Source organism: Psychroserpens sp. AS72, from assembly GCF_038900375.1.
Lineage (GTDB): Bacteria > Bacteroidota > Bacteroidia > Flavobacteriales > Flavobacteriaceae > Psychroserpens.
Genome location: NZ_JBBMRC010000003.1, coordinates 173,015 through 230,685, shown reverse-complemented (window position 1 = coordinate 230,685; position 57,671 = coordinate 173,015). Strand labels below are relative to the sequence as shown.

Annotated in this window: 54 protein-coding genes (2 of these 54 running past the window's edge); 30 read left to right on the top strand and 24 right to left on the bottom strand. The window is 31.9% G+C overall.

Going from position 1 to position 57,671, the window contains the following annotated elements; all coding sequences use genetic code 11:
- From ychF to WNY78_RS07185, 10 genes are all read left to right on the top strand, one after another.
- Nucleotides 1-892 carry the 3' portion of a redox-regulated ATPase YchF gene (ychF, locus tag WNY78_RS07230; RefSeq protein WP_342872528.1) on the top strand. 203 nt of this gene lie to the left of the window's left edge, so the window shows 892 of its 1,095 coding nt (coding positions 204-1,095); the start codon falls outside the window, past its left edge; the stop codon is at nt 890-892.
- A 9-nt stretch (nt 893-901) separates the two neighbouring features.
- Nucleotides 902-1,234 carry a hypothetical protein gene (locus WNY78_RS07225; protein ID WP_342872527.1) on the top strand — a complete coding sequence of 111 codons (333 nt, stop codon included), beginning with the start codon at nt 902-904 and terminating at the stop codon, nt 1,232-1,234.
- On the top strand, nt 1,235-1,702 hold the full coding sequence (locus tag WNY78_RS07220; protein WP_342872526.1) for an SRPBCC family protein: 468 nt from the start codon (nt 1,235-1,237) through the stop codon (nt 1,700-1,702).
- Nucleotides 1,703-1,819: 117 nt separating this feature from the next.
- Nucleotides 1,820-3,673 carry a DNA topoisomerase IV subunit B gene (locus WNY78_RS07215; protein ID WP_342872525.1) on the top strand — a complete coding sequence of 618 codons (1,854 nt, stop codon included), beginning with the start codon at nt 1,820-1,822 and terminating at the stop codon, nt 3,671-3,673.
- The gene (locus WNY78_RS07210) at nt 3,673-4,152 is read left to right on the top strand and encodes a hypothetical protein (protein WP_342872524.1); all 480 of its coding nucleotides are present in this window, start codon (nt 3,673-3,675) and stop codon (nt 4,150-4,152) included. The genes WNY78_RS07215 and WNY78_RS07210 overlap by 1 nt, the downstream gene beginning before the upstream one ends.
- Before the next feature lie 4 nt (nt 4,153-4,156).
- A complete protein-coding gene (locus tag WNY78_RS07205) occupies nt 4,157-6,847 on the top strand; it encodes a DNA gyrase/topoisomerase IV subunit A (protein ID WP_342872523.1) in 2,691 nt (896 codons plus the stop codon).
- A 129-nt stretch (nt 6,848-6,976) separates the two neighbouring features.
- Nucleotides 6,977-7,414: a thioredoxin family protein gene (locus WNY78_RS07200; protein ID WP_342872522.1), complete on the top strand. Its 438-nt coding sequence runs from the start codon at nt 6,977-6,979 to the stop codon at nt 7,412-7,414.
- Between the two features lie 5 nt (nt 7,415-7,419).
- The gene (locus tag WNY78_RS07195) at nt 7,420-8,403 is read left to right on the top strand and encodes an FAD:protein FMN transferase (protein ID WP_342872521.1); all 984 of its coding nucleotides are present in this window, start codon (nt 7,420-7,422) and stop codon (nt 8,401-8,403) included.
- Nucleotides 8,400-8,612 carry a DUF4266 domain-containing protein gene (locus WNY78_RS07190; protein ID WP_342872520.1) on the top strand — a complete coding sequence of 71 codons (213 nt, stop codon included), beginning with the start codon at nt 8,400-8,402 and terminating at the stop codon, nt 8,610-8,612. Before WNY78_RS07195 ends, WNY78_RS07190 begins: the two co-directional genes overlap by 4 nt.
- A 52-nt stretch (nt 8,613-8,664) precedes the next feature.
- Nucleotides 8,665-9,948, top strand: coding sequence for a DUF3570 domain-containing protein (locus WNY78_RS07185; RefSeq protein ID WP_342872834.1), 1,284 nt, complete (start codon nt 8,665-8,667; stop codon nt 9,946-9,948).
- Here the strand turns inward: WNY78_RS07185 and WNY78_RS07180 are convergent.
- The 3 genes from WNY78_RS07180 to WNY78_RS07170 form a co-directional block, all read right to left on the bottom strand.
- Nucleotides 9,945-10,742 carry a TerC family protein gene (locus WNY78_RS07180; protein ID WP_342872519.1) on the bottom strand — a complete coding sequence of 266 codons (798 nt, stop codon included), beginning with the start codon at nt 10,740-10,742 and terminating at the stop codon, nt 9,945-9,947. The genes WNY78_RS07185 and WNY78_RS07180 overlap by 4 nt on opposite strands.
- An 11-nt stretch (nt 10,743-10,753) precedes the next feature.
- Nucleotides 10,754-11,140 carry a hypothetical protein gene (locus tag WNY78_RS07175; protein ID WP_342872518.1) on the bottom strand — a complete coding sequence of 129 codons (387 nt, stop codon included), beginning with the start codon at nt 11,138-11,140 and terminating at the stop codon, nt 10,754-10,756.
- Between the two features lie 74 nt (nt 11,141-11,214).
- Entirely contained in the window at nt 11,215-11,613 is a 399-nt protein-coding gene (locus WNY78_RS07170) for a helix-turn-helix transcriptional regulator (protein ID WP_342872517.1), read from the bottom strand.
- A 300-nt stretch (nt 11,614-11,913) separates the two neighbouring features.
- Here WNY78_RS07170 and WNY78_RS07165 point away from each other — a divergent pair, with 300 nt between their 5' ends.
- From WNY78_RS07165 to WNY78_RS07155, 3 genes are all read left to right on the top strand, one after another.
- Nucleotides 11,914-13,047: a M14 family zinc carboxypeptidase gene (locus WNY78_RS07165; protein WP_342872516.1), complete on the top strand. Its 1,134-nt coding sequence runs from the start codon at nt 11,914-11,916 to the stop codon at nt 13,045-13,047.
- A 74-nt stretch (nt 13,048-13,121) separates the two neighbouring features.
- Complete coding sequence (locus WNY78_RS07160) at nt 13,122-13,601, top strand: winged helix-turn-helix transcriptional regulator (protein WP_040281997.1); 480 nt, start codon at nt 13,122-13,124, stop codon at nt 13,599-13,601.
- A gap of 83 nt (nt 13,602-13,684) precedes the next feature.
- The gene (locus WNY78_RS07155; protein WP_342872515.1) at nt 13,685-14,200 is read left to right on the top strand and encodes a DinB family protein; all 516 of its coding nucleotides are present in this window, start codon (nt 13,685-13,687) and stop codon (nt 14,198-14,200) included.
- A gap of 55 nt (nt 14,201-14,255) precedes the next feature.
- Here WNY78_RS07155 and WNY78_RS07150 read toward each other — a convergent pair whose 3' ends face one another.
- Nucleotides 14,256-14,738, bottom strand: coding sequence for a hypothetical protein (locus tag WNY78_RS07150; protein WP_342872514.1), 483 nt, complete (start codon nt 14,736-14,738; stop codon nt 14,256-14,258).
- 147 nt (nt 14,739-14,885) lie between these two features.
- On the opposite strand from WNY78_RS07150, the gene WNY78_RS07145 reads away from it, so the two are divergent.
- On the top strand, nt 14,886-17,807 hold the full coding sequence (locus WNY78_RS07145; protein ID WP_342872513.1) for an FAD-linked oxidase C-terminal domain-containing protein: 2,922 nt from the start codon (nt 14,886-14,888) through the stop codon (nt 17,805-17,807).
- On the opposite strand, the gene WNY78_RS07140 is transcribed toward WNY78_RS07145, so the two are convergent.
- Nucleotides 17,769-18,656: a UDP-2,3-diacylglucosamine diphosphatase gene (locus WNY78_RS07140; RefSeq protein WP_342872512.1), complete on the bottom strand. Its 888-nt coding sequence runs from the start codon at nt 18,654-18,656 to the stop codon at nt 17,769-17,771. The genes WNY78_RS07145 and WNY78_RS07140 overlap by 39 nt on opposite strands.
- 189 nt (nt 18,657-18,845) lie before the next feature.
- Here WNY78_RS07140 and aroC point away from each other — a divergent pair, with 189 nt between their 5' ends.
- The 5 genes from aroC to WNY78_RS07115 all read left to right on the top strand — a co-directional run bounded on the left by aroC (nt 18,846) and on the right by WNY78_RS07115 (nt 24,451).
- Nucleotides 18,846-19,907, top strand: coding sequence for a chorismate synthase (gene aroC / locus WNY78_RS07135; protein WP_342872511.1), 1,062 nt, complete (start codon nt 18,846-18,848; stop codon nt 19,905-19,907).
- Between the two features lie 54 nt (nt 19,908-19,961).
- On the top strand, nt 19,962-21,287 hold the full coding sequence (locus WNY78_RS07130) for a dicarboxylate/amino acid:cation symporter (protein ID WP_342872510.1): 1,326 nt from the start codon (nt 19,962-19,964) through the stop codon (nt 21,285-21,287).
- A gap of 18 nt (nt 21,288-21,305) precedes the next feature.
- Entirely contained in the window at nt 21,306-22,130 is an 825-nt protein-coding gene (locus WNY78_RS07125; RefSeq protein ID WP_342872509.1) for a rhodanese-like domain-containing protein, read from the top strand.
- Nucleotides 22,131-22,132: 2 nt separating this feature from the next.
- The gene (locus tag WNY78_RS07120) at nt 22,133-22,462 is read left to right on the top strand and encodes a hypothetical protein (RefSeq protein ID WP_342872508.1); all 330 of its coding nucleotides are present in this window, start codon (nt 22,133-22,135) and stop codon (nt 22,460-22,462) included.
- A gap of 126 nt (nt 22,463-22,588) precedes the next feature.
- Entirely contained in the window at nt 22,589-24,451 is a 1,863-nt protein-coding gene (locus WNY78_RS07115) for a type II CAAX endopeptidase family protein (protein ID WP_342872507.1), read from the top strand.
- Nucleotides 24,452-25,048: 597 nt separating this feature from the next.
- Here the strand turns inward: WNY78_RS07115 and WNY78_RS07110 are convergent.
- Together WNY78_RS07110 and WNY78_RS07105 are read right to left on the bottom strand one after the other, a co-directional pair.
- The gene (locus tag WNY78_RS07110) at nt 25,049-25,465 is read right to left on the bottom strand and encodes a DCC1-like thiol-disulfide oxidoreductase family protein (protein WP_342872506.1); all 417 of its coding nucleotides are present in this window, start codon (nt 25,463-25,465) and stop codon (nt 25,049-25,051) included.
- A gap of 22 nt (nt 25,466-25,487) precedes the next feature.
- On the bottom strand, nt 25,488-27,257 hold the full coding sequence (locus WNY78_RS07105; protein ID WP_342872505.1) for a tetratricopeptide repeat protein: 1,770 nt from the start codon (nt 27,255-27,257) through the stop codon (nt 25,488-25,490).
- Between the two features lie 486 nt (nt 27,258-27,743).
- On the opposite strand from WNY78_RS07105, the gene WNY78_RS07100 reads away from it, so the two are divergent.
- The gene (locus WNY78_RS07100) at nt 27,744-29,288 is read left to right on the top strand and encodes a thiol-activated cytolysin family protein (RefSeq protein WP_342872504.1); all 1,545 of its coding nucleotides are present in this window, start codon (nt 27,744-27,746) and stop codon (nt 29,286-29,288) included.
- Between the two features lie 59 nt (nt 29,289-29,347).
- Here WNY78_RS07100 and WNY78_RS07095 read toward each other — a convergent pair whose 3' ends face one another.
- The 3 genes from WNY78_RS07095 to WNY78_RS07085 form a co-directional block, all read right to left on the bottom strand.
- Nucleotides 29,348-31,513, bottom strand: a complete 2,166-nt coding sequence (locus WNY78_RS07095) for a DNA mismatch repair protein MutS (protein ID WP_342872503.1) — start codon at nt 31,511-31,513, stop codon at nt 29,348-29,350.
- Nucleotides 31,514-31,592: 79 nt separating this feature from the next.
- The gene (locus tag WNY78_RS07090) at nt 31,593-32,468 is read right to left on the bottom strand and encodes a cupin-like domain-containing protein (RefSeq protein ID WP_342872502.1); all 876 of its coding nucleotides are present in this window, start codon (nt 32,466-32,468) and stop codon (nt 31,593-31,595) included.
- A 366-nt stretch (nt 32,469-32,834) separates the two neighbouring features.
- On the bottom strand, nt 32,835-33,713 hold the full coding sequence (locus WNY78_RS07085; RefSeq protein ID WP_342872501.1) for a cupin-like domain-containing protein: 879 nt from the start codon (nt 33,711-33,713) through the stop codon (nt 32,835-32,837).
- 137 nt (nt 33,714-33,850) lie between these two features.
- Here WNY78_RS07085 and ung point away from each other — a divergent pair, with 137 nt between their 5' ends.
- Nucleotides 33,851-34,516 (top strand): uracil-DNA glycosylase, encoded by a 666-nt coding sequence (gene ung, locus WNY78_RS07080; protein WP_342872500.1) that lies wholly within the window; start codon nt 33,851-33,853, stop codon nt 34,514-34,516.
- A 358-nt stretch (nt 34,517-34,874) separates the two neighbouring features.
- Here the strand turns inward: ung and WNY78_RS07075 are convergent, their stop codons facing one another.
- From WNY78_RS07075 to WNY78_RS07055, 5 genes are all read right to left on the bottom strand, one after another.
- Nucleotides 34,875-35,732 (bottom strand): substrate-binding domain-containing protein, encoded by an 858-nt coding sequence (locus WNY78_RS07075; protein ID WP_342872499.1) that lies wholly within the window; start codon nt 35,730-35,732, stop codon nt 34,875-34,877.
- Between the two features lie 21 nt (nt 35,733-35,753).
- Entirely contained in the window at nt 35,754-36,623 is an 870-nt protein-coding gene (locus tag WNY78_RS07070; protein WP_342872498.1) for a nucleoside phosphorylase, read from the bottom strand.
- The gene (locus WNY78_RS07065; RefSeq protein ID WP_342872497.1) at nt 36,613-37,560 is read right to left on the bottom strand and encodes a DUF1835 domain-containing protein; all 948 of its coding nucleotides are present in this window, start codon (nt 37,558-37,560) and stop codon (nt 36,613-36,615) included. The genes WNY78_RS07070 and WNY78_RS07065 overlap by 11 nt, the downstream gene beginning before the upstream one ends.
- A complete protein-coding gene (locus WNY78_RS07060) occupies nt 37,557-37,889 on the bottom strand; it encodes a translation initiation factor (protein WP_342872496.1) in 333 nt (110 codons plus the stop codon). The genes WNY78_RS07065 and WNY78_RS07060 overlap by 4 nt, the downstream gene beginning before the upstream one ends.
- A 64-nt stretch (nt 37,890-37,953) precedes the next feature.
- Nucleotides 37,954-38,901, bottom strand: a complete 948-nt coding sequence (locus WNY78_RS07055) for a 2-oxoglutarate and iron-dependent oxygenase domain-containing protein (RefSeq protein WP_342872495.1) — start codon at nt 38,899-38,901, stop codon at nt 37,954-37,956.
- A gap of 153 nt (nt 38,902-39,054) precedes the next feature.
- Here WNY78_RS07055 and WNY78_RS07050 point away from each other — a divergent pair, with 153 nt between their 5' ends.
- Nucleotides 39,055-41,055: a dehydrogenase E1 component subunit alpha/beta gene (locus tag WNY78_RS07050; RefSeq protein WP_342872494.1), complete on the top strand. Its 2,001-nt coding sequence runs from the start codon at nt 39,055-39,057 to the stop codon at nt 41,053-41,055.
- Between the two features lie 55 nt (nt 41,056-41,110).
- Here WNY78_RS07050 and WNY78_RS07045 read toward each other — a convergent pair whose 3' ends face one another.
- The gene (locus WNY78_RS07045) at nt 41,111-41,365 is read right to left on the bottom strand and encodes a hypothetical protein (RefSeq protein ID WP_342872493.1); all 255 of its coding nucleotides are present in this window, start codon (nt 41,363-41,365) and stop codon (nt 41,111-41,113) included.
- A 79-nt stretch (nt 41,366-41,444) separates the two neighbouring features.
- Between WNY78_RS07045 and WNY78_RS07040 the strand changes: the two genes are divergently transcribed.
- Entirely contained in the window at nt 41,445-41,762 is a 318-nt protein-coding gene (locus WNY78_RS07040; RefSeq protein WP_342872492.1) for a hypothetical protein, read from the top strand.
- Here WNY78_RS07040 and WNY78_RS07035 read toward each other — a convergent pair.
- Nucleotides 41,759-42,997: a dipeptidase gene (locus tag WNY78_RS07035; protein WP_342872491.1), complete on the bottom strand. Its 1,239-nt coding sequence runs from the start codon at nt 42,995-42,997 to the stop codon at nt 41,759-41,761. The two genes, WNY78_RS07040 and WNY78_RS07035, sit on opposite strands and share 4 nt — an antisense overlap.
- Nucleotides 42,998-43,129: 132 nt before the next feature.
- On the opposite strand from WNY78_RS07035, the gene WNY78_RS07030 reads away from it, so the two are divergent.
- A complete protein-coding gene (locus WNY78_RS07030; RefSeq protein WP_342872833.1) occupies nt 43,130-43,558 on the top strand; it encodes a hypothetical protein in 429 nt (142 codons plus the stop codon).
- 82 nt (nt 43,559-43,640) lie between these two features.
- On the opposite strand, the gene WNY78_RS07025 is transcribed toward WNY78_RS07030, so the two are convergent.
- A complete protein-coding gene (locus WNY78_RS07025) occupies nt 43,641-44,207 on the bottom strand; it encodes a biopolymer transporter ExbD (RefSeq protein ID WP_342872490.1) in 567 nt (188 codons plus the stop codon).
- A 759-nt stretch (nt 44,208-44,966) separates the two neighbouring features.
- On the opposite strand from WNY78_RS07025, the gene WNY78_RS07020 reads away from it, so the two are divergent.
- The 4 genes from WNY78_RS07020 (at nt 44,967) to WNY78_RS07005 (ending at nt 48,316) form a co-directional block, all read left to right on the top strand.
- Nucleotides 44,967-46,481, top strand: a complete 1,515-nt coding sequence (locus WNY78_RS07020; protein ID WP_342872489.1) for a DEAD/DEAH box helicase family protein — start codon at nt 44,967-44,969, stop codon at nt 46,479-46,481.
- A gap of 97 nt (nt 46,482-46,578) precedes the next feature.
- Nucleotides 46,579-47,301, top strand: a complete 723-nt coding sequence (locus tag WNY78_RS07015; protein ID WP_342872488.1) for a hypothetical protein — start codon at nt 46,579-46,581, stop codon at nt 47,299-47,301.
- Between the two features lie 160 nt (nt 47,302-47,461).
- Nucleotides 47,462-47,923 (top strand): cold shock domain-containing protein, encoded by a 462-nt coding sequence (locus WNY78_RS07010; protein WP_342872487.1) that lies wholly within the window; start codon nt 47,462-47,464, stop codon nt 47,921-47,923.
- A 9-nt stretch (nt 47,924-47,932) separates the two neighbouring features.
- Nucleotides 47,933-48,316 (top strand): hypothetical protein, encoded by a 384-nt coding sequence (locus tag WNY78_RS07005; RefSeq protein ID WP_342872486.1) that lies wholly within the window; start codon nt 47,933-47,935, stop codon nt 48,314-48,316.
- On the opposite strand, the gene WNY78_RS07000 is transcribed toward WNY78_RS07005, so the two are convergent.
- The 5 genes from WNY78_RS07000 to aroB all read right to left on the bottom strand — a co-directional run bounded on the left by WNY78_RS07000 (nt 48,300) and on the right by aroB (nt 54,027).
- Nucleotides 48,300-48,875: a pseudouridine synthase gene (locus tag WNY78_RS07000; protein WP_342872485.1), complete on the bottom strand. Its 576-nt coding sequence runs from the start codon at nt 48,873-48,875 to the stop codon at nt 48,300-48,302. The genes WNY78_RS07005 and WNY78_RS07000 overlap by 17 nt on opposite strands.
- A gap of 64 nt (nt 48,876-48,939) precedes the next feature.
- Nucleotides 48,940-51,264 (bottom strand): DNA topoisomerase 3, encoded by a 2,325-nt coding sequence (locus WNY78_RS06995; protein WP_342872484.1) that lies wholly within the window; start codon nt 51,262-51,264, stop codon nt 48,940-48,942.
- 147 nt (nt 51,265-51,411) lie between these two features.
- Nucleotides 51,412-52,176 carry an SOS response-associated peptidase gene (locus WNY78_RS06990; protein ID WP_342872483.1) on the bottom strand — a complete coding sequence of 255 codons (765 nt, stop codon included), beginning with the start codon at nt 52,174-52,176 and terminating at the stop codon, nt 51,412-51,414.
- Nucleotides 52,177-52,411: 235 nt separating this feature from the next.
- Nucleotides 52,412-52,798: a VOC family protein gene (locus WNY78_RS06985; protein ID WP_342872482.1), complete on the bottom strand. Its 387-nt coding sequence runs from the start codon at nt 52,796-52,798 to the stop codon at nt 52,412-52,414.
- A 152-nt stretch (nt 52,799-52,950) separates the two neighbouring features.
- Nucleotides 52,951-54,027 carry a 3-dehydroquinate synthase gene (gene aroB / locus WNY78_RS06980; protein WP_342872481.1) on the bottom strand — a complete coding sequence of 359 codons (1,077 nt, stop codon included), beginning with the start codon at nt 54,025-54,027 and terminating at the stop codon, nt 52,951-52,953.
- A gap of 70 nt (nt 54,028-54,097) precedes the next feature.
- Between aroB and WNY78_RS06975 the strand changes: the two genes are divergently transcribed.
- Both WNY78_RS06975 and WNY78_RS06970 read left to right on the top strand, forming a co-directional pair.
- Complete coding sequence (locus tag WNY78_RS06975; protein ID WP_342872480.1) at nt 54,098-55,270, top strand: proline dehydrogenase family protein; 1,173 nt, start codon at nt 54,098-54,100, stop codon at nt 55,268-55,270.
- Between the two features lie 107 nt (nt 55,271-55,377).
- Nucleotides 55,378-56,379, top strand: a complete 1,002-nt coding sequence (locus WNY78_RS06970; protein ID WP_342872479.1) for a GNAT family N-acetyltransferase — start codon at nt 55,378-55,380, stop codon at nt 56,377-56,379.
- Nucleotides 56,380-56,431: 52 nt separating this feature from the next.
- Here the strand turns inward: WNY78_RS06970 and WNY78_RS06965 are convergent, their stop codons facing one another.
- Nucleotides 56,432-57,671: the 3' portion of a polysaccharide biosynthesis tyrosine autokinase gene (locus WNY78_RS06965; RefSeq protein ID WP_342872478.1), read on the bottom strand. It continues 1,109 nt past the right edge of the window; 1,240 of the gene's 2,349 nt are visible here — the last part of the coding sequence; the start codon falls outside the window, past its right edge; the stop codon is at nt 56,432-56,434.

Genomic DNA, 57,671 nt, shown 5'->3' with positions numbered 1-57,671 from the left:
TGTAGATATCGCAGGATTGGTAAAAGGAGCTAGTAAAGGTGAAGGTTTAGGAAATCAGTTTTTAGGAAACATTCGTGAAACAGATGCGATTCTTCATGTATTGCGTTGTTTTGATAATGATAATATCGTTCATGTTGATGGTAATGTAGATCCTATTAGAGATAAGGAAACTATCGATATGGAATTACAGCTTAAAGATTTAGAGACTGTAGATAAAAAATTAGATAAAGTAAAGCGTGCTGCTAAAACAGGAAATAAAGAAGCTCAAAAAGAAGAAGCGGTTTTATTAAAACTCAAAGCAGGATTAGAGGCTGGAAAATCAGTAAGAGCATTAGAGTTTAGCGATGAAGATTTAGAAGAATTTGTAAAACCAGCTCAATTAATTACAGCAAAACCAGTAATGTACGTTTGTAACGTAGATGAAGGAAGTGCAGTAAACGGAAATGCATACGTTGATTTAGTTAGAGAAAACGTAAAAGACGAAAATGCTGAGGTTTTAGTTTTAGCAGTAGGTACAGAAGCAGATATTACAGAGTTAGACGATTTTGAAGAGCGTCAAATGTTTTTAGCAGATATAGGATTAGACGAAGCAGGATCTGCAAAGTTGATTCGTTCTGCATATAAGTTATTAAATCAGCAAACATATTTCACAGCAGGTGTTAAAGAAGTTCGTGCTTGGACAGTTAATGTTGGAGCAACAGGACCACAAGCTGCAGGAGTGATTCATACCGATTTTGAAAAAGGATTCATTAGAGCAGAAGTGATCGCTTATGATGATTACGTGCAGTATGGTAGCGAAGCTAAAGTTAAAGAAGCTGGTAAAATGCGAGTAGAAGGTAAGAACTACGTCGTTAAAGATGGTGATGTAATGCATTTCTTATTTAATGTGTAATCACTTATAATGCTAATTGCAACAATTAAATCTAATAGATTTCCTGAATTAAATAATCTAAATAATCTCCCAATTTTTGGAGGTACTTTAATTGCATGTGCAGCGATGTTGCCAATGTTTGCTATACAAGAATTAGCTCAAGTGATTTTAGGTAAAAGTCAAATATTTGATTTAAGTGTCACTTTTTTCTTGAATAATTTACTGTTTCATCTTTTTCTAATCATAGCTTTTGATATTCGAATAAGACTGTTTTTTATTCCGTCAACTATGTTTTGTCTCATTTGTATGATTTATAATTACTTCAGAGAATATGATTTGATAGTATCAATACTGAATTCATAGATGCCAACAATAGAAATCAAAACTCACATTTCCGCAGATATTCAAACCTGTTTTGATTTAGCGCGAAATATTGATTTCCACAAAGCATCGATGGAACAATCCAACGAGAAAACTGTTGCAGGTAAAACTTCTGGCTTAATTGGGTTAGGAGAATGGGTGACTTGGGAAGCCAAACACTTCGGTATTGAACAACAGCTGACATCAAAAATTACTGAGTTTGAAAGTCCGCATCGTTTTGTTGACGAACAGGTAAAAGGAGCCTTTAAAAGCTTTAAGCATGAGCATGTATTCATTTCCGAAGAAAAAGGAAAAACACTTATGATTGATGTTTTCGAATTTCAATCGCCTTATGGTGTCTTCGGAAAATTAGCCAACTTCATATTTTTGAAACGTTACATGACCAATTTGCTAACGACGAGAAATTCATTTATAAAGCAAAAAGCGGAAGAATTAGCTCAAATAAGCTAAAACCCTTGGGTTCTCAACAATATTAAAGTGGTATTGTTAATTACTTTGTGCCATCACTATTTCATTTTTTATAGCGTTACCTTATATTAGCTGTCTATCTAAATTTTTCAACCTTTTATGTCTCAAGAAACCAAATATACCGAAGATAATATACGCTCGCTCGATTGGAAAGAACACATCCGAATGCGACCAGGAATGTATATTGGTAAATTAGGTGATGGCTCTTCTCCAGATGATGGAATTTATATTTTAGTAAAAGAAGTTCTTGATAACTCTATTGATGAGTATGTCATGGGAGCAGGAAAGACGATAGAGATTTCCATTCAAGGTAATAAAGTTATTGTTAGAGATTATGGTCGTGGTATTCCATTAGGGAAAGTCGTAGATGTGGTTTCTAAAATGAATACTGGTGGAAAGTACGATTCTCGTGCGTTTAAAAAGTCGGTTGGTTTAAATGGAGTTGGTACCAAAGCAGTAAATGCCTTATCTAATTATTTTAGAGTAGAATCTACACGTGATGGCAAATCTGCTTCGGCAGAGTTTGAGCAAGGTAATTTAATGAGTCAAGACTTGTTAGATGATACCTCAAGACGAAAAGGAACAAAAGTCTCTTTTATACCTGATGAAGCCATTTTTAAAAATTACAAATATCGCAATGAGTATGTTTCAAAAATGCTCAAATACTATGTGTATTTAAATCCAGGATTAACCATCGTTTTTAATGGCGAAAAGTTTTATAGTGAAAACGGACTTAAAGATTTATTGTCTGATAATATTAACGAATCAGATCGACTATACGATATTATCCATTTAAAAGGTGATGATATTGAGATTGCACTTACTCATAGTAAAACGCAATACAGTGAAGAATATCACAGTTTTGTTAACGGACAAAATACAACGCAAGGTGGTACGCATTTAGCAGCTTTTAGAGAAGCAATTGTGAAAACGATTCGTGATTTCTATGGAAAAAACTATGAAGCGTCTGATATTCGTAAATCGATAGTTACAGCTATTGCCATAAAAGTAATGGAACCTGTTTTTGAAAGTCAGACGAAAACAAAACTAGGATCTACAGATATGGGAGGCGATCTGCCAACCGTTAGAACGTATATCAATGATTTCTTAAAACGCTATCTCGATAATTACTTGCATAAAAACCCTGAGGCTGCGGAAAAGATCCAACGTAAGATCCTTCAGGCAGAACGTGAGCGTAAAGAGCTTTCAGGAATTAGAAAACTAGCAAAAGATAGAGCTAAGAAAGCGAACCTTCACAATAAGAAATTAAGAGATTGTAGAGTTCATTTTGGAGATACTAAAAATGAACGTAATCTAGAAACGACCTTATTTATTACTGAGGGAGATTCTGCATCTGGTAGTATTACAAAATCTAGAGATGTGAATACTCAGGCGGTTTTCAGCTTAAAAGGAAAACCATTAAACTGTTATGGTTTAAGTAAAAAGATTGTTTATGAAAATGAAGAATTTAACCTTTTACAAGCAGCATTAAATATAGAGGAATCTTTAGAAGATTTGCGTTACAATAATGTAGTTATTGCAACAGATGCCGATGTTGATGGTATGCATATTAGATTATTATTGATAACATTCTTTTTACAATTCTTTCCAGAAGTGATAAAGGATGGTCATTTATATATTCTACAAACACCTTTGTTTAGAGTACGTAATAAGAAGAAGACTATTTATTGTTATTCGGAAGAAGAAAGACGCGACGCGTTAGAAGAGTTAAAACCAAAACCAGAAATCACCCGATTTAAAGGTCTTGGTGAAATCTCACCAGATGAATTTGTACATTTTATTGGAGATGACATACGTTTGGATCCTGTCATGTTAGATAAAGACATGTCTATTGAAGAGCTATTATCTTTCTATATGGGAAAAAACACACCAACACGTCAGGAGTTTATTATTGATAATTTAAAAGTTGAATTAGATATCATAGAAGAATAATGAGAACCAATAATTCTAAAGTTAAAAACACCATCATATCAGTCTATTTTATATTGATAGTCTTGGCTATTGTTTTTGCTACGGTTTTCAAAATGTTTTCTGATGAGGAAGCTAACCCAACAATTGTGTTTTTGAGCATTGCGTTTGGTTTTGCAGCTCTCTTTTTTTTGGTGCATTTTATATCAAAATATTTTGAATATGACAGTGATGGCTTAAAGGTTGTGGTTACAAATCGAGGTTTATTGTTGTCTGATAATTTTAATTACAGAGAAAAAGTTTTAGAATTTGAAAAGAAGGATTTGTATGCGTATAAATTCCGAAATTTTATAGTCTACAAAACCTTAACTTTTTACATAAAAGATAGTCGTGATAAGAAAAAACAAGTCGTTTTTAATGTCACGTTGGTGCCAAGAAAAAAGAGACGATACATAAGACAATCATTAAGTAAAATGATTAAGACAAATAAAAATTCCCAATAAATTAATGAGTGAAGATAACACTAACGATATAGTAGACAATCAGGACGAACCACAAGAAAGCATCACCAGAGTTACTGGTATGTTTAAGGATTGGTTTCTTGATTATGCGTCCTATGTGATTCTTGAACGTGCAGTACCAGCAATTGAAGATGGGTTTAAACCTGTACAAAGACGAATCATGCACTCTATGAAAGATTTAGATGATGGTCGTTATAATAAGGTCGCCAATATTGTTGGACATACGATGCAGTATCATCCTCATGGAGATGCAAGTATTGCAGATGCGATGGTCCAAATTGGTCAAAAAGATTTATTGATTGATACACAAGGAAACTGGGGAAATATTCTAACAGGAGATAGAGCAGCAGCTGCTCGTTATATCGAAGCTCGAATTTCTAAATTTGGTTTGGATGTTGTTTATAATCCTAAAATTACAGAGTGGCAAGCCAGTTATGATGGTCGTCGTAAAGAACCAGTAAATCTTCCTGTAATGTTTCCTTTATTACTAGCTCAAGGAGGTGAAGGGATTGCAGTAGGTTTATCTACAAAAATTTTACCTCATAATTTTATTGAACTTATTGATGCGTCTGTAAAGCATCTCCAAGGAAAACGATTTACAATATATCCAGATTTTCCAACGGCAGGAATTGCAGATATTTCTAATTATAACGACGGACTTAGAGGTGGTAAAGTAAGAGTGCGTGCAAAAATCTCTCAATTAGATAAAAACACGCTTGTTATTACTGAAATTCCTTTTGGTACAAATACGTCTTCTTTAATCGATTCTATCCTTAAAGCGAACGACAAAGGGAAAATTAAGATTAAGAAAATTGAAGATAATACAGCTGCAAATGTTGAAATTCTAATTCATTTACCTGGTGGAATTTCACCAGACAAAACCATTGATGCGTTATATGCATTCACCAATTGTGAATCATCAATATCACCATTAGGATGTGTTATTGAAGATAATAAACCTTTATTTGTTGGTGTAACTGAAATGTTGAGACGTTCTACAGATCTCACGGTTCAATTACTTAAAAGTGAACTAGAAATTAAGCTTGGTGAGTTTGAAGAGCAATGGCATTTTGCATCTTTAGAGCGTATTTTTATTGAAAAGCGTATCTATCGTGATATTGAAGAAGAAGAAACTTGGGATGGTGTGATTAATGCAATTGATAAAGGGTTACAGCCTCATATCAAACATTTAAAACGTGCCATTACTGTTGAAGATATTACACGTTTAACCGAAATTAGAATTAAGCGTATTTCAAAATTTGATATTGATAAAGCACAACAAAAAATTGATGCGCTAGAAGATCAAATTGCTGAGGTAAAGCATCACCTAGCAAATCTTATCGCTTATGCAATTGCTTATTTTGAACGTCTTAAAAAAGAATATGGAGAAGGACGCGAGCGCAAAACCGAATTAAGAGCATTTGAAGATGTAGATGCTGCAAAAGTGATTATCAGAAATACAAAACTATACGTTAATAGAGCCGAAGGTTTTATAGGTACTTCATTGCGTAGAGATGAATATGTTTGCGATTGTAGTGATATTGATGATATCATTGTATTTACCAATGATGGTAAAATGATGGTTACCAAAGTAGATAGTAAAACATTTATTGGTAAAGATATTATTCATGTTGCAGTCTTTAAAAAGAAAGATAAGCGTACCATTTATAATATGATTTATCGTGATGGTGCAAAAGGAGCAACGTTTGTGAAACGTTTTGCTGTCACATCCATAACTCGAGATAAGGAATACGATTTAACTAATGGAACAAAAGGTTCTAAGTTGTGGTACTTCTCTGCAAATCCAAATGGAGAAGCTGAGGTGATTACTATATTTTTACGTCAGGTTGGTAGTATTAAAAAGTTGAAATGGGATTTAGATTTCGCCGAAGTTTTAATCAAAGGTCGTGCGTCTAAAGGAAACAGAGTTACGAAGCATCCTGTTAAAAAAATTGAGCTTAAAGAAAAAGGAGTCTCCACATTAAAACCTCGTAAAATTTGGTTTGATGATACAGTTCAGCGTCTTAATGTAGATGAACGAGGAGACCTCATAGGTGAGTTTAGAGGTGAGGACCATTTACTGATTATTACACAATCTGGTACTGTAAAAACTATTTTACCAGAATTGAGTACACATTTTGATGATGATATGATTGTTTTAGAAAAATGGATTCCGAAGAAACCTATTTCTGTCATATATTATAATGGTGAAAAAGAAATGTACTACGTCAAACGTTTCTTAATAGAAAATGAAGGTCGTGAAGAATCGTTTATTTCTGAGCATCCAAATTCTCAATTAGAAATTGTGTCTACCGATTGGAAACCAATGGCAGAAATTGAGTTTAAGAAAGAACGTGGTAAAGATCGCAAAGACAATGAGACAATAAATCTTGAAGAATTTATCTCAATCAAAGGGCTTACGGCTTTAGGAAATCAATTAACCAAAGAGAAAATCAATCAGGTGAGTTTATTAGAACCATTACCTTATGAAGCTCCAGAAGAAGTGCCTGCAGCAGAGATTGAGGTTGTTGATGAAACAGTTGAAAAATCTTCAGACGAAAAAGAGAGTCGTCCAATTTCCGAAGAAAAACAAGATTCTACATCTAAAGATACTAAAGACGACAACACAGACGATGATATGGATATCGATGAGAAAGGACAGGTGACTTTGTTTTAAAAGTGATATTTATCATTTTTTAGGAATATTAATTACTGTTCATTTGTTTTAACATTTTTTAACGTAACTATTGTAAGAATTTATGATATGTAGCGTTCTTATGTTGGTAAACAACTAAATTAAATCAAAATGAAAAGTAATATTCTAGTTACTTTGCTCATGCTTTTTTCTATATCTACATTTTCTCAAGAATGGATAACAGATTTTGAAACAGCAAAAACTTCTGCTAAAGAGAGTCATAAAAAAATAGTATTGGTTTTTCAAGGGTCAGATTGGTGTGCGCCTTGTATCAAGTTAGACAGAGAAATTTGGGCTACAGAGGCCTTTAAAACGTATTCAAAAGAGCATTTTGTAATGTTAAAAGCAGATTTTCCGAAGCGGAAGAAAAATGCTTTAACTGAAAAACAACAAGCACATAACGACAAATTAGCTGAAGCTTATAACAAAAATGGATACTTCCCTTATGTTGTAGTTTTAGATGAGAACGGTAAGGTTTTAGGATCTACAGGTTATAAAAAAATAGTACCTACAGAGTATATCAAGATTTTAGAGTCATTTAAATCCTAGGGATTTTGAAAAATCTATCTATAATTATTTTAGTGTTGTTTCTCTATTTTCAAGCAGGAGCACAAATTACTCATAAGCGAACTTTGAAGCTTATGGGAAGCCGATTTGATATTACTGTCGTCGCAAAAGATACAATTTTAGCTGATAGTTATATTGATTTGGCAGTGTCGGAAATCACAAGAATAGAACAATTAATTTCCTCATGGGATCCAAAGTCACAAACTTCTGAAATTAATAAAAATGCAGGTGTAAAACCTGTAGTCGTTGATAAAGAACTTTTTGATTTAATACAGAGAGCACAGTCAATTTCGAAATTAACAGATGGTGCTTTTGATATTTCATATGCTTCAATGGATAAGATTTGGAAGTTTGATGGTAGTATGTCCCAAATGCCTTCGGAAGCAGATATTAAAATTTCCGTAGAAAAAGTAGGCTACAAAAATATCGTTCTAGATGCTTCTAAGTCTTCAGTTTATCTTCGGAAAAAGGGAATGAAAATAGGTTTTGGAGCCATAGGAAAAGGTTATGCAGCAGATAAAGCGAAAGCTCTTTTGATAGAAAAGGGTGTTGTATCTGGAATTATTAATGCTTCTGGTGATATGAATACTTGGGGAAATCAAATTAATGGTGAAGAATGGAAAGTTGCTATTACCAATCCGTTAGATAAAAACAAAGCATTTGCATTGCTGCCAATAACCAATGGAGCAGTAGTGACCTCTGGTAATTATGAAAAGCAAGTGACATTTAATGGTATACGTTATTCTCATATTATTGATCCAAGAACTGGATATCCATCTTCAGGAATTGTAAGTGTTACTGTTTTTGCCCCAAAAGCAGAACTGGCAGATGCTTTGGCTACTTCTGTTTTTGTAATGGGAAAAGATGTTGGTTTAAATAGAATTAATCAATTACCAAATATAGAATGTATAATAATTGATGAAAAAGGAAATCTTTTTACGTCTAATAGCATAGAAATCAATAAAATATGATCAAAAGAATAGTATTACTTGTGATGGTGTTAACATTGTCAACATCATGTGTTGTGGTGAAAGAATATGAAAAAGTCAACTTAAATGATCCAGACATGGTTTTGGCTGATAAAAAAGTAGATCGAAATATATCAACTGCACATTCTTACCGAGAAGCAGCATCTGGAGCAAATGGAGGGAAAACGGGAGGAGGTTGCGGTTGCAACTAAATAGTTAAAAAAGAAAGATTTGAAATATATAAGTTTTATAGTTCTATCAGTTTTGTCAATTCAATTGGCAATAGGACAAGCACCAGATTCTACTCAAGTTTACAAAAAACGAGTCTTAGAATCAACTGAAATTGAGTTTCTATCTAGTTATTATAACCAAGATGGTGATAATGCTGCTGTAAGTGGAGGAATAGGGTCTGAGGAATTAACAGATGTTACCGCTACATTTATTGTATCGATACCTTTAAACGATGACGATGTTTTAACAATTGATGCAGGAATTTCTGCATATACATCAGCATCTTCAAGTAATGTTGATCCTTTTGATGGAAGTAATCCTGCAGATCCATTTGTAGCAAGTTCTGGAGCATCTCAATCTGATTTATGGTCCAATTTGACAGGTTCTTATAGTCATAGCTCAGATGATAGAAATGATATTTGGTCTGCAAAACTATCTGTTTCTGCAGAGTATGATTATTTTTCAGTTGGAGTTGGAGGTAGTTACACTAAACTTTTTAATGAGAAGAATACCGAAATTAGTATTAATGGTAATATTTACTTAGATACCTGGAACGCTTTATATCCAACAGAATTAAGACCATTTGAAGTCGGCGGAAATGGTTTGAATAGTAATTTGTTTACTCAAAACACAATTACAGGTAACACTAATTATAATCCCAATTTTACAGCTTTTGATAACGAAGGTAGAAATACCTATGCTTTAGGCTTTGGCTTTTCTCAAATTTTATCTAAAAACCTTCAAGGATCGTTGGCTTTAGATCTAGTTAAGCAAGATGGTTTGCTGTCAACACCATTTCAACGTGTGTATTTTAGTGATATAGCAGATTCTTTTATTGATAATTTTCAATTAGCAGATGATATTGAGCGTTTACCAGATACAAGATCTAAAATTGCTGTAGGAGGACGACTCAATTATTACATTAATGAAACATTTGTAGTTAGAACGTTTTATCGTTATTATACTGATGATTGGGGAATTAAATCTCATACAGCAAGTGTAGAGGTGCCAATAAAAATAACTGATAAATTTACGTTGTATCCATCTTATCGTTTCTATAATCAAACTGCTGCAGATTATTTTGATGTCTATGAAGGACATTTGTCAACAAATGAGTTTTACACCTCAGATTATGATTTGTCAAAATATTCTGCCAATCAATTTAGTTTTGGAGCATCTTATACAGATATCTTTACTAAGTTCCATATTTGGAATTTAGGTCTAAAAAGTATTGATTTAAAATACACACAGTATGATAGAAACAATACATTGAGCGCCAATATTATAACGGCTGGATTTAAATTTGTTTTGGATTAGTTATTCTGAGATTTCTTCTTACTTAACTTGTAATTTAACATCTCTACAAACAATGAGAATGCAATAGCAAAATACAAGTATCCTTTTGGTATAGCTCCAACCTTGTTGCCAAAGAATTCTGTGTTAGACAAGTGAGCAGCTTCGGTAATTAGCATAAATCCAATTAAAATCAAGAAAGCTAGTCCTAGCATTTGAATACTTGGATTTGAATCTATAAACTTTCTAATTGGATTAGCAAAACCAATCATAATTGCAATTGAAATCATTACAGCAATAATCATTAAGACTAATGTGTAATTGTGATTTGGGTGTAAACCGTTTGTCATTCCTACAGCTGTGAGGATAGAGTCTATAGAAAATATAAAATCAATAATCATTATTTGAACTATAGCATTTGATAGCGATTTTATTTTTTTACCTTTTATTTGATCTTCATCATGTTCTGGATGTGTTACTTTTTCTCTAATTTCAGACGTGCTCTTATAAATTAAAAATAATCCTCCAGCAAATAGTATAATAGCTTGCCAACTGATGTGAAGTTGAATCCAGCTGTTCTCTAAATTGTAAAAAGGTTCTGATAAACCTACAAGAAATGACACAAAAAATAACAAAATGATACGTTGTACCATCGCTAATAGTAAACCAATATTAGTAGCTTTCCCTCTTTGGTTTTCAGGAAGTTTATTGGCTGCTATAGATATAAAAACAATATTGTCAATCCCTAAAATAATTTCTAAGAATGTCAATGTTATCAATGCCATTATTGCATCACTAGTAAGTAAGAAATCTAACATGCTATTTTGTATTACTTTATTTTTTTTGCTGTTCCTTTTTCAATTCGTTTCTTTTTAAAAGCGTCTTTTACTGCTAATTGGTATTCAAAAGTGTAAGAATCTTTAGTAGTTGAGAGTATTTTAAAATGAATTGCATTTTCTTCAGATTTGTTTTTCGGATTTATTTTCTTCTGAATAAACTCACAATCATTAATCCATCGTACAGAAGCAGAATCTACTTTATTCTCATAATAATCGATGTTTAAAGTTTCTGTACGAACAAATGTCCCTGTTTTTTCAATACCATCTACAGCATAGTCAAACTGAAAAGTCCCTGTTTTGAAATCTGAGCAATGTCTTTCGGTTTGAAAGCAACTTAAACATAGTAAAGTTAATAGCAGGAGTAAAAATTTTTGCATTTATACTGTTTTATACAAATTTACAAAACAGATCCTGATTATCGTGAGTAGCGTATTTGAAAATTTATAAAAGATTAAGACGAATGCTCAAAATTTTTGAAAGTACCATCTTTATAAAAAATTACGATGCGTTCAATTTTTTTGTCTGCGGAAATTGAATCACTCAAAATTTGAGAATTTGATTCTGGATTTGTACTTAAATTTTCTTTTGGTTTAGAAATTTGAATTTTTTCATTCTCATTTTTTTGAGCAGGAAAATGTCCTTTGCCATTCATGAGCCAATACAATTCAACTTCCGGAAAGGAGGAAAGTATCTTTAAAACAAAATCCAAACTTGGCTTATTTCTACCTGATAATATGTGCGAAATACTAGAGCGTTGAACGCCTATTTTCTCGGCAAAAGATGATGCAGATTCACCATAGAAATCGATGACTTTTTGAAGTCGTTTTGTAAATTCTTCGTTGTTTATCATTGTAAACGATAAAGTTTAATTTTGTAACGTTACAAATGTAAACATATTGTTTTATAATCCCTACAAATATATATTAAACATGTTGCATTGTTAAATAATAACTTTACGATAAATCAAATAAAATACTGAAATACAAATAGTTAGTGATAAAATATCTTTTTCATTGCATTTTTTTCAATCACTAGTGGGATAGCTCTGTAAAATTGTAAACAAAACCGATATTTTAAACTAGTTTGCTTAATTAATTGTGTTTACAATTGTAAATTATCAAATGTTTACCTTTGTGGTTCTTAGATCATAATGATGCAGATAAAAACATTAAAATCACTTTTCAAAACTCATAAAGAATCCTCTCTTTTTGGGAGATATATTCAAGCTAAAAACATAGCTCCACTTTTAAATAAATTGAAAGAGAAAATGGAGATACATGAAGTTGGATTGTCTGTAAATGGATTACCAATTCAGACTATCACTTTTGGTTCAGGAGATAAAAAAATATTAATGTGGTCTCAAATGCATGGAAATGAAAGCACAACTACTAAAGCTGTTTTTGACATGCTTAATGTGTTTTTGGAAGATGATATAGATACCAAACATATTTTAAATACTTGTAAAATCTGTATTATTCCTATGCTTAATCCTGATGGAGCACAGTTATATACACGCTTAAATGCAAATGAAATTGATTTAAATAGAGATGCTCAAGAGTTGTCGCAACCCGAAAGTGTTGTGTTGCGTACCGTTTTTGAGGGTTTTAAGCCACATTTTTGTTTTAATCTTCATGGTCAACGTACCATTTTTAGTGCTGGTAATACCAATAAATCTGCAACAGTGTCATTTCTTGCTCCTGCTCAAGATGAAGATAGAGCAGTGACTTCTAATAGGAAAATTGCTATGGAGATTATTTCTGTAATGAATAACAATCTTCAGTCACAAATACCAAATCAGGTTGGGATTTATGATGATGGTTTTAATATTAACTGTGTAGGTGATACATTTCAAGCTGCAAATGTTCCAACGGTTCTTTTTGAAGCAGGTCATTATGCTAATGATTATAATAGAGAGTATACACGTGAATTTATTTTCCAGTCATTATTAGTTTCGCTAGATTATATAGCATTAAATACAATTATTGGTGAACACTACAAACCATATTTAGAAATTCCTCAAAATGAAAAATTGTTTTTTGATATCATTATTAGAAATACAAATGCTCAGGATATTGCTATTCAATATAAAGAAACATTAATAGGGAGTGAACTCATTTTTGTGCCAAAAATTGAACAAATTTCAGATTTAAGCGATTTTTTTGCTCATAAAGAGATAGATGCCAATGGTTATGAGGTCTTTGGAGAAAATAATACTATGTTAAAAGTAGGTATCGAAATCGTTTTCGTTGTGATAAATAATGAAATAATCTCACTTAAAGTGTAAAATAATCCATTTTTTGTGAGATATCTTTAAAGAAAATGCGTTATTTTTGCTTAAAATTCAAAGAACCCTTAATAATGGCAAAATTCAAATTAGACGAAATTGATCATCAAATATTAGATATGTTGATTGATAATACAAGAATTCCTTTTACAGATATCGCAAAGAAATTAGTGATTTCTGCAGGAACTGTCCATGTAAGAGTCAAAAAAATGGAAGAGGCTGGAATTATAAGAGGATCGTCACTTACGTTAGATTATTTAAAACTTGGATATTCATTTATCGCTTACGTTGGTGTGTTCTTAAATAATACATCTCAAACTAAATTTGTTTTAGAGCGTATCCATGAGATTCCTTATGTTACAGTTGCTCATATTACTACTGGAAAATTTAATATTTTCTGTAAAGTAAGAGCTAAAAACACATCTCATGCAAAAGATATTATTTTTATGTTAGATGATATTGAAGGTATTTATAGAACTGAGACTATGATTAGTCTTGAGGAAAGTATCAACGATAAAAAACGTTTAATGCATACGATTTTTAACGAGTTATAATTTTAACCCGTTTATATAAATTAGCCCTTCACTACAATTGTACTGAAGGGTTTTTTAGTATTTTTAATTTTTAATAATTGACTATGACAAAAGAAGATTTATCAGTAGACGAGTATAATCCTTATTATCAACAGTATATTCAAAAAGCTGGAGACGTTACTATTTCAGAAGGCTTGAAAGATAATGGAGATGCAACAATTGCTTTTTTGGAGTCAATTTCCGAAGAAAAATTAGAATATCGTTATGCTGAGGGTAAATGGACAATTAAAGAAATTATCCAACATATTATTGATACAGAACGCGTGTTTACCTATAGAGCGCTTTGTATTGCTAGAAACGATAAAACGTTATTTCCAGGATATGATCAAGATGAGTATGCTGCCAATTGTGAAGCTAATCGTCGTTCAATGTATAGTTTAATGAATGAATATAAAGCAGTAAGATTAGCAAGTATTATTCTGTTTGAGAGTTTTTCTACGGAAATGTTACAGCGCATTGGTATTGCTAGCAATAGTAACTTATCGCCTAGAGCTGTGGCTTTCATTACAATTGGTCATGAAAACCATCATTGCGAAATCATTAAAGAACGTTATTTATAAAAAAAAAGCCACTTCAATCGAAGTGGCTTTTTTATATTCTTTTATTTAAAATTACTTAGAATCTATATCTAACACCTAATGCGATATCAAAATCTAAATCATCTCTAAAATCTCCAAAACCTAATTCAGGTCTGGCATCAAGGGATAATTGTAACGGGAAATCAAAATTATATTCTATACCAATATCTCCAGCTGCAAAAAAGAAAGTTTCACTGTCATCAAATCCTGGAGGCACATTGTCAAAGCTGTAAGATCCTAATCCGCCACCAACACCAGCATACCAGTTAAAAGCGCCATCAAGTTGCCAAACCCATTGGTAAATACCAGCTAGTTTGAAACCGTCATATCCATTTCCACTTCTTAGTCCAAGGTCAATCTCAACACGATTATTGTCGCCAAGTGCTCTTTGGTAAGAAATTTCTGCTCCAAAACCGTCACTATCTCCAAGTCTAAGACCTATAGCGTTTTCAGATATGTCTTGTGCATTTACTGTTGCGAAGCCAATAAAGGCAAGTGCTACTAAAAATAATTTTTTCATAAAATTTAAGTTTTTGTTGTCATTAATTATTAATATGACTTAAAAAAAAGTCATATGTTACAGTTAGATGCTAACTTAGCAATAATGAAGCCAAAATAGATGTTTTATCAAATAAATTTTTAGCTTTATGCATATACTTATTCTACTATGATTAGCAATTCTAAACTTCAATCTTTAGCCTCTAAATTGTCTGGTGAGCTACATTTTGATGATTTAATGAAAATACTTTATGCGACAGATGCTTCGGTTTATAGAATGTTACCATTAGCAGTGGCTTTGCCAAAAAATAGTCAGGATTTAAAACTTCTCATTGATTTTGCTAAACAACATAATACATCGTTAATTCCTAGAGCTGCAGGAACGTCTTTGGCAGGACAATGTGTCGGCAAAGGCATTGTGGTTGATATGTCAAAATACTTTACAAAAATTCTTGATGTTAATGAGAAATCACAAACGGTAACAGTACAGCCAGGTGTTGTGAGAGATGAGCTCAATAATTACTTAAAACCATTTGGTTTATTTTTTGGACCTAATACATCAACTTCAAATAGGTGTATGATTGGAGGTATGGTTGGAAATAATTCATCTGGCACAACCTCTATTAAATATGGTGTTACACGTGATAAAGTTATAGAGTTACATACGCTACTAAGTGATGGAAGTGAAGTTGTTTTTAGAGATTTTTCTTCGGAAGAATTTGAGCAAAAAATCAAACTCGATAGTTTGGAAGGCGAGATTTATCGGACTATCAAATTAGAATTATCATCTGAAGAGGTTCAGAAACGAATTGTGTCTAATTTTCCAAAACCTGAAATCCACCGTAGAAACACAGGTTATGCTATAGACGAATTAATTAAAACCAGCATATTTTCCGAAGAGAAAAAAGAGTTTAATTTATGTAAGTTGTTGTCTGGAAGTGAAGGTACGCTTGCATTTACGACTCAAATTACGTTAAAACTTGATAAGCTGCCACCAGAAAATAGTATTATGGTTGCTGCGCATTTTGATACCATTGAGAATTGTATGAATGCAGTTACAATCGTAATGAAGCACAATCTTTTTACGTGCGAAATGATGGATAAAACCATTTTAGATCTTACTAAGCATAATAAAACACAACAAGAAAATAGAAGATTTATTGAAGGTGATCCAGAAGCGATTTTAATTTGCGAACTCAGAGAAAATGACCTTGAGGTGCTGAATAATAAAGCGCAAGAATTGGTTAGCGCTCTAGGTGATTCTGGTTTGAGTTATGCAAATCCATTGCTTAAAGCTGATGATATTGACAAAGCGAATGAATTACGAAAAGCTGGTTTGGGCTTATTAGGAAATATGATTGGTGATGAGAAAACGGCAGCTTGCATAGAGGATACAGCAGTTGCGCTTGAAGATTTGTCTAGTTACATTAAGGATTTTTCAAAATTAATGGAGCGTTACAATCAAAAGCCTGTGTATTATGCTCATGCAGGAGCAGGAGAATTGCATTTGCGACCTATTTTAAATTTAAAAAAGAAAAAGGATGTTGAGTTGTTTAGAAAAATAACAACAGATACAGCGCATTTGGTAAAACGTTATCAAGGTTCTATGAGTGGAGAACATGGTGATGGAATTGTACGTGCAGAATTTATTCCTTTAATGATTGGTGATGAGAATTATAAGATCTTAAAACAGATTAAGTCTGCTTTTGATCCGCAAAACATCTTTAATCCAGGGAAAATTGTTGATGCGTTTCCTATGGATGAATCTTTACGTTATCAACCTGATAGAGTAGAACCAGAAATTAAGACGGTTTTAGATTTTTCATCATCTCAAGGAATTTTACGAGAAGCAGAAAAATGTAATGGATCTGGAGATTGTAGGAAGTTGCCAGAGTTTGGTGGAACGATGTGTCCTAGTTATAGAGCGACTAAAGATGAAAAAGATACAACGAGAGCAAGAGCTAATGCTTTGAGGGAAGTGTTGACGAATTCTCAAAAACCTAATAAATTTGATAGTGAAGAATTAAAAGCTGTATTTGATTTGTGTTTGAGTTGCAAAGCTTGTGCAAGTGAATGTCCGAGTAGTGTAGATGTAGCGAGTTTAAAAGCGGAATTTCAGTATCAATATCAAAAGGCAAATGGAGTGAGTTTGCGAACAAAGTTGTTTGCTTATAATAATCGTTTGAATGACTTCGGAAGCAAATTTCCAAGTATCACAAATTTCGTGTTTTCTAATAAAATAACATCTTCAGTTTTAAAGAAAACTTTCAAAATTGCTAAAAGCAGAAGCTTGCCTTTGATTTCAAATAAAAGTTTAGATAAGGTGGTTCAATCAATTAAAAAAGAAAGAGATACATTAAATTATGTAAAAGAGGTGTATTTCTTTAATGATGAATTTACCAATCATTTAGACACACCAATTGGTGTAGATGTCATTGATCTTTTAAAGGCTTTAAATTATAATGTTAAGTTTATAAATCATCAAGAATCTGGTCGTTCATTTTTATCAAAAGGATTGTTGAAACATGCAAAATCATTAGCAAATCAAAACGTGTCTGTGTTTAAAGATTTGATTTCAGAAGAAACGCCATTAATAGGAATTGAACCGTCGGCAATATTGACGTTTAAAGATGAGTATTTGAGGTTGGCAGATGATAAGTCTTCCGCAGAGAAGATAGCAAAGCATACGTATTTGATAGAAGAGTTTATTCAAAAAGAAATAGAATTGGGGAATATTAAATCTTCACAATTTACTCAAGAAGAAAAAACAATTAAGTTTCATGGACATTGCCATCAAAAGGCATTATTGAATCAGTCGTCTAGTTTTGCGGTTTTAAATCTGCCTAAAAACTATAAGGTAACCATTATTCCTAGTGGCTGTTGTGGTATGGCTGGAAGTTTTGGATACGAGAAAGAGCATTATGAAGTGAGCATGCAAATAGGAGAGCAGACTTTGTTTCCAGCAATTAGAACGACTAATGAAGAAGTGCAAATTTCAGCAAATGGAACGAGTTGTAGGCATCAAATAAAAGATGGGACAAATCGTGTCGCTTTACATCCTATCACTATTCTTAGAAGAGCTATTCTTTGAAGATTTAGATTTTTTAATGTTTGGATCTATTACTGTAATTGCAGCAATAAGATCTTTGATTTCCATATCTTTTATGTCTTGATCTGCATAAAATGCTCTTAATTTATCGTTGTTGTAATTGTAGATTTTCCATCGCTTAAATTGGTATTCTAGTGCTGTGAAATTCTCAATCCAATCTCCAGAGTTTAAGTATGTTGTCTTACCATGCTTATTCTCTACCTTTACCATTTTTGGCTGGTGTATATGTCCGCAAATCACATAGTCATAGCCATTTTCTATAGCTAAATCTGATGCAACTTTTTCAAAATCATTAATATACTTGATAGCGCCTTTCACACTATTTTTTATTTTTTTAGAAAGTGAGTATTTTTCCTTTCCAATTTTATCAGAGCACCAGTTTACAAAACTATTGAGACGTATAAGCAAATCATAACCGTAACCACCAAGCTTTGCTAACCACTTAGCATTTTGGATGGATACATCAAATATGTCGCCATGAAAAAACCAGGCTTTCTTACCGTCCAGTTCTAATACAATTTTATCTACTATTGTAATGTTGCCAATGGTTGTGTCGCTAAATTTTCGTAACATTTCGTCATGATTACCAGTGATATAGATGATTTCTACACCATCTGCAGCCATGTCCATGATTTTTTTAATAACTCTTAAATGAGATTTTGGGAAATATCTTTTTTTAAACTGCCAAATGTCAATTATATCACCATTTAAGATCAATTTTTTTGGAGAAATACTACTTAGATATGTCAGTAATTGTTTGGCATGACAACCATAAGTCCCTAAATGAACATCAGAAATTACGACGACTTCTACTTTACGTTTTGTTTTCATGAACTATAATCAATTAACAATACAAAGAAATTAATTTGTTTTTAAACAGCGTAAAATTTGTAATTAACATACAATCAGCAAATTGTTAAGCAATTGTTATCTTGTTTTTACTACGGAAATGTGCTGCTTTATGGAATTCTGTTTTTGTTTCTCTATTTTTACAAGTACATTAGCGTAAAATCTTAGTTTATGGCAGGAAATTCCTTCGGAAATTTATTTAAACTCACCACATTTGGTGAGTCTCATGGAGTAGCAATTGGTGGAATTATTGATGGTTGTCCTCCAGGAATTCAATTGGATTTTGATGCCATTGAAAATGAAATGAACAGACGAAAGCCAGGACAGTCTAATATTGTTACACAACGTAAAGAACCAGATACTGTTGAATTTCTGTCAGGAATATTTGAAGGACAAACGACTGGAACACCTATTGGATTTGTCATTAAAAACACCAACCAAAAATCAAATGATTATTCACATATAAAAGATGTGTACAGACCAAGTCATGCAGATTATACCTATGACAAAAAATATGGTGTGCGTGATTATAGAGGAGGAGGACGAAGTTCTGCACGTGAAACAGCAAGTCGAGTGGTTGCTGGTGCGATTGCAAAACAGTTTTTGAGTGCAATTAAGATAAATGCATATACTTCATCTGTTGGAGATTTATTTTTAGAGAAGCCTTATCAAGATTTAGACTTTTCTAAAATTGAAAGTAATGCTGTACGTTGTCCTGATGAAGCAGTTGCAGAACAGATGATTGCTAAAATAAAAGAGATAAAAAAAGAAGGAAATACCATTGGTGGAACAGTGACATGTGTGCTTCAAAATGTACCAATAGGTTTAGGTGAACCTGTGTTTGATAAGCTTCATGCCGAATTAGGAAAAGCAATGCTATCCATAAATGCGGTTAAAGGTTTTGAATATGGAAGTGGATTTTGTGGCGCAAAAACGAAAGGAACAGAGCATAATGACCTGTTTAATGAAGATGGAACCACTAAAACCAATCTCTCTGGAGGAATTCAAGGAGGTATTAGTAATGGGATGGATATTTATTTTAGAGTCGCTTTTAAGCCTGTAGCCACTGTAATACAAAAGCAAGATGCACTTAATAGCTCTGGTGAGATTGTAGAAATGCAAGGTAAAGGTCGTCATGATCCTTGTGTGGTGCCAAGAGCAATTCCAATTGTAGAAGCTATGGCAGCTTTGGTGATAGCAGATTTTTATTTGCTAAATAAAATGTATAAATAATACTTAAATAGTGAGATTTTCTTCGGAAATTTCTTTGAAAACATAAATGAGCTTATGAAAAAACTAGCCTTACACTGGAAAATTTTAATAGGAATGCTACTAGGTTTAGTGTTTGGTTTTATAATGCTTCAAATTGATGGAGGAAGAGCATTTACCGAAGACTGGATTAAACCAATTGGTTCCATCTTTGTGAAGTTATTAAAGCTAATTGCTATTCCATTAATCTTAGCCTCGTTAATTAAAGGGATTTCAGATTTAAAAGATATTTCAAAGTTTAAAAATATTGGATTAAAAACGATTGGAGTCTATATCGTTACGACAGTCATTGCTATTTCTATTGGTCTTGCTCTCGTTAATATCATGCAACCAGGAGATGGTGTTTCCGAAGAAACTATTGCTAAACTTACTGAGACCTATTCTGAAAACAGTAGTGTAAAAGCAAAAATAGAAGAAGCTTCAAAGCAAATGGATACAGGTCCTTTACAGTTTTTAGAAGATATGGTTCCTGATAATGCGTTTAATGCTTTAAGTAATAATAAGTTAATGCTTCAAGTTATTTTCTTTGCGATATTTTTAGGGATTTCAATGCTTTTAATTGGAGAAAAGCCTGCTAAACCACTGAAGAAATTATTCGATTCATTAAATGAAGTCGTATTAAAAATGGTGGATTTGATTATGTTGTCAGCTCCTGTGGCAGTGTTTGCTTTATTAGCAAATGTCGTCGTATCTTCTGATGATCCTGATATTTTGTATGCATTATTAAAATATGCAGGTGTTGTAGTGTTAGGTTTGGTTATAATGATTGTTTTCTATTGCATTCTCGTTGCCACAATTACTAAGAAAAACCCATTTTGGTTTTTAAAAGAAATCAGTCCAGCTCAACTCTTAGCATTTTCAACGAGTTCTAGTGCTGCGACGTTACCAGTAACTATGGAGCGTGTAGAAGAACATATAGGAGTAGATAAGGAAGTCTCTAGTTTTGTACTACCAGTTGGAGCAACAATCAACATGGATGGTACAAGTTTATATCAAGCGGTTGCAGCAGTATTTATATTTCAAGCACTAGGTTTAGATTTAACATTCGCAGATCAAATTACAATTGTTTTAACAGCTTTATTAGCTTCTATAGGTAGTGCAGCAGTTCCTGGTGCAGGAATGGTTATGCTCGTTATTGTTTTAGAATCTGTAGGATTACCACCAGAATTATTACCAATTGGTTTAGCACTTATTTTTGCAGTAGATAGACCTTTAGATATGTGTAGAACAGTTGTTAATGTAACTGGAGACGCTACAGTTTCAATGCTTGTTGCTAAATCTGTAGGTAAATTGCATGATCCAAAACCAAAAGAATGGGATGATAATTATGAGGCTGTAAAATAGGTTTTAAACGTTAGAATCATGCGAAGTAGTAATTCACAAATTGTTAGTGCAGAATGGCTTCATAAGCACATTGATGATGACAATCTTATCATATTAGACGGAACAATTAAAAAAGTAACGGATTTTAATTCTTTGACTTCAGAAGAATGGATTCCTAAAACAAGATATTTCGATTTAAAAGGAAAATTTAGCGATGTAGAAGCTGAATTTCCAACAACACTACCTTCCGCAGAACAATTTCAACACGAAGCTAGAGTGTTAGGAATTAATCAGGATTCTATGATTGTCGTTTATGATAATAAAGGTATTTATTCTAGTGCTAGAGTTTGGTGGCTTTTTAAAACATTTGGTTTTGAATATGTGGCTGTTTTAGATGGCGGACTTCCAGAATGGAAAAAACAAAACTATAAAACCGTAACATCTTTAGATGGTGAGAATTGGAATATTGGAAATTTTTCAGCAGAATATCATCCTGAGAACATGCGATTTTTTAATCATATTTCTGAAATATCAACTAATAAAACCTGTTTGATATTAGATGCTCGTTCTGAAGATAGATTTAAAGGAAAAGTACCTGAGCCTAGAGTAGGCTTGCGAAGTGGAACGATTCCGAATTCAGAAAACATGCCATATTCTAGTTTGCTTAATGGTACTTGTTTAAAGCCTAAAGCAGAATTAAAAATGATTTTTGCTGACTTTAAAATAGAGGACAGGACACTAGTTTTTTCTTGTGGATCAGGAATTACTGCTTGTATTTTAGCTTTAGCTGCAACAATTTTAGACTATGAAAAAATTGCTGTTTATGATGGTTCATGGACAGAATATGGAACATTAATACAATAACTATGAAAAACACAAATTGGACAAAACAAGAATTGGTTGCCTATATTTTATTATATGTTGCACATTCAGATTTGAAAGAAACTAAACATGAGCATGAGTATATTTTGTCTCGTGTAGACATAGAAACTTATAATCATATCAAACAAGAATTTGATGAAGATAATGATTATCAAAGTATTACTAAAATAGTAGATGCTGTAAATTCTTCAGAATCTTATAATAAAAATCCTGACGAACTATTCGCTGATATCAAACTTATGGCTTTTGCAGATGGTAAAATGGACCAGATGGAACATGCGATTTATAATAGTTTAAAAAAAATACTGTCTTAAATAGTTGTAATGATTAGTAGTAACTGAAAACAGTTTTAAAATTATAAAACTGAACATTTTCTTAGAATTACACTCGTAATTTTAATAAGAATTTAGATTTTATTTTAAAAATACGTAACGTAAATTATGGGAAAAAGAATCTATTTCTTATTCATTTTATTGGCAACATTATTTTGTTCTGCTCAAGACATACAAGTAAATCAAGAAGATAGTTATGAGTTATTTGTTGAGACCTTAGTAAACTCCAAAGACATAAGGTTTAATGCTATTATTGAATCTTATGATGCCTATATAGAAAAGCATCCAAATGAAATTGACGTACAAGTATATAAATGTAAGTTTATAGGAAGCGCTTATTATGATGAATATGAAGATTATAATTTAAAATATGAAGAAACCAATGACTGTATAAATCAGTTATATGAAGATTATCCTGAGTATCCTGCTGTAATACTTTACAAGCTTGAAAACACGTATTCTGATGAAAAAGAGGAATTGTTATATAAAGCAATGTCCAATTATAATTCAAACAAAAAGAAATGGACCTACCAACAAGGATCAGAACTTTATGAAATGGCTTCATATTTTTACGTAGAGGATGATGATTACAAAACCATAACTTATGGAGAGAAAGCGGTTAGACTTAGTGATAGTCTAGATTTATCAGTTTTATTAGCCAGAGCACATATTCGCAATGGAAATACTGATGAAGCTAAAGAACGTCTCATGAACGCTTTATATTATGATGGTAATGCATGGCAATTGCAGCAAAAAGGAGAACTTTTAATTGAATTTGGAGAAATAGATGAAGCATTAAAAATGTTTGATCGTGTAAAAGTTAAGGATTCTTCGTACACAAATTCTGAAAGTTTATATAAGATTTTTGTTAAAGAAAAAGATTATGAAGTAGCGAGGTCTTACTTGGTTAGTGATACTCTTAATGATTGGAGTAAAACTGCTAATATTCAAAAATTGCTGAATCATGATTTATTATATTCTGATGGTGATTTAGCTTTGGTGAGTTATAGAAGAATGCAAGAGTTAAGTTATTACGATGACTTTCTTGGGATAAAGCGTATAAGATTATTTTTTAAAGCGCCATTTAATTCTTGGACTTTTAATGAAATCTCTCACATACTCGTATTATTTGCATGTATACTTGTGATTTTTCTATTGCCTTATGTTTTGGTTTTACCTATTTATAGTGCTAATAAACTTTTTAAACTTAAACCAATTGCTTTAGAACAAAGGATTCCTGTTAATTGGACACTTAAACATTTTTGGTTAATTAGTTTCGTGTATTTGATATCTCAAGTATTACTTATGATAATTTTCTATTATCAAGATTACATGAATTATTTTTTTGATATTGTGTATTCGTATGTTGATGAAGAATTACTAGAGTCACAACTATTAACGGCAAATTCGATCATTGCTTACTCGATCATAGCACTTGTTCTTACGCTTTTGTTTTTAAATAAGAAACGGTTAAAATTTGTGCTTCATACAAATATGAGATATCTGCAAGTGGCAGGATTAAGCATTGTGTTTTTAATTGTAAATGCTATTCTTTTAAAAATACTGCGTGGTTTTATAGATATTGATGAAGCAGCTTCGTTTATACAAACATTAAGTATGCAAGAAGAAATAAAAGCGTTACTCTTTGAATATGGTTTTGGTGTTTCTTTTTTAATAATTGCTGTAATTGTCCCTTTTTATGAAGAGATTATGTTTCGAGGAATACTATTATCCTCAACAGAAAAACATTTAGGTTTCAAATGGGCTAATGTAATCCAAGCCTCACTTTTTGCAGTTGTACACTTTAATTTTGGCCTCTTTATTTTCTATTTTGTTTTTGGTTTAATAACTGGCTATGCTGTTAAAAGAACTGATGGCTTACTTACAGGTATTGTATTTCATGCTGTAAATAACTTTTTTGTGTTATTAGCATTATATATGGTTAGTAAATATGTGCCAGGTATTTATTAGAGAAAGCCTTAAAGCTTAATATTCTAATCAGAAATTTTAATCTCAAAAAACTCACGCAGTGTTAGACATGCACGTAGTGAGAGCTTAATTCTTTCCCAACTAACAGAAGCTGGGATTAAGCCAAATATTTCGCTTTAAGGCTTTTGGTCTCTAATGTTTATAAGTTACCACGTTTATGTTTATGAACTTTGACTATATATTTAAACTTATGAACTGCTTTATCATTTGTCTTATGTTATTGTAAACATAGTAGATAATTACATGTTTAAAAATCATGCATGAGTAACATAGTGATTTGAATTAGGTAACCTATAGTTTGAATGAGTTTTGAAAAAGTTGAGACAAATTAATGCATCTCATAGATGTTTTTTACACATCATGTTTTTTGAACAATTTTTTTCGGGTTTATAACGATGTTTTTGCTCAACACTTAAGATGTGGTGTAAATTTACAGTATAAATAATGTGCTATTAATCAATAATATCTTTAGATAATCCCTCTTGATTAAAAAATTATTTTATAGTTAAATTTAGTTTTAATTAGTTGTTAATTATTAAAGTCCTTTTTTCCCGAAAGGACTTTTTTTATGCCTAATTTTTATAAAAACTTAGACTTTAACTCAGGTGTTGGTATCATACAGGCTGCTTGTTTGCCATACCATTTGTATCGGTTTTTTGCAATATAATCATATACCCAATTCCTAATATTCACAGGGATGATATAAAACACAGACATAAAATTTCTAGGAAATCCTAGGTGTTTAGCCACTTTTAGAGCTGCTGAAGATTTAACTGATAATCCTTTTTCATTGGAGTAGAGTAGAATAGAGTCTGTTTTTTTTGTATCTATATTGTACGTATTAATAATTTTCTGACCAATGTCACTCTGTAAAGGCGCAAACATGAACATATTCTTTTTGTCATGTTTAATCACATATTGAATGGAGCTATTGCAAAGGTTGCAAACACCATCAAAGAGAATTAATTGTTTATCTTTTGGTAAGGATTTTATCACGTTGCAAAGATAATATAACCCATTATAATGTATTTAAAAATTGAGTTAAATCCTCTTCTTTGTCCAATTGTAATTTCTTTTTGAGCCTGTACTTGGATTTAAGAACACTATCTGGTAACACATTTATCATAGACGCAATTTCTTTGGTAGATAGATTCATTCGTAAAAAAGAGGCTAGTCTTATTTCTTTTTCAGTGATATCATTAGCAATAGATTTTATTTTATTATCAAAATCATTGTGTACTTCTGAGAAGTAAGATTTAAAGACTTCCCAGTCTTTATCTTCGGCACTTTCTTTTTTAAGTAACATTACTAAACGTCTAAACTCTACTTTGAATAGTTCTGGAGATTGTTTAATTTTTTCTAGATTTTCTTTTAACTCTTGTATAAAGGTGTTTTTCTGTACGAGATGTAATGTTTGACTCGTGAGTTCTTTCTTTTTAAAAGCAATTTCTTGTTTGTAGATTTCCTCTTGTTTTTCTCTTTCTATTCTGTTTTTTTTAAGACGTTGTTTAAAACTAAAGTAGAGTAGGCTAGCTATAGCTAAAAATGAAAACATGCCTATGCCATATAGAGTTTTTGTTAATTTATCATTTTCTGCTTGAGCATTTAAGGTTTTTATTTCTTCTTCTTGCAAAGCTATTTCAGCTTCTTTTTTTTCGGTTTCGTATATAGTTTGAAGTTCAGAAAATCTATTTTGACTTTCCTTTCCGTTCACTTTGTCTTCTTCTATTTTATAATCTTTAAAATATGCTAAGCTCTTTTCGTAGTTTCCTATTTCAAGATAAGATTCAGAGAGTAGTTTATTAATTGGAGGTAAAGCACTTATTATATCATATTTTTCTGCTAACGCTTTTGCTTCATTTAAATGATTAATTGCTTGACTATAATATTTGAGAGCAATTAGACTTCTTCCTAAATCTGTTTTTGAAATAGTCAAAGTAAAATATTCTTCTCTTTTTATTTCATCAGCTATAATTTTTAACTGCACTTGTTTTGCCTTTTCAAAATCACCGTTTTTATATAGAAAATTTCCATACTTGGTATAAGCATTATCTATTAAAGAAGGAGCTTTAAGTTCTTCACTAATAGCAATACTTTCTGAAATGAGCTTTTCAGTTTCTGAGTTAAGGCTTTGATTTGAGATCTGGAGTCCAGCTAAAATGGTCATACTCACGCATAGTTGTCTTTTTTGATTTTGTGACTTAAAATATTCAATGATTTTTTTATAATAATCTATTGCATTTAAAGTGTCTTTCATACTAGCATAAGTAGAAGCAATAACCATTCTGTTTTGATTCAAATCTTTATCCAAGTTTAAATCAGAATACATTTTTTCACTTTTTGTAGCGTTTTCTAATGCTAAATTATAGTATCCTTTTTGGAGATAAACTACAGCTTTTGAATTATATATATCTGCCACACCTTCAATATCATTATCAAGTTTATAATTTTTACCAGATAACTCATAATAATAAAAAGCACTATCTAAATTTCCAAGTATATTGTGATCTTGACCCAAATTACGAAGTACAGATGCTTTCTTATTGTAATCATTTTTAAGATCATACATCTTAAGTGCTTTTCTAAAATAGACACCAGAACTATCAAAATTATTCATATAAGCATAGGCTGTAGCTTTTCGTTCTAAACCAAAGCTTAATATGGTATCAATTTTTAATGCTTGCCCAAGTTCTATCATACTTTCTGAATAGGTCACAGCATCAGCTATATTATTGTTAATGGTTTCTTTCCAAAGGTGATTGAGCAAATGGAATCTTTCAATATCCATTTTAGATGTTGTAAGCTTCTTTTTTAAACTATCTATTTTTTCTTGTCTCTGAGCAAAAATATGAGAAGAGGATAAACAAATTATTAGGATGAAAACACGTAAAAACATTTTGATAAATATTGATTGTTAGCTGTATCTAAGTTACTAAATTTTAACCAGCCATCAACATTTGAGGATTGACAACAAATTTGCTGTGTCTATGATCTGTCCATTAATTATCAATAATATATAGTTTTTAAACCTCTGATATTCAGTATTTTGATTTGGTTTTGGTAATTTCTAATCTCATACAAATATATGCTGAAATTTAACTCATGTCCATACTTTGTCCATATCAAAAATTAGATTTCAGAAGTTTTCATAGATAGATTTGACATGTCGAACAACGACAAAAACAATTTTGTGGTGTCTTATTTTGGATAAGGCTGCAGACTTAACCAAATAAGATTACTACAAAAAATAACAAACCACAAAATCTTTATTATTATGAAAACAAATTTTTTATTAATCGTATTAGTAGTCTTTATAGTTTTTAGTTGCGATAAAGACGAAGATTTTATTGAACCAACAAATCCCGATGCAGAAAGTATAAACGCATATATATTTGGATTAAATTTTGATCCAGAGGCTATGCTTAATGTGCAAGATACTGGAGGAAATGCATCTGAAAGAACACTAAATGGTGAGTCTAATTCAAATAATGTAAATCAAGGTGTTACTACTACTTGCCAAACTAAAGACTATACTTTAGAATCTAACTTTGATGATGTCGCTATTTTAAGACCAGTAAGTGGAGTTATTTATCCAGGTGCTTTAGTTGTTGGTAATCAAGACATGCTAGATGGTGCTCCTAATCCCATAGCTATCGATAGATCACCAGTAACATTAACAGTAGATCTTCCTGGAATTGGATCAAATGGTGTAATCGAAATTAATGACCCAAGTAACTCTACAGTTCAAATAGGTCTTGACGAAGCTTTAGATTGGTGGAATAACAATGCTTATCAAGACGGTTATGTAAACGCCTCTAATTCTACATATCAAGCAGCAACATCATACTCTTCTACGCAATTAAGTTTAGATATTGGTTTAAATTCTGCTTGGGCAACAGGCTCTATTGCATCTCAAATGGAATTTGAAAGTACAAGTACCACTCGAGTAGCTTCTATGGTGTTTAAACAAGTGTTCTACACGGTTACCATGAACACACCTCAAAGTATAGATCCATCTAGTGTATTTGGTAACAATGTAACCTTAGAAAATGTACAAACAATTATTGATGAAAACAATCCTGCAGCTTATGTAAGTTCTGTTAACTATGGACGTATTATTATGTTACGTATGGAAACTAATAATACTGATACTTCTATAAGCTTAGAAGCTGTAATGCAATATGCTACAGGTGTAAGTGATACAGAAGGCACAATAAATTCTACTTTTGATCAAATTTTAGAAAATTCATCCATAAGTATCGTGACAATTGGTGGTAATGCCCAAGTTACATCTTCTGCAGTAGATGCAGCAAATATCAATTCTGGTGCTGGTTCATTAAATTATATTATTACTGGAGAAAATGCTGTTTATAGTGCTAATAATCCAGGAGTTCCTATTGCGTACACAATACGATATTTAAATGACAATTCTATAGCAAAAATGGGTTATACAACAGATTATATTGTAGAAGAATGTGGTAGTATGCCTTATGAGCATGCATCTATAAAGGTCATCAATGATTTTGAGGTAAGAAACATGAGAGTAAGATTGTCTTACAATAAGAGAGAAGAAAGTACTGGAAATGTTATTCAAATAACATCTGGTTGGAATACAGTTACAGATGAAGATCAAGAATTTTTTCAACCACCTGCTGGTTCATGGAACGTAGAGGTAGAAATTGAATATTTTGCAACATTTGGAGGATTCTGGGAGCCTTTGGTCTCTGAAACTTTAAACTATGTGTCCTCACAAAAATGTTATAGAGGCTATAATCCTTCAGGTTTTGAAAATATAGCTTGGGATAATAGCTGTAATTAATCTTTTTAACGCGTAAAATTATAAAAGAATCAGCCTTAAATTATATCGTTTAAGGTTGGTTATTTTTTAGCCTCAACCAATTCCAATTGTTCCATGCTTACATTAGTTGTAAACATGCCATAATTAACAACCGCTTTGTTTTTTTCTATTTTATCAATTGTTCCAACAGCACGACCGTCATGCATTCTAACGCGATCTCCTAATTTGAGAATAGGTTTTGGCTTCTCTACTGGTTTTGCTTTTGTTTTAGCAGCTTTTTTCTTTTTTCGAATAACCTCTACTTTTTTCTCAGCCTCTTGTTTTACCTGATTTTCTTTATGCTTTTCTGCTTTTTTTTGTTTCGCGGAAATTTTCTTGCGTTTAGAATTTTCTATTTGAACTAACTTAAATAGCTCAGCCATTAACTCTCGCTTTTTCTTGTCTTCAAAAAACTTCTCAGAAATATCATTAACCTTTTGACCTAAATAAATCAAACGTTGGTTAGAATCATATAGCTCTTGAAAACTCTCCAATTTTTTTTGAACCTTAGCATTGACTTCTTCTAGCTTATCTGCTTCAGATTGTTTTTTCTTCTCTTTTTCTTTGAGGGAACGCTCAGTTTTTTCTAGCTTACTTCGTTCTTTTTGAAGTTTTGCTATTGTAGCATCAAAACGTACTTTACCACGTTCTATTTTCTTTTTAGCTCGATTAATAAGGCTATAAGGAATTCCGTTTTTTTGTGCAACCTCAAATGTAAATGAGCTACCAGCTTGTCCTAGTGCTAATTTAAACATCGGTTCTAAACTCTTTTCATCAAACATCATGTTTGCGTTTTGCATAAACGGTAGCTCGTTTGCTAAAACTTTAAGGTTGGAGTAGTGGGTTGTAATAATTCCGTAGGCTTCACGATGATAAAATTCTTCTAAAAACGTTTCGGCTAAAGCGCCTCCAAGTTCTGGATCAGATCCTGTACCAAATTCATCTATAAGAAATAGGGTGTTCTTGTTACATTTCCGAAGAAAAAAGTTCATTTGTTTTAAACGGTAACTATAGGTGCTTAGGTGATTTTCAATAGATTGATTGTCTCCAATATCACTGATGATACGGTCAAATAAACACACATTACTTTTCTCATGAACCGGAATCAATAAACCACTTTGTAGCATCACTTGCATCAATCCAATAGTTTTGAGCGTAATACTTTTACCACCAGCATTAGGTCCTGATATAACAATGATTCTATTTTCGGGATGTAAAACTATAGACTGAGGATGTGTTTTCTTGCCTTCGGCTTTATTAGAAATATAAAGTAATGGATGATATGCATCTTGCGCGTTATAAATCTTATCGTCGTTTATGGTTGGGAGAATTCCGTTAATAGATTGCGCATATTTTGCTTTGGCATAAATAACATCTAATTTTAATAGGAACTCCTGATATCTCTGCAATAGAGAAGTATAAGGTCTAATGTATTCGGTTAAATTTCTAAGAATTTTATCAATTTCTTCACTTTCATCAAACTCTAAATTATTGAGTTCTCTAGCATATTGAAATGTTTGTTCTGGCTGAATGTAAACGATACTTCCCGTTCTACTTCCACCCATAATACTACCTTTAACTTTACGTCTGTACATAGCTTTAACTGCTAATACACGCTTGTTTTCAACAACAGACTCTCTTATATCATCAAGATATTCTAGATTATGGTATTGTGTAAGTGCTGAATTAAAACTCACATTAATCTTACCTCTTATTGAATTTATTGATTGCCGTAATTGATATAAAGTATCTGTAGCATTATCTTTTATATCTCCAAAACGATCTATGATGGTGTCAATTTCTGTAACGACATGTGCGACGACTTCTAATTTTATTGACGTTTGATATAGTGTTGGATAGTACTCTTCAAATTTCTTTAAAAATTTAAGTATCTCGCTTATTGTAAGTGTAATAGACGCAATTTTCTTAAAGCTTTTGGTGTCTAAATACGAGTTTTCAATTTTTAAAAGTTTGATTTCTTTAGTGATAGGCTCAAATCCATGATTTGGAATTCTATTGTCATTATAAAACGAAGAGACAAATTCATTTGTGAAATCGAGAGATTTAAGAACGTTTTCTCTTGTAGTAAATGGTTTTGTGTTTAATGATTCTATGCGACCTAAATCAGTAATACATAGTTCTGACACTTGTTGTAAAACAGTGTAAAACTCTACATCTTGTAATGTTTTTTCGTGAATATTAATCATTAATAATTAGCCTCTATTAAAAGAATTGCAAATGTACCTATTAATGATGTAGTATTAAAATGTTTTAGCAGACTATAAATTAGCGTTTTACACGCTTTCCACTTTCATTTACATAGTGACAAACACAATCTTTTGTACTATATAAACCAGCGTTGTGGAGCTTACGTTTGATAAGTTCAGCAGATTTCATTTTAAAATTATCAATAGGAGTAAAGCCAAAATTATTTGAGCTTATTGAGACGTCCAAACCGTAAACACAATGCCACCATGTTTGAGGTATAAATAACATTTCCCCAGGATTAATGATTGTATACATGACATTAGCATCCTTAAAGTTAGGATGTTTGTCATTATCAAAATTCTCCATGTTAACGTCACTTAAACGTGAGCCTGGTTCATATTTATCACTAGGATACATGTTGCTTTTACTCTCTTTAGGGTTTACCAAAAACACAAGTTTTCGCCCTTCAACAAGCGCTAGGATGTTATTTGCTAACCTGTCTGTATGCCAACCTGTTATTGTGCCAGGAGGTCCAATCCAAAGTGATGTAGAATTACGAATGGTATTATTTGAGATCAATGAAAAATCGACATGCTCTAGAAGCTCTGGAAACATTTTTGCAATAGGCATGTTACCTAAATACGTGTCTGTTTTTGTGCTTCGTATTTCATTTAAATAATCTTGAAAAGCGCCAAACTGCCAATTGGTATCATTTTGTCTAATGTTACCTTTGTACATGAACGTTTCTTTATCTTTTCCTACTTTTTCAAAATAATCTAGTGACCATAATTCCATCGCTTTCCAATGCGACATCATTTTGGTCAATTTAACTGGAGTATTTTTCTTTATATGGTTTTTATAAAAACCTTCATGAGAAATTTTCTCAATTGTATTAATCTCTTTAAGATCTTTATTAAGAATACTTTGTACTCGCTTTAGGATATCTTGTTCCATGACTTGGGGTTTTACGCTACGAATATAGTATAAATCTTATCACAATTTTATGACTTATTTCATATTTTAGATGATAAGAATTTTTTTTAGATGAAAGGTATGTAAATAGTGGTTTTTATTTGAAAACTTTACTTAAAATGAGATTGATAGCTCATGTTTTTGATATATGATTATATTTAAGAAGTAGGTTTTAATCCATAATTTGATATACTATTCTCAATATGAAATGAGAAAAAAGTTCATTAGAAAAATGAATTATATTAAATAGAAATCTCATGTGAAGAAAATGGTTCTATTTTTTAAAGTTTTAATTCTTTATGAATGTTTAATGAATTGCTTAATAGGAATTTAGAGTAAAATAGTAATTTAACGTCTAATACGTTTACCATTATCATCTTTAAAATGACAAACACAATCTTTGGTGCCATATAATCCTAAATTATGTAAACTTACTTTGGCAAAACTTTTAAGTTTTCCTTCTATATAATCATAGTTAGAATATGACATACAGTTAACACTAATTGATGTGTCTGTACCATAAACACAGTGCCATGAATTTTTTGGATTAAATACCATGTCACCTTCATTAATTTCTACATAATAGATATCTGCTTTTTGAAATAAAGGGTATTTATCACGGTCAAAATTTTCTAGATCAATTTCACTAAGTATAGAACCTGGTTCAAATTTTTTACTGCGGTACATGAGTTTACTTTGGCTGTCATCAACAATCAGCCATACTTTTGAACCTTTAATTTGCGCTAAAATATTATCGGCTCTATCTTGATGGAATCCTGTGATTGTCCCTTTTGGACCTATCCAAATTGACATTGAGTCTTTTACTTTATGGTCTGATAAGATTGAGAAATCAACATCGTTTGCTAGCTCTGGAAATAGTTTAATTATGGAAATATTTGATAAATATACGAGACCTTTATGGTCTTTAGTGTTACGGATTTCTTTTACATAGTCCACAAAGTTTCCGTATTCCCATTTTGTTTCTAATTGCCTGATGTTACCTTTAGAGATATAAGCTTCTTTATTTTTACCGATTTTTTCAAAATAATCGAGAGTCCATTTTTTTGTTGCTCCCCAATCTTGCATCATATTGGTGATTTTAACCGGTTTTTTTTTCTTAATGTAATTATTAAGAAAATCTTCATGACTTATTTGCTCAATAGTTTCTAATTCAAGTAATGGTTTATCCAATAAACTTTGGATTCTGTTTCTTAATTCTTGTGACATCGTTCTGAGTTATAAAAATTGTATATCTATTTGAAGTTCAGGCTTATGTAGTATGAAATTACGAATATATTACGAATTAAATTAAAATTTCATGACATATTTCATATTTTAGACGATGAGTTTTTTATATATATAAAATGAATATTTCAATACATAATAGTTGGAGTGATAAACTAATTCACGAATTTGAAGCATCGTATTTTAAAGATTTAAACAATTTTGTAACACAAGAATATGTAGACCACAAATGTTTTCCACCAAAATCTGAGATTTTTTCTGCATTCAATTTATGTCATTTTGAAGATGTTAAAGTGGTGATTATTGGTCAAGATCCATATCATGGAGATGGTCAAGCCAATGGATTATGTTTTTCAGTTGCTGATGGTATTGTACATCCACCATCTTTGAGAAATATTTTTAAAGAAATTGAAAAAGACCTTGGAATTCCTTATCCAAAGTCTGGAAATTTAGAACATTGGGCTAATCAAGGTGTTTTATTATTAAATGCAACATTGACAGTTAGAGCTCATGAAGCTGGTAGTCATCAAAAGCAAGGTTGGGAGAAATTTACAGACAGCGTAATTAAAACTATCAGTAAAGAAAAAGAAGGTGTTGTTTTTTTACTTTGGGGTGGATATGCCAAAAAGAAAGCAAAATTAATTGATACTACAAAACATGCAATATTGACCTCAGGTCATCCATCACCATTAAGTGCGAATAGAGGGTATTGGTTTGGTAACAAACATTTTAGTAAAACAAATAAAATCTTGAATTCAATACATGAAAAAGAAATTAAATGGTGACTTTTAGCTACCTGTTGGCGCTAAGTGACTGACTGTAAGCTGTTCTGTTCTAATTTTAGTTGACACGGATTTTATAACAAGAGGTTGTTCTATTGAAGCTTTTTTTGTGGTCTTGTTACAGCTAAAAATCAATAACAAAAAATTTATTGCGACTAAAAAAGAAAGTGCTAGAGTAATTGTTATTATCATATAAAAATTAATTATAGTTAAGTTAGTTTAAAGATTTGGTGATGCTAAAATAAGTAAATTTTTGATAAATAGAAAGTTATAGAAAAAAAACAGGTAAATCTACGTGCTTAGATCATAAAATAACTTTCAATAATAAAACAATTACAATTGATTTTTCCCTACCTAAAGATTAAGATAATTTCTTAACCAACCTATCATATGCTACTTTTTTAGGTATAATATCTAAGTTAAATAACTTATCTTGTATGGTGTTAATAGTAGTTTCGTCAATAACCTCTTGAGACCATTCTGTTAATGATAACCATTCTTGAACATCTTCTAACTTCTGGTCATATCTATTAGCAATAGTTTTATCAATACTTGGGATGTCTTTAAACTCTTCTGTAGTATTATTGATAATATTTAAAATAGTTTTTACGTCTTCTAAATTTGATTCTAAGAATTCTTCGCGTACAGCAATTACAAAACAAGGCCAAGGCGTAGGGCAGTTGTCTACTCTTCTAAACACACCATCATCAACAATTGGCTTAGTTGTGAATTTCTCCCACATAAAATAATCTGCATCACCATTGGTTAAACCTTCAACAGCACCATCTAGATTTTTAATAACTTCAAAGTTTAAGTCTTTATCTAAATTCCAATTATGATTTTCAGCATTTATATAAGCCATTAAATGAGAGCCAGAACCATATCTGCTAATTGCGGCTCTTGTTCCTTTTAGATCTTCAACGGTTTTAAATTTAGAATCATGAGCTACATGAATTCCCCAAATTAGTGGAGATTGCACAAAAGTTTGTACGATTTTGGATGGATTACCATCAATAATATCTTTGATGACACCTTCTGTTAGAATAACAGCCATATCAATTTCGCCTTCCCGAAGAGCTTTATTCATTGCTCCAGTACCTCCAAAATAATCTTTCCAACGTAAATTGATGTCTTCGTTTTTATATTCACCGTTTTTTAGAGTAAGATACCATGCAAGATTAAAATGCTCAGGAACGCCTCCTATATTTATTTGTTTCAATGTGTTTGTCTTAAATTAATCTTACGATACTATTTTATCTAATGTGTACTTGATGAGTTTTTCAACAATGGCTTTAGGATCTTCACTAAAACCACCAGTAGCTCTATTTGCAATAATTGCATTCATAGAGAGTGCGTTGTGTCCTAATAAATTAGAAATCCCATAAATTCCTGCAGTTTCCATTTCTAAGTTAGTAATAGATTTTCCGTCGAAATTAAAATTAGCCAATTTATCATTTAACTCATTATCTTGGATTGGTAATCGTAATATACGTCCTTGTGGACCATAAAAACCAACGTTAGTTGCAGTAAAACCAGTAACTGTTTTGTCACTAGATAATTTTTTTAATAAACGATCACTACATTTTACAACATAAGGATCAGATTTTTTATCAAACCAATTGGTTTGTACTTTCAATGCCTCGGAAATTTTAAAATACTGCACATGTTCGCTATCATAAAAATGTAGCAAACTATCAAAACCTGCAGCATACTCACTTATCAAAAAGGAATCTAAAGGAATTTCTTTTTGAATAGAGCCTGAAGTCCCAATTCTAATGATGTCTAATGAAGTTAACTCAGATTTAATTTCACGTTTGTCAAGATCAATATTGACCAAAGCATCCAATTCATTGAATACAATATCAATATTATCTGTACCAATACCAGTAGAAATTACAGTGATTTTTTTTCCTTTGTAGGTCCCTGTTTGTGTGTGAAATTCTCGCTTATGAGTTGTAAATTCTACACTATCAAAATGTTTAGTAACACTAGCTACACGATCAGGATCACCAACCGTAATAATTGTATTAGCCAGATGTTCTGGACGTAAATTTAAGTGATAGACACTTCCGTCAGGGTTTAATATTAACTCAGATGCTTTAATTGGCATTTATTATTGTTTTAATGAGTTTATTATGTTGTTTGTCAAATTTAAAATCTAAAGCTCTAACTCCTCCATATTGGATGGTGTTATTCATTTCGGCTTGATAATTATGTTGATGTTCAAGAGCTAAATGCCCTTTTCTATTTAATGTTAACGAGTTTTCAGTTTCAGTAAAGAATAAAGACAATACATCGATAACACGTGCTAATTGTATATCTCCATAACCATAATAACCTTGATAATGAAGTGCATATCCTACAAGATGGTGTCTAGAAGTTATTTTGTTTTCTTTTACAAGCTTTAAAATATTGTATTCTAAAGAACTAATGCCACTTCTAACATCTGGAAAACGTTTAATATGTGCCTTCAAACAATTACTCATATATTTAAATGATGATGTTCTTGTAATTAACGGTTTAAGTAAATTATGATCATTTCCGCAGTAAATTTTCCAAACTTTTTTTGCAAGTGAAATATCATCAACATTGAGTTTTACTTTATCAGCATAGTGTTCATGAATTTGCTTTGGAGTTAATTCACCAAGACCTTTTAAGCCTTTTTCGCCTTCAACACGACCACTACAAACTAGATAAATAGGTAAGTAGATTCCTTTTTGTTCTAATAAACTTATGACTGCTACCATATTTATATGACAAAACAAATCATACTCAAACCATAAAACAATCTCAGTAAAATTAGTGATATCGTCTAATTTTTTAAGTTCACTTGTGATATCTTTTTTACTTAAGCTAATATCATAAAAGGATTTAAAAAAGGATTTCCTAACTTTAAAAAACTCTTCTGAAGCCACCATTTCTACTGTTGGCCCAACACAAAGTGTTTCTTGCCATGAGATGACATTAGCCTCAGTAACTATGTTTAATTTTAAAAGATAATCTGTTAAAGCATTTCCATTTGTGATATGTAAAGTTGTATCACTCATCCTCCAACACGTTTTACATTAAAACCTTTATCCTTTAAGATTTGCATAATTTTATCTCTATAATCACCTTGAATGATAATTTTATCATCCTTAAAACTTCCACCAACACTCAGTTTTTGTTTTAATTCTTTCGCTAGCTTTTTAAAATCTTCTATGGCTCCATTATACCCTTCAAGAATTGTGATTGGCTTCCCTTTTCGTTTTTCATACTTACAAATTATTGGGTCGTCTTGTAACCAAATACCTTTGTCTTTAGTTTCTTTTTCTTCGGAAACTTCTGCTTCCACATGCTCTGGAAAGAGGTTTTTTAATTGATCTTGTAAATCCATGACATCAGTTTACAGTCTCAGTTTACAGTCACAGTAACTGAATACTGCGACTGCGACTGAATACTTATTTTTTTAGTCCAAGTTCAATTAAACGCTCATTTAAAAACTCACCAGCTGTGATATCATCAAACTGCTTAGGATTATCTTCATCAATACAACCTTCTAATACGTCTAATTTCATCTCACTTATTGGATGCATAAAAAACGGAATAGAATAACGTGATGTTCCCCAAAGTTCTCTTGGTGGATTCACAACTCTATGTATTGTAGACTTCAATTTGTTGTTAGTATGTCTTGATAGCATATCTCCAACATTAATCATTAACTCATCTGGCTCTGCCATAGCATCAATCCATTCGCCTTTATGATTTTGAACTTGTAATCCTCGTCCTTGTGCACCCATTAATAAGGTGATTAAATTAATGTCACCATGAGCTGCTGCACGAACTGCGTTTTCAGGTTCTTCTAGAATAGGAGGATAGTGAATTGGTCTTAATATAGAATTCCCGTTGTGGATATAATTATCAAAATAAGTCTCTTCTAGATCTAAATATAAAGCCAATGCACGCAATACATATTTTGCTGTTTTCTCTAGCATTTGGTAAGTCTCTTTACCAATTTTATTAAATTCAGGAAGTTCATTTACAATGACATTCTCTGGATATTCCTTAGCACGTTCTGGATCATCTTCTACATATTGTCCAAAATGCCAAAACTCTTTTAAATCGCCTTCTTTTTTACCTTTAGCGCTTTCTTTTCCGAAGGAAATATATCCTCTTTGTCCACCAATACCTTCAATTTCATAACTGCGTTTTGTTTCTAATGGTAGGTCGAAAAAGTTTTTTATTTCACTATATAAATTATCAACAAGTTTGTCGTCTAAAAAATGACCTTTTAAGGCAACAAAACCAATTTCTTCGTAGGCTTTACCAATTTCATCAATAAATTTTTGTTTTCTATTTGCATCTCCAGAAAGGAAATCCTGAAGATTCACACTTGGTATTCTATTCATTGTATCACGGATTTAATTAAATGTCAAGATAACAAAAATAGCGAAAATTGTCCTAAAATCACAGATTTCACTTACACTTAAAAAAAACGGACTAAGACCTTATAAAACTCAATTTTTATTTACATTTGATTTACTAACAAAATATATCAAATAATGTTGACCTCAACCAAGAGTCTAATAGCCTACGATAAGAAAAATCTAGACGATAAAACACTTTTAAGCCTTTATAAAAACATGCTTAAACCTCGCATGATAGAAGAGAAAATGCTTATTCTCTTACGCCAAGGTAAAATTTCAAAATGGTTTTCTGGTATTGGTCAAGAAGCGATTTCTGTAGGTGTTACTATGGCCATGCAAAAAGATGAATATATTTTGCCAATGCACAGAAATTTGGGTGTTTTTACAACGCGTGAGATTCCGTTACATCGTTTGTTTAGTCAATGGCAAGGTAAAGCAAACGGGTTTACAAAAGGTCGTGATCGTTCGTTTCACTTTGGTACGCAAGAGTTTAATCTTGTTGGTATGATCTCGCATTTAGGTCCGCAATTGGGAGTTGCAGATGGGATTGCACTCGCCAGTATATTAAAAGATAAAAAGTCTGTAACAGCAGTTTTCACTGGAGAAGGCGGAACTAGTGAAGGTGATTTTCATGAAGCTTTAAATGTAGCTTCTGTGTGGCAATTGCCAGTTTTATTCTGTATTGAGAATAATGGCTACGGATTGTCAACACCAACAAGCGAGCAATATAATTGTAAAGATTTAGCAGATAGAGGTAAAGGTTACGGTATGGAATCTTTTATTCTCGACGGAAATAACATACTAGAAGTTTATACCAAGATTAACAAATTGGCCGAAAGTATTCGTAAACGTCCAAGACCGATTTTAATCGAGTTTAAAACGTTTAGAATGAGAGGTCATGAAGAAGCAAGCGGAACAAAATATGTGCCAGAAAAACTAATGAAAGATTGGGCTAAAAAAGATCCAGTAGATAATTTTAGAGCCTATTTGATGGAGAATCGTTTGTTAACTGAAAAAGAAGACAACTCATTTAGAGAAACAATTCTTGATGAAATAAATGAGCATTTACAAATGGCTTACGATGAGGAAGCTATTGTACCTAATGTGGAAATTGAGTTAAATGATATCTACAAACCGTTTCAATACAAAGAAGCAACACCAAGTACAAAAACTGAAGAGTTACGATTTATAGATGCCATATCTCAAGGTTTAAAACAATCTATGGAGAAACATAATGATTTGGTCATTATGGGACAAGATGTAGCAGAATATGGAGGTGTTTTTAAAATTACCGAAGGTTTTGTTGAAGCCTTTGGAAAAGAACGTGTGCGTAATACACCAATTTGCGAATCTGCAATCGTAGAAGCTGCAATGGGATTATCAATAGCAGGAATGAAAGCTGTTATGGAAATGCAATTTGCAGATTTTGCAACTTCAGGTTTTAATCCTATTGTAAATTATTTGGCTAAATCTCATTATCGTTGGAACCAGCAAGCAGATGTTGTGGTAAGAATGCCATGTGGAGGAGGAGTAGCTGCAGGACCATTTCATTCTCAAACTAATGAAGCTTGGTTTACAAAAACACCAGGTTTAAAAGTGGTATATCCAGCATTTCCTTATGATGCAAAAGGCTTATTAGCCACAGCAATTGAAGATCCAAATCCAGTGTTATATTTTGAGCATAAAGCTTTATATAGAAGTATTCGTCAAGAGGTGCCAATTAATTATTATACGATACCTTTAGGAAAAGCAGCTTTGCTTAAAGAAGGAGCAGACGTTACTATAATTACTTATGGTGCAGGAGTACATTGGGCTTTAGAGACTTTAGAAAACAATCCAGATATTAATGCAGACCTTATAGATTTAAGAAGTTTACAACCTTTAGATACCGAAACTATTTACGCCTCAGTTAAGAAAACAGGTAGAGCTATTGTTTTACAAGAAGACTCACTTTTTGGAGGTATTGCCAGTGATATTTCTTCATTAATTATGGAAAACTGCTTTGAGCAATTAGATGCACCTGTAAAACGTGTAGCTAGTATGGAAACGCCTATTCCTTTTATCGGACAATTGGAGGAACAGTATATGGCAAAAGGTAAGTTTGAAAAGGCTTTGATTGAGTTGTTGGCTTATTAATTTTTATTATAACTTTAAAAAGTTGAATGACTGAGTACGAAACAGACATAATTAATTATTCAAAAAAAATAGCAATTGCTTCATTCATTATTGGTAGTCTAATTTTCTTAGCATTCTTAATTTTGAACGTTGAAAGCATAGCTGCTTTTGGGTTTTTATTTGCCTTATTTGCAATTCTTGCAAATGGAATGACGCTAATACAATTAGTATTTCTATGGGTTTTCAGAAAAAATAAAAGAGTGATTTTTGGTAAGGTTATATTATTTGTTTTGGCTAATATTCCTATTGCTTTGATTTTTATAAAAATCACGAGATATGTTTATAATTATAGATTTGGTTTTTAAACTCAATGAAATATCTAAAGTCAAAACTGTAAATAAATAACTAAAATGATCCCAAGCAAAAACTCCAACAAATCCTTCCAATTCGCAATAATCACTATTGTGAGTTTTTTGATATTTGTGCTGTTACAGTTTCTTGCTGCGAGTAATAACATTTCCGAAGAAACCTATACTTACGCAAGTAGTTTCTCTATTTCTGTTGTTTTTGTGGCAGGAATTGCAGGCTTTATTTTTAGCATGAAAGGGTGGAAGGAGCCAATTTCAGTAAAAAAAATAATTGGGTTACTCGTCAATTCTATTTTAATTCTTTTATTAGTAGGTATTATTGTTGCTAGTATTAAGGATATTAGCAATTTGTTAGCCTAAGATTGTATTTTTTTCGCTACAGCCTGAACCTCATCCAAAACTCTCAATAAATTGCCACTCCAGAGTTGTTCGATTTCTTTTTCAGAATAACCACGTTTTACCAATTCTAGGGTGACATTAAAAGTTTCTGAAGCATCACTCCAGCCATCAACTCCGCCACCTCCATCAAAATCACTACTAATCCCTACATGTTTGAGTCCAATTTTTTTAACCATATAATCAATATGGTCTACAAAATCTGATACATTTACTTTTGAAGGAAAATCTTCAATTTGAACTGCTTTTTCATCTGCTAATCTTATGATTTTACCTCTCACATCGTAGAATGCTTCTTTATCTTCTTCAGACATTGTTTTCATTTCACTCCAATCATACCATTTGGCACCTAATGAGGCAGCTACTTCTTTTCTAATGTCTTTGATTGCTTTATTTCTAACATCATTTTTTTCGGTATTTGTATAGGTTTGAAAAGCTACGGTTTGAATAACGCCTCCATTTTTTTTCATCCATTCTAATTGTTCATCATCCAGATTTCTACTGTGATCACATAAGGCTCTAGCCGATGAATGTGACGCTATAATTGGAGCTTTACTTAATTCTATCATTTGGCGCATAGATTCTTTTGAAGGATGTGACACATCTATCATCATACCCAAACGGTTCATTTCCTTAATGACTTCTTTTCCCAAATAGCTTAATCCATCATGAAGCCAAACATCATCTTCTTCTCCAGTATTGCTATCACACAATTGACTATGACCATTATGCGATAACGACATGTAACGTGCTCCTAAATTGTAGAATTTTTCAACATTTGAAAGGTCTGTTCCAACCGGATATCCATTTTCTATACCAATCATGGCTACTTTTTTTCCTTCTGCGGAAATTCGCCTAACATCATCAGAAGTCACAGCCAACTCAATTTGGTTTGGTGCAATGTCTTCAACTAATTTGTGAATGGCATCAAACTTAGACATCGCATTATCATAAGCGTTTTTATAACCTTCATCACTTAATGTATCCTGACCTGTGTAAACGATAAACCATGCAACATCTAATCCGCCAACTATCATTTTTGGTAAATTAACTTGAGATTCTAAATTTTGCGTGTAATTGATAGAATCTGTGAAATTCTTAACATTTATATCGCAGTGTGTATCTAAGGTAATTACACGTTCATGAATGGCTCTAGCGTGTTCAACTAATGCAATAGCATCTGCTTTGTTCGAATTCATATCATGAGGTTTATTGTCATTTTTACAAGATGTAACCATAATTACAAGGCATAATGAGATATAGATGGATTTCATAAATTTTAGATTTCATTTTGATTGTGAAGTTACAAAATCTTATATTTAAAAATGAATATGGCTAACTCTTATAAACTTATCATTGTCTTGTTTTGTTTGCTTCTTTTTAATTGTAAAGAAGAAGAAGAGGAAAGTGGATACGAATGGAAAACGATTAAAGTGACTGCAACTGCTTATAATTCTTTGGAATATCAAACAAATTCTAATCCACATATTACAGCATTTGGAGATAGTTTAAAACCTGGACTTAAGTATATTGCAGTATCTAGAGATTTATTAAAAAACGGTTTGGGACACAATACTTTAGTAAAAGTAGAAGGTTTGGAAGGCACATACTTAGTGAAAGACAAAATGAATCGTCGTTTTAAAAATAAGATTGATCTTTATATGGGAACTGATGTTAAAGCTGCAAAAAAATGGGGCAGACGCAAGGTTAACATCAGTTATAGAGTTGAAATTGAAAAGGATTCGGTTAAAATAAAATAGCTATTTGTCATTTCTGTACAGGCAGGAATCCACTTTTGTTTTTGAAAATAGATTCCTGCTTTTGCAGGAATGACAGTATTCACTAATTCTTAATCTCAGCCTCAGATAAAATAAAAGGATAAGCCTTTTTTACCTCTTGAAGTTCTTCTTGAGTTAATTCATTCGATGATTTCTTATAAACATCAGTTGCATAATTGCTTCGTAATTCATAATACGCTTTTGTAATTTCATCTTGAACTTTAATGTAAAAATCATAAGATGTTTCTTGATCATTAGCTAAAGAAACAACTGCTTTTTTTGGATTGTCTGACAACTCTTTATCTGCTAAACCAACACAGTAGTCGCAAGAACCATCACCATTATTAGTTAAGAATTCTTTAGTAATGTCTTTAAGTTCATCAATAGAAATGATTTCATTTTCTACGAGTAATTCGTTTTTAGCATTGACTTTTATTTCTAGAATATTTCGCTGGTGAACAGGATTATCATCACAAATTACATTGGGAGGACAAGGTGGTGGCAATTTTCTATTAATCCCTTTGTCTTTGGGTATAACTGCGGTTACTAAGAAAAAAATAAGCAATAAAAATGCAATATCTGCCATAGATCCTGCATTAACTTCTGGGTAATCTCGTCTTGAACTTTTCATAATAGTGAGTGTTTAGATCCCAAATACTTTTCAGTAAAAAAGATGATTAATAATTCTAATCACGTCACAAAAACGATACCGTAATTTATTGTTAATGCAAAAAGACCAGCACACATATGGTTTGCTGGTCTTTCTCGATTTTATATTGAAACGAATTTCAATACAGATTGTTGATTGATGAGTAATTTAATTATAACACTAACGTAACGTTTCTAAATCGTCGTTTGTTGTGTGTGATGTATTAATAATTCTAGATAATGCTTTCATGGTAGATTGATTTTTTTTGATTGATGATTGTTATAAACTATCTATAACGTCTTTTCTGGTTCCAAGTATAAATTCGTGTTTCAGTGTTTGTACTTGTAATTTGATTGCTGTTTAATGTTCTCATGATATTTGATTTAATTGATTGATGAAATGTGATTAATACGTTATTAATTATCTGTAACGTCTCTTTTTGTTCCAAGTATAGATTCTTGTTTCGCTTCCTGTACTTGTTAATTGATTGTTGTTTAAAGTTCTCATAATAATTGATTTTAATACTGAAATAAATTCAGCTGGTTAGATTGATGTTATACTTAAGAGACGACAGAAGAATAAATTTGTTACAGTACTATGTATAACAAAGTAGTTTTTTAACAAATTTTAACACAAATAGAGGAGAATTACTTTTCAATTGTTGTCAACAATATGCGTTGAAAACCCTTCTAATGAGTTAATTTTGTGAGAATTTTTTTTTCAGAAGCTATTAATATATATATGTCCGAAACCCTTCAAGTAACATCAAATAAAGAAACGAAAAAGCGTCTCTATGACTATCAAATTGCTGATTTAAAACGCATTTTTGAAGTATTTGATGCTGCTCCAGATAATTATAATCTATTATACCAATTACCAACAGGTGGTGGTAAAACGGTTATTTTTTCTGAAATCGTAAGACGATACATTAAAAAGCATAAAAAAAAGGTTGTAATTCTAACACATCGTATAGAATTGTGTAAACAAACATCTAAGGTTTTAAATAATTTTGGTGTTAATAACAAAATCATCAATAGTAAAGTTAAGGAATTGCCAGACCAAGACCAGTACGAATGTTTCGTCGCCATGGTTGAAACCTTAAATAATAGACTTAACGATGGCAAGCTTAATCTAGAAGATATTGGTCTTGTAATCATTGATGAAGCACATTATAACTCCTTTAGAAAGTTATTTGGCTTTTTTGAAAATTGCTTTATTCTAGGCGTTACAGCAACACCTTTGAGTAGTAACATTAAGTTACCAATGAAAGATAATTACAAAGAACTCATTGTTGGTGATAACATTTCGACATTAATTAAAAATGGTTTTTTAGCTTCCGCGGAAATATACAACTACGATGTGTCGCTTAATACATTAAAGATCGGAATCAATGGTGATTATACTGTAAAATCTTCTGAAGCATTATATACCAATACAGCAATGCAAGGCAAATTATTATTTGCTTATGAAGAACTTAGCAAAGGAAAGAAAACACTTATTTTTAACAACGGAATCAACACTTCAAAAGAAGTATATTACACATTTAAACGTGCTGGTTACGATGTACGTCACCTTGATAATACATGCAATAAACAAGAACGAAAGGATATTTTAAAGTGGTTTAAAAATACACCTAATGGGATTTTAACATCAGTAAGTATTTTAACTACAGGTTTTGATGAGCCAACAGTTGAATCTATAATCTTAAATCGTGCTACACGATCACTAACTTTATATTTTCAAATGATTGGAAGAGGATCTCGAGTTCGTGGTGATAAAAACACGTTTAAAGTCATTGATTTAGGAAACAATGCTATTAGGTTTGGTCCTTGGAGTCAACCTGTAGATTGGCAACATATATTTAAAAATCCAGATTTTTATCTTGAAAATCTCCGTAATGATGAAGATATAGAGCGAGAATTTGTCTACGCAATGCCAGATTCACTTAAAAAACGTTTTAAGAAAAATCCCAATGATGATTTTGATATTAAAGAAGAATACAAAAAAGTCACAAGAGAAGGCAGTAAATCTATGCAAGCTATAGAAAACAGTATTGCGCAACATTCTCAATTAGTGATTGCGAATAGTGAAGATGTTTTTGAAGCTAGAGAACTGTCTAAACTGTTACATGATGATATTTGTTACCGTATTAAACAATATTGTTACTGTATCATGAACAGCACAAAAAACTACAAAGAGTGGTTGTTAGAAGAGTATACACGTAAACTTCGTTTGAGTTTCAACGGAAAGTTTTAACGTAATTTTTAAATAATTAAGCTTTTTACACGTTACTTTTGAGATTATATGATATTAGGTATAGTTTTTGAATATACCATATCAAACTATATTATTGATGAAAAAAAATATCATCTTATTATTACTTTTTTCTCTATTTGCGTTGCATGTTTTTGCGCAACCACCAGATACTAATGAGAAAAAATCAATAAAAATTCCTGCTAAAGAAACTAAAGAAAAAGACACAGCTTCTGTGAAATTGGATATAAAACCAAATTCTAAAATAGGTATTACTAAAACTAAAAAGAATATCTCTGGTATTACCGTTCCTAAAGTAAGTAAAGAATCCATTACAAAGCCAAAGAAAGAATTCTCGATGATTCATGATAATGGATTGAAAAATCCAGGAGAACTTTTCGAAGAGAAATTTAATAAAGTAGCTGTTGAGCAAGGACTCAAAATTGAGACGATGGCAGATGTCTTTTTAGGTGAAATTAAAAGTAATGGTGCCTTTGTGAGAATCGTGTGTCGCGATCATGAATATCCAGATGGAGATATCGTACAAGTTAAAGTTAACGATGATATTATAGTTCCAAGATTAGTATTAACAGGTGGTTATAAAGGTTTTAATGTGGACTTAAATGTTGGTAGTAACAAAATTGAGTTTACTGCTTTAAATCAAGGAGAATCTGGACCAAATACTGCAGAATTTATTGTCTACGATGATAATGGCAATCTTGTCTCTTCAAAAAAATGGAATCTCCTCACAGGTGTCAAAGCAACAGTAATCGTAGTTAAGGATGCTAATCCTATAACAGAAAAAACTAAAAAAGTAAATTAAAGCATTATCAAATCACTTTTAAAACGAATGTAAATATTAATTTGTTTAACGACTTATTAACTATATTATTCTCGGACTTTGATTAATCATAGATATAGCTTATCTTTGATGTCAGTGATGTGTTGAACGTTACATAATTAAAAACAACAGAAAATAAAGAATGGCAAAGTCGCAACAGACATTTAGTAAAAGTGAAAAAGAAAAGAAGCGTTTAAAAAAACGTGAAGACAAGCGCAAAAAAATGGAAGCGCGTAAGAGAGAACAAGAAGAAAATGGAGGAGCAGAAAGCATCCCATTTGCGTATGTTGATCAATTTGGAAATCTAACAGATACACCTCCAGATCCAGCAGACAAAGTTAAAGTTAAGGCAAAGAACATCGTTCTAGGTGTGCCTAAAAAAGAAGATATTGAAGAAGAAGAATACGATCCAATTAGAAAAGGAAAAGTATCTTTCTTTGATCACTCTAAAGGATTTGGTTTCATTATTGACACCGAAGACCAAGAAAAATACTTCTGTCACGTTAGTGGACTTATTGACGAAATTAACGAAAACGACAAAGTACAGTTTGAATTAGAAAAAGGGAATCGTGGAATGAATGCGGTTCGTGTAAAAGTTATCTAATACTTCTCATTGAAAATTTTATCGTTCTTAATAGTTATACTAGCATCAGCAACATCTTTTGCTCAACATCTAGATTGTTCTAATTTTAAATCAGGACATTTTAGATATTTAAATAAGGATTATGCTGATTTGCTAACTATTAGAACAGACACTACCCAAATAGATGTGTATAGTGAAACATCAGATTTCAAAGCTACTAGTCATTTAAAATGGTTATCAGATTGTAGATATAAGTTTGAATACTACAAGGTAAATGATCCTAGATTTAAATCTATTATTGGAACAACATATACTGTTGAAATTACCGAAATTAAAGCAGACACTATTGTTTGTCATAAAGTAGTAAACGAAAAACTACAAGACAGTATGCTCATGTTTAAGATAAAGGATTAGCAATTTCTTTAGCAGATCCCATTTCTAAACCATCCAAAGTGATACTCCCAACACGAATTCTAACCAAACGCAACGTTGGAAACCCAACCACAGCAGTCATTTTTCGTACTTGTCTAAATTTACCTTCATTAATTGTTATTGAAATCCAAGTGGATTTACCATGACGTTCATCTCTAATTTTTTTAGTTCTTTCTGGGAAATCAGGATGCGTTTCTAATATAAATGCTTTGCAAGGTTTTGTGAAGTACGTTTCGCTTTTATGACTAATAGTTACACCATTTTGTAATTGAGAAATTGCATCAGGTGTAATCTCACCATCTACTTGTACATAATATTCTTTATCTGTTTTAGAACTTGTGATGTCAAAACTCACTTTTCCATCTGTCGTTAACAATAACAAGCCTTCAGAGTCTTTGTCTAATCTTCCAATTGCCATTGTGCCTTCAGGGAAATCATGCAATTCTCCTAAAAATTTCTTGTTGATTTCATGTTTGGCGTTGGTTTGAAACTGACTTAAATATCCATAAGGTTTAAAGAGTTTGAAATGACGATGATTCATGTATGAGTTTCTTGTTTTCCTGCAAAGTTTCTAAAACCTCGCAGGTTATTTTTTAGCACAACGATTAATTGTCACCTTTTAAAATAGCATACACCAAGTCTTTGGTAAGCTTTCTGTCTTTTGCTTTGTCACGAATGGCGTCAAATGACATCCTAAAATCACAACCAGATTTGTAAGCACTACAACCATAAGCCGTTTTTCCTTTCATAATGTGACCTTGGTTACATTTTGGACAAGTAATCGCATCTGGTTTTTGTTCTGTTTTTTGTGCTTCGGAAATTTTAGTTTTTCCTTTTTTTGCTTCTAAAACCAGTTTAAAGCTGTCATCAAAACGCAATAAACCTTCAGTCGTTCCAGTTTCCGAAGTAAACCCTTTTAGATTTACGGTAGATCCTTTTTGTAATAATCTGATAAATTGTTTTTCAGAAACCTTCTTTCCGAAGTTTTCAAAAGGCATCACAAAACGACAACCTGATTTAAAATCAGAACATCCATAAGCCGATTTCCCTTTTAAAATAGTCCCTTTTTTACATTTTGGGCACGTTTCCGAAGTAATACCAGCAGCTTTTTTTGTCTTCGTTTTTGCTTGTCGTTGTTTAACCACAGTTGCTTGTGAGATATTAGCACGATTGGTTTCACTACGTACTTCGTACACCAAGTCGTCAACCATTTTTTTCATGTTTTTGATGAAAAGGCTTGCACTATAATCTCCTTTTTCTATGTCTTTAAGTTGCTTTTCCCAAAGACCAGTGAGCTCTGCAGATTTCAATAATTCGTTTTGAATCGTATCAATAAGTGCAACACCTGTAACGGTTGGAAGCAATTGCTTTTTATTACGTTTGATGTATTGACGCTTAAATAAGGTCTCAATAATATTGGCACGTGTTGACGGTCTGCCAATACCGTTTTCTTTCATTAAATCGCGCAGTTCATCATCATCAACTTGTTTGCCTGCAGTTTCCATAGCACGTAGGAGTGAGGCTTCCGTAAATTGATTTGGAGGCTTCGTTTGTTTCTCTAAAAACGAAGGTTCGTGTGGTCCTTTTTCACCTTTAACAAAATTAGGAAGCGTGTCTTTATCAGATGAGCTTGTAGTTGTTGATTTTCCGAATTTAAAAACAACCTTCCAACCGTCTTTTAAAATCTCTTTACCAGTGGTTTTAAAGTTGACATCTGCAGCTTTACCAATAACCGTTGTATTTGAAACATCGCAATCTGGATAGAAAACTCCAATAAAACGTTTAACGATTATGTCATACACTTGTTGTTGGTTGTATTGCAAATTGATTTCGATTCCTGTTGGAATAATGGCATGGTGATCGGTTACTTTTTTGTCATTAAAGACTTTAGCCGATTTCTTTATTTTTTTACCTAATAGCGGTTGTGTTAACGCAGCGTATTTTGTGAGTTTTTCTAAAATACCATGAACCTTAGGATAGACGTCATTTGGTAAAAATGTGGTATCAACTCTTGGATAGGTGACTACTTTTTGTTCGTATAATTTCTGAACAATTTTTAACGTCTCATCTGCAGAAAACCCGAATTTTGTATTGCAATACACTTGTAAACCTGTTAAATCAAATAGTTTTGGAGCGTATTCTTTCCCTTTCTTTTTTGTGGTAGATACAATTTCAAAATTGTCTTCTTTGACTTTTTTTGCAAGAATATCTCCATCTTCCATTTTGAGAAATCGACCGTCTTCATATGCAAAAAGTGTATCTCTATACATGGTTTGTAATTCCCAATACGGTTGAGGCCTAAAGTTTTCGATGTCTTTAAAGCGGTTAACAACCATTGCTAATGTTGGAGTTTGCACACGACCAACAGATAAAACTTGCTTGTAACCACCATGTTTTACAGTGTATAAACGTGTTGCGTTCATACCTAACAACCAATCACCAATGGCACGAGAAAATCCTGCATAATACAGATTGTCATAATCTTTAGAATCTTTGAGGTTTTGAAACCCTTCTTTAATCGCTTCTGTTGTTAGTGACGAAATCCATAAGCGTTGCACTTTACCTTTATAATTTGCCTGGTCTAAAACCCAACGTTGTATGAGTTCTCCTTCTGTTCCTGCATCACCACAATTAATGACCAAATCTGCTTTATCAAATAAGGATTTTACAATATTGAACTGTTTTTTAATTCCGGAGTTATTAGTCACCTTTGTTTTAAACTTGTCTGGCAACATTGGTAGGTTATTGAGGTCCCAACTTTTCCAATACGGTTTATAGTCATTAGGTTCCATTAATGTGCAGAGATGACCAAAAGTATAGGTCACTGCATAGCCATTGCCTTCATAGTAACCATCACGTTTTGTGTTGGCACCAAGAACTTGCGCGATTTCTCGTGCTACGCTAGGTTTTTCGGCAATGCAGACTTTCAAATTATTATTTTCTTCGGAAATTTATATAGACACGCAAAATAGGAAATTGTAAGTGTATATAGAAAGAGAATTGATGGTAGTTATTAACGGTTTTGGATTAAATTCTAAAAAAATGAAAGTTAGACTATGGAAAGTTGATTTATGCTATTAAAATTCAAGCTCTTCATAAACCACTTCTTTAGTAATGTCTTCAACATTGCCTATATAATCTTTGCCTCGTAATTTACCAACTGTGTGCGCTTTTAATTTTATTTCAGGATTAATTTTAATCAATTCTTGAATTTTTATTTGATCTATATCATCTTGGATTGCCAACAACCATTGTTTTTCAAGCTCATTTGATAAAATTAATGGCATTCTTGGACCTTTGATTTTTGGATTGTTATGAATTTTAGTCATCAATGAATTCCCTTGAGTTGTAACGATAGAAAAGGTATTCATTTTTCCACCATGTTTTGGGTTGATCCATTTGCTCCATAAACCAGCAAATGCCATTGGCTGTTCGTCTTGTCTCTGAATAAAAAAAGGATATGTTTTCTTATTGAAATGGTGATGCTCATAAAAACCATCCACATAAATGATACATCTATTGTGTAGAGCAGATTGTTTAAACGACGGTTTTTCAAAAATCGTTTCTCCACGAGCATTTAATGTGTTGTTCCAAAATGTTTTTAATTGGTCTTCGTCTTTTACCCAATCTGGCACAAATCCCCAAGTTGCAACCGTTGGAAAATCTGGCGATTCATTCGTGTAGATGAGCATTTCAGGATGATTAAATCCAGAAACATGATGCAAAGGTAAATTTGTGAGTGGGATTAATTTTTCTAAAATTTCTTCTGCAGCAACTTTATCACCTTTTCTTATTACTCGCTGTATTTGAGCTTGATAGCTTGATTTGATGTCGTAGCACATGATTACTAATTTAGACTTTACATTATTCAATACTATTATAAATTCCGATTATTGAAACTAGTACCATAAATTTAAAAATTAAAGCTGTAATAAGCATCTTAAAATTAAACTTAGATGCTTCTATTTATAAGCTGGAAAGAACTGATAAAAAAACAAAAGCCATAAAAAAGAAGCCTATTAAAACACTAAAGATCATCTAACTAGTATTTCAAAGTAGGTGAGAGGTTGGCAATTATTATGAGACAGCATTATTTATTTCAATCCAATAGCCATTTGGATCTTGAAAGTATACCTGTTGAATGCCGTCGTTTCTAATATAGTCTTTATTTGGTGTGTCTTGCCAATCTGAATAATCAATTTTTAGATGAATTAGGTGTTTTATAAATGCATCAAAATCAGACGTTGATAAAGCAAAATGGACAGCCTTATTTATTTTTATTTCAGAATTTGGACGAGGAATCAAATGCAATTGTTTGCCTTCATTTAAAGATAGCCATCTTGTTTTAGAGTCTGAAGCTGTATTTTTAATTTCTTTAAGCTGAAATACTTGTTTATAAAACGCAATCGATTGGTCAACATCTTTTACAGAAAGCGCTATATGATCGAAAGTAAATGTGGACATAGTTGATAATTTCTGTTTTTAATTTTTCTTTTTTATATAATTCTATCTTCTTAGATGCTATCGCATTATCGAATGTAGTCGTAGTTATATCAGAACTTCTCAAAGTAATAATTTGAGTAAACTTGTGTTTTAATTCGATTTTATTCTAATAATCATTTGAAACTATTAAGATAATACTCAAAACTACTAATAATCAAGTCGTTATCAACTAAGCAATCTATTTTAGGATTCCCAATAGTATCTAGTAATACGAAGTTGACATTGCCATGTTCGTTTTTCTTATCGTACTTCAACAACTCAATAATGGCATCATAATCTGATGGTTCAATCGTAACAGGTTTGTAGATGTTATTTAATGACTGAGTGATGTAATCTAAATCTTGTTTTGGTAGATTTAAGATTTCCGTAGAAATAAAACATTCTAGAATCATACCAATAGCAATGGCTTCGCCATGTAATAATTCTTCTTTTTTAGGATGGCTTAAAAAATAAGATTCAATCGCATGACCCAAAGTATGACCAAAATTAAGGTGCTTGCGCTCGTTTTGCTCAAAAGGATCTTTGGTTACTATTGTTTTTTTAATCTCAACAGACTCATGAATTAATTCGTCTAAATCGTTGAGTGTGAGTTTTGATAAATCGGTGAGTTTATTAAAATAGGCTTTATCGACGATGAGACCGTGTTTTAACATTTCGGCTAAACCAGATTTCATTTGATTTTGAGGAAGCGTATCTAAATAAGAGGTGTCTATAATGACCATGTCGCCTGAACTAATCACACCAACTTGGTTTTTAAGAGCACCAAGGTCTACACCAGTTTTTCCACCAACAGAAGCATCTACCATTGCTAATAATGAGGTTGGGATGTTGATATATTTAATTCCTCTTTTAAAAGTACAAGCCACGAAACCACCAAGATCTGTGACAACTCCACCACCAAGATTAAGCATGAGGCTTTTACGATCTGCTCCAAGATCTGACAGAGCGTTCCAAACTCCAACGCAAGTATCAATCGTTTTATGTTGTTCTCCAGCATCAATCTCAATGACTTCGATAGTGATTTTAGTTTCTAATTGTGCCATGAATTTTGCCAAACAATGCTCATGAGTGTTAGAATCTACTAAAATAAAAATTTTAGAGAATTTGTTGTTTTCAATATAATCATTAAGCTCTCTGTATGCTTTTGCATTAAAATGAACTTTGTATGTTTTGGTTTCAATAGAATTCATGCCGAAAATTACCAACTTTTTATAACATATTACCTACCGAATAATTATTTTTGTTACATATTCTTAACATATGAACACAACGACACTTTTTGATAATACCGAAGTTGCTTTTGCACTCAAAAACGACTCTCAGTTAGAACGCGCTTATTTTTTGTTTAAGATGATTTCTTATGAGCCAATGGTTCGTATAGGAACAGCAGCCACAAATTTTGCGCTCAAAGCAAAGTTGCCAGTTGAGGGTTTGATACGTTCTACGGTTTTTGATCACTTTTGTGGAGGTGTTAATGAGGAAGATTGTTTGCCAGTAATTGACAATATGTTTACTAAAGGTGTGAGTGCTGTTTTGGATTATTCGGTAGAAGGGAAGGAAGTGGATGCTGCTTTTGATGATTGCAGAGATAAAATTTTAAAAATTATCAAGTTTGCCGATGAAAAGGAAGCTATGCCAATTGTGGTTTTTAAACCTACTGGTTTTGGACGTTTTCATTTGTATCAGAAATTAGGTGAAGGAAAGACATTAACTTCCGAAGAAAAAGAAGAATGGGACAGGGTCGTTGCACGTTTTGATACAGTTTGTAAACTTGCTAAAGACAAAGATGTAGAAGTGTTAATTGATGGTGAAGAGAGTTGGATGCAAGATGCGGCAGATGATCTTTGTGAAGCTATGATGAAAAAATATAATACAACAAAACCTATTGTTTATAATACGTTGCAGACGTATCGTTGGGATCGTTTAGATTATTTAAAGTCGCTACATAAACGTGCAAAAGCTGGTGGATTTAAAGCTGGTTTTAAAATTGTACGTGGTGCTTACATGGAAAAAGAACGCAATAGAGCAGAGGAGAAGGGTTATGATTCTCCAATTTGTGAGAGTAAAGTGGCTACAGACGAGAATTTTGATACGTGTATGCGTTATATCTTAAATAACTTAAACGATATTTCCCTTTTTATAGGAACTCATAATGAACAGAGCTGTTATCTCGCTATGAGAATGATGGAAGAGAAAGGGATTGAAAAAACCGATAATAATGTGTGGTTTGGTCAGCTCTACGGAATGAGCGATCACATAAGCTATAATCTCGCAGCACAAGGTTATAATGTTGCTAAATATGTGCCTTTTGGACCAGTAAAGGATGTTATGCCTTACTTGATTAGACGTGCAGAGGAAAACACTTCAGTTGCTGGACAAACTAGTAGAGAACTTAATCTCTTAAAGCAGGAACGTAAAAGACGAAAATTATAATGGTGTTTGTCAATTATTCATGCGATTTATAGAATAAAACATGAATATGTATTAAAAACATCTATTTTCGCCTAGAATTTAACCAAACACATTAAAAAATTTCAACAATGAAAGGTAATCCTTTTACTTCCCAATCGTTTGAGCGCAATTGGATTAAACATTATTGTAAAGATCAGAAAATTACCTCATTTGATTTTCTTCGGAATGTGAAGTTCACCAAAACTAAAATTTGGCCTATATATGTGAATATTGGTAAGAATTTCACCAACGGAATTACTTATGACATCAATAATGAAGTAATTGATTTTAAAGGAAAGGTTGCACTTATTTATGATGTTCAAGATTTTAATACAGTTGAAGCGCCAACACGATCTCGAATTAAGTTAAATAAAGTAAGACAGTACGAGGCGTATTACGGTGATTTAAGTGAGCGAAAATCTATTGAAGAAGTCATCACTGCTAATTTTAATTCTTCAAAAAGTAGATATAATTTTAGACGTAGCTTAAAGCAGCTCAATGAAGCAGTAGATTTAAAGGTTGATTATTTTTATGGTGATATAGAAAAAGACGCTTATATCAAATACATGCAATTGTTTAAAGATTTATTGAACAAACGTTTTGATGATAAAAGTGAGTTTAATACGGTTTTACCAATGTGGGATTTTTATACAGATCTCATCTATGACATGATTTTAGAAAAACGCGTGGTATTAAATGTGCTTTCTAATGGTGAAGAGCCAATTGCCATGTCTATAAATTTTGTGACAGATCAAGCAATTTCTGTAGCGATTAGAACTTTTGATATCGCTTATAATAAACTAAACATTGGAAATATAGAAATTTATAAGTTGATTGAGTGGTGTTTAGAAAATGATATTAAAATGATTGATTTCTCAAAAGGTGAAGGATTATACAAAACGCGTTGGACAGAAATTGAGTATCATTACGATTTTCATATTCTATATGATTCTAAATCACTTTACGCTTCAATAGTTGGGATTACACTTACTAAGTTTTTTAAATTTAAACAATACCTCAGAGACAAAGAAGTTAATACTTGGGTGATAAAACTTAAGTATTTTAAGAAACGTCTATTAGGTCAGAAATAGATATAAAAAAATCCGCAATGTTAAAGTTGCGGATTTTTTTATTTAGGTCGTTTTATCTTTTAAATAGTTTTTCAAACCATTTCTTTTTTCTATTTGGATTATTACCGTAGCCATAACCATAGCCTTTCTTTTTAACGCTACCATTAAGTAATGTGACCATATTAGGTAAACGTTTTTCTTCATATACGGTTTGTGCAATATGTAATTGACGTTTGTCAATATTATTAGCACTAACAACATAGATGAAAATATCTGCATGATCGCTTATTAAAAGTGTATCTGTTACTAAACCAACTGCAGCAGTATCAACAACTATGTAATCGTAATCTTTTTTTACATTATCAAAAAGGAATTTGACACGATCACTCATGAGCAATTCTGCTGGATTTGGTGGAATGGTACCAGATGGTATCACATTTAAGAATGGATTATCTGGAACATTAACAGTCACATCTTTTATAGATAGGCTTTTGTCTGAAATAAAATCTGTAAGTCCTTTGTTAGCAGTTATATTCAAATAATCATTTACTCTAGGTACACGAATATCTGTTTCTATGAGGAGTACTTTCTTTTCTGAATATGAAAATGAACTAGCAAGATTAGTTGTAGTATGTGATTTTCCTTCTTGAGCTGTTGTAGACGTCACAAAAATAACTTTACAAGGATTGTCATTTCTTTGAAGCATAAAATCAATATTGGTTCTAATGATTCTAAAAGCTTCTGCCTTTGGAGAATAATCTACTTTTTTAACAACTTTTAGTTTACCTTCACCTTTAGGGATATCTCCAATAAAAGGAGCTTTAATAAGACGTTGCACATCTTCTTTAGTATGTACTTTATTATCTAAGATATCTTTTACATAGATCAATGATACAGGAATTAAAAGCCCCAAAATAAGTGATGCTAAATAAATAGTGCTTTTCTTTGGTGCAATAGGATCATCATTTGTGTAAGCTAAATCAATTACTTTTGCGTTTGCAGATGACATACCTAATGTGATGGCTGTTTCTTCACGCTTTTGTAATAAATAGAGATACAATGATTCTTTAATATCTTGTTGACGTTTGATATCTCTAAACTGTCTTTCTTTAGTTGGCGCAGTATAAATTTGACCTCGAATTCTAGAATTCTCTCTATTAAGATTATTTAGTGTAATTTGATTAGTAGATATAATGTTCTCAATACTTTGATTAAGATTCCCTTTTAAAGCATCAATTTGGTTATTTAAATTAACTACTGTTGGGTTTTTATCGCTAGAATTTTTTAGTACTTGATTTCGCCTTGCTACTAAT

Coding starts and splice junctions, on each gene's coding strand:
- WNY78_RS07030 (WP_342872833.1), top strand. CDS start 43,130: ATGGCTAACTCTTATAAACTTATCATTGTCTTGTTTTGTTTGCTTCTT.
- WNY78_RS07170 (WP_342872517.1), bottom strand. CDS start 11,613: ATGATAAACAACGAAGAATTTACAAAACGACTTCAAAAAGTCATCGAT.
- WNY78_RS07040 (WP_342872492.1), top strand. CDS start 41,445: ATGATCCCAAGCAAAAACTCCAACAAATCCTTCCAATTCGCAATAATC.
- WNY78_RS07120 (WP_342872508.1), top strand. CDS start 22,133: ATGAAAAACACAAATTGGACAAAACAAGAATTGGTTGCCTATATTTTA.
- WNY78_RS07060 (WP_342872496.1), bottom strand. CDS start 37,889: ATGGATTTACAAGATCAATTAAAAAACCTCTTTCCAGAGCATGTGGAA.
- aroB (WP_342872481.1), bottom strand. CDS start 54,027: ATGAATTCTATTGAAACCAAAACATACAAAGTTCATTTTAATGCAAAA.
- ung (WP_342872500.1), top strand. CDS start 33,851: ATGAATATTTCAATACATAATAGTTGGAGTGATAAACTAATTCACGAA.
- WNY78_RS07100 (WP_342872504.1), top strand. CDS start 27,744: ATGAAAACAAATTTTTTATTAATCGTATTAGTAGTCTTTATAGTTTTT.
- aroC (WP_342872511.1), top strand. CDS start 18,846: ATGGCAGGAAATTCCTTCGGAAATTTATTTAAACTCACCACATTTGGT.
- WNY78_RS06985 (WP_342872482.1), bottom strand. CDS start 52,798: ATGTCCACATTTACTTTCGATCATATAGCGCTTTCTGTAAAAGATGTT.
- WNY78_RS07205 (WP_342872523.1), top strand. CDS start 4,157: ATGAGTGAAGATAACACTAACGATATAGTAGACAATCAGGACGAACCA.
- WNY78_RS07130 (WP_342872510.1), top strand. CDS start 19,962: ATGAAAAAACTAGCCTTACACTGGAAAATTTTAATAGGAATGCTACTA.
- WNY78_RS07155 (WP_342872515.1), top strand. CDS start 13,685: ATGACAAAAGAAGATTTATCAGTAGACGAGTATAATCCTTATTATCAA.
- WNY78_RS07050 (WP_342872494.1), top strand. CDS start 39,055: ATGTTGACCTCAACCAAGAGTCTAATAGCCTACGATAAGAAAAATCTA.
- WNY78_RS07020 (WP_342872489.1), top strand. CDS start 44,967: ATGTCCGAAACCCTTCAAGTAACATCAAATAAAGAAACGAAAAAGCGT.
- WNY78_RS07025 (WP_342872490.1), bottom strand. CDS start 44,207: ATGAAAAGTTCAAGACGAGATTACCCAGAAGTTAATGCAGGATCTATG.
- WNY78_RS07010 (WP_342872487.1), top strand. CDS start 47,462: ATGGCAAAGTCGCAACAGACATTTAGTAAAAGTGAAAAAGAAAAGAAG.
- WNY78_RS07085 (WP_342872501.1), bottom strand. CDS start 33,713: ATGTCACAAGAATTAAGAAACAGAATCCAAAGTTTATTGGATAAACCA.
- WNY78_RS07150 (WP_342872514.1), bottom strand. CDS start 14,738: ATGAAAAAATTATTTTTAGTAGCACTTGCCTTTATTGGCTTCGCAACA.
- WNY78_RS07225 (WP_342872527.1), top strand. CDS start 902: ATGCTAATTGCAACAATTAAATCTAATAGATTTCCTGAATTAAATAAT.
- WNY78_RS07015 (WP_342872488.1), top strand. CDS start 46,579: ATGAAAAAAAATATCATCTTATTATTACTTTTTTCTCTATTTGCGTTG.
- WNY78_RS07180 (WP_342872519.1), bottom strand. CDS start 10,742: ATGTTAGATTTCTTACTTACTAGTGATGCAATAATGGCATTGATAACA.
- WNY78_RS07210 (WP_342872524.1), top strand. CDS start 3,673: ATGAGAACCAATAATTCTAAAGTTAAAAACACCATCATATCAGTCTAT.
- WNY78_RS07090 (WP_342872502.1), bottom strand. CDS start 32,468: ATGGAACAAGATATCCTAAAGCGAGTACAAAGTATTCTTAATAAAGAT.
- WNY78_RS07145 (WP_342872513.1), top strand. CDS start 14,886: ATGATTAGCAATTCTAAACTTCAATCTTTAGCCTCTAAATTGTCTGGT.
- WNY78_RS07125 (WP_342872509.1), top strand. CDS start 21,306: ATGCGAAGTAGTAATTCACAAATTGTTAGTGCAGAATGGCTTCATAAG.
- WNY78_RS07220 (WP_342872526.1), top strand. CDS start 1,235: ATGCCAACAATAGAAATCAAAACTCACATTTCCGCAGATATTCAAACC.
- WNY78_RS07165 (WP_342872516.1), top strand. CDS start 11,914: ATGATGCAGATAAAAACATTAAAATCACTTTTCAAAACTCATAAAGAA.
- WNY78_RS06990 (WP_342872483.1), bottom strand. CDS start 52,176: ATGTGCTACGACATCAAATCAAGCTATCAAGCTCAAATACAGCGAGTA.
- WNY78_RS07070 (WP_342872498.1), bottom strand. CDS start 36,623: ATGCCAATTAAAGCATCTGAGTTAATATTAAACCCTGACGGAAGTGTC.
- WNY78_RS07095 (WP_342872503.1), bottom strand. CDS start 31,513: ATGATTAATATTCACGAAAAAACATTACAAGATGTAGAGTTTTACACT.
- WNY78_RS07055 (WP_342872495.1), bottom strand. CDS start 38,901: ATGAATAGAATACCAAGTGTGAATCTTCAGGATTTCCTTTCTGGAGAT.
- WNY78_RS07105 (WP_342872505.1), bottom strand. CDS start 27,257: ATGGATATTGAAAGATTCCATTTGCTCAATCACCTTTGGAAAGAAACC.
- WNY78_RS07190 (WP_342872520.1), top strand. CDS start 8,400: ATGATCAAAAGAATAGTATTACTTGTGATGGTGTTAACATTGTCAACA.
- WNY78_RS07200 (WP_342872522.1), top strand. CDS start 6,977: ATGAAAAGTAATATTCTAGTTACTTTGCTCATGCTTTTTTCTATATCT.
- WNY78_RS07065 (WP_342872497.1), bottom strand. CDS start 37,560: ATGAGTGATACAACTTTACATATCACAAATGGAAATGCTTTAACAGAT.
- WNY78_RS07140 (WP_342872512.1), bottom strand. CDS start 18,656: ATGAAAACAAAACGTAAAGTAGAAGTCGTCGTAATTTCTGATGTTCAT.
- WNY78_RS07035 (WP_342872491.1), bottom strand. CDS start 42,997: ATGAATTCGAACAAAGCAGATGCTATTGCATTAGTTGAACACGCTAGA.
- WNY78_RS07115 (WP_342872507.1), top strand. CDS start 22,589: ATGGGAAAAAGAATCTATTTCTTATTCATTTTATTGGCAACATTATTT.
- WNY78_RS07000 (WP_342872485.1), bottom strand. CDS start 48,875: ATGAATCATCGTCATTTCAAACTCTTTAAACCTTATGGATATTTAAGT.
- WNY78_RS07175 (WP_342872518.1), bottom strand. CDS start 11,140: ATGCAAAAATTTTTACTCCTGCTATTAACTTTACTATGTTTAAGTTGC.
- WNY78_RS07215 (WP_342872525.1), top strand. CDS start 1,820: ATGTCTCAAGAAACCAAATATACCGAAGATAATATACGCTCGCTCGAT.
- WNY78_RS07160 (WP_040281997.1), top strand. CDS start 13,122: ATGGCAAAATTCAAATTAGACGAAATTGATCATCAAATATTAGATATG.
- WNY78_RS06975 (WP_342872480.1), top strand. CDS start 54,098: ATGAACACAACGACACTTTTTGATAATACCGAAGTTGCTTTTGCACTC.
- WNY78_RS06970 (WP_342872479.1), top strand. CDS start 55,378: ATGAAAGGTAATCCTTTTACTTCCCAATCGTTTGAGCGCAATTGGATT.